The following is a 57,671-nucleotide window of genomic DNA, read 5'->3' as shown; positions in this document are numbered from 1 at the left end:
GTCCCCGTCGACGTCGTGCGGGAGGTCCTCGCCGAGATGCTCGGAGCCAGTCGATCGGCCCCGGCGTCGTCGGCCCCAATGTCGTCGGCCCAAGTCCCGTCGGCCCAAGTCCCGTCGGCCCAAGTCCCGTCGTCCCTGAGAGGTGGTCGAGGGTGAGCCCGTGCGCGCCGGCCCGTCCGCTGGTCCTGCTGCTCTCGGGGCCGAACCTGGGCCTGCTGGGTCAGCGCCAGCCCGAGGTCTACGGCCGAGCAACCCTGGAGGACCACGTCGCAGCGGCTCGTGCCGAGGCCGAGGCCCTCGGCCTGCAGCTCGAGCACCAGCAGACCGACCACGAGGGCACCCTCCTCGAAGCGGTCCACGGGGCCCGCACGCGGGCAGCCGGCCTGGTGGTGAACGCCGGGGCGCTCACCCACTACTCCTGGGCCCTGCACGACGCCCTGGCGGCCTTCGACGGGGTGGTCGTCGAGCTCCACCTCTCCAACCCGGCGGCACGGGAGCCCTGGCGGCACACCTCGGTGGTGGCGCCCGTGGCCCACGGCCTCGTGGCCGGCTTCGGTGGCCTGGGCTACCGCCTGGCCGTCCGGGCGGTCGCCGAGCTCCTGGCCCAGCGTCGACAGGAGGGCCCGTGACGACCCAGGCACCCCTTGGACCCTTTCCCCCCGGCGACCATCCGGGGCGCCTCGCTCGCCTCCGGCAGCGCCTCGCCGAGGAAGGCCTGGACGCCCTGGTGGTCACCAGCCTGGTCCACGTCCGCTACCTCACCGGGTTCAGCGGCTCGGCCGGCCGACTGGTCCTGACGCCCGAGGACGGGCTGCTGCTGACCGACGGCCGCTACCGCACCCAGGTCGAGGAGCAGCTCCAGGTGGCCGGGGTCCGGGGCCTCGTCGAGCCCCGCGTGAGCGGCCTGGCCGGGCAGCAGGAGGCTCTGGTCGAGCTGCTCGGGGCCTCGGGTCGCCGGGTCGGCCTCGAGGCCGACCACCTCAGCTGGTCGGCCGCTCGCCGGACCGCCGAGCTCCTGCCCGAGGCCGAGCTGGTGCCCACCACCGGCCTGGTCGAGGGCCTCCGGCTCGTCAAGGACCCGGCCGAGCTCGCCCGGCTCGAGGCCGCAGCCCACGTGGCCGACCAGGCCCTGGCCGAGGTCCTCGGCCTGCTGGCCCCTGGTCACCAGGAGCGCGAGGTGGCCGAGGCCCTGGACCACGCCATGCGACGCCTGGGGGCCGAGGACCGGGCCTTCGAGACCATCGTGGCCTCCGGGCCCAACGCGGCCAAGCCCCACGCCCGCCCCGGGGATCGCGTCCTAGCCCCCGGGGACACCGTGGTGGTCGACTTCGGGGCCACCGTCGACGGCTACCGGTCGGACATGACCAGGACCTTCACCCTGGGGCCGGTCGGGGAGGACCTCGAGGCGGCCGTGGCCCTGGTCCACGAGGCCCAGGCCCTCGGCGTGGCCGCGGTCGCGCCCGGCCGGGCCACCGGGGAGGTCGACGCCGCCTGCCGGGACCGCATCGCTGCCGCCGGGCTGGCCGAGCGCTTCGAGCACGCCACCGGCCACGGGGTGGGGCTCGAGGTCCACGAGGCCCCGGCCGTGGCCGCCGGTGCCACTGCTATCCTCGCCCCCGGCGTCGTCGTCACCGTCGAGCCCGGCGTCTACTTGCCCGGGCGCGGCGGGGTCCGGGTGGAGGACACGGTGGTCGTCACCGACGACGGCTGCCGACCCCTGACCCGGTTCCCAAAGGAACCCGTCCTCCCGCTGTGAGGACCCCGAGGCACGAGGACCGACTTCGACGATGGCTGTGACGACGAACGATCTCCGCAACGGCATGACCCTCGACCTCCCTGACGGCCTCTTCGCCGTGGTCGAGTTCCAGCACGTCAAGCCCGGCAAGGGCGGCGCCTTCGTGCGGACCAAGCTGAAGAACGTCCGCACCGGCGCCGTGCTCGAGCGGACCTTCCGGGCCGACGAGCGGGTCGAGCAGGCCATCGTCGAGAAGCGCGAGATGCAGCTCCTCTACCGGGAGGGCGACAGCCTGGTGTTCATGGACGCCACCAGCTTCGAGCAGCTCCCGGTTCCCGTGGCCGCCGTGGCCGAGGCTGCCCGGTTCCTCAAGGACGGGGACAGCACCGTCCTGCAGCTCTATCAGGGCGAGGTGGTCGGCGTCGACCTGCCGGCAGCCGTCGAGCTCGCCGTCACCGAGACCGAACCCGGCGTCCAAGGCGACCGGGTCTCCGGGGCCCGCAAGCCGGCCACCCTGGAGACCGGACTGGTCGTCCAGGTGCCCCTCTTCGTCAACGTCGGGGACCGGGTCAAGGTCGACACCCGGACCGGCGAGTACATCACCCGGGCTTGAGCCCAGAGTCGCCTGGGCCCTCGCCGCTGGCCGAGCGACCAGAGAGGGACGAGGCCGGCCAACGGGCGAGGGGGCACGCGCCGACCGAGCCTCCGAACCTGACCGCCGGTCGACGCCTGGCCCGTGAACGGGTCCTCGGTCTGCTCTACGAGGCCGAGGCGAAAGGGGTGTCCCCTGCGGGGGACCGTATCGACCAGCTCATCGCCCAGACGACCCTCGGCTGGGAGCTCGGCCGCCTGGCCCGGGTGGACCTGGCGATCCTCCGCCTGGCCGTCGCCGAGCTCCTCGAGGTCCCCGAAGTGCCCGTCGCCGTCGTCATCGACGAGGCGGTCGAGCTGGCGAAGCGGTTCTCCACCGAGCACTCCGGGCGCTTCGTGAACGGGGTGCTGGCTAGCATGGTGGACGAGGTCCGACCGGGGCTGCCCCCTCGCCCAGGGGAGCCGGCCGACGAGCGGGCCACTGGGCCCTCGGGGGGCGGCCCGGGATAATTGCTCGCGGGCGCACTGGCAGGAGGGCCAGGCCACGATGACCACCATCGTCGATCGGGGGGCGGGACCGGCCGTGCGCAGCGGCCCCCCGGGGCGCCGATCCGGCGACGTCGACCTCGCCAGGGACGCCGAGCTGGTCGCCCGGGCCCAGGCCGGCGACCCGGCAGCCTTCGCCGAGCTCTACGAGACCTACCACGACCGGCTCCTCCGGGTCTGTGCCCGGCGGCTCCGGGACCGGGACCTCGCCGAGGAGGTGGTCCAGGAGGCCTTCGCGCGGGCCTGGCGGGCCCTGCCGAGCTTCGGCGGCGAGCGCCGCTTCTACCCCTGGCTCTCGGTCATCGCCGCGCACCTCTGCATTGACGAGGAGACCCGCCGCCGCCGGGTGGCCCCGGTGGCCGAGCTGGCGGTCAGCCGGCTGGTCAGCGACGAGGACACGGGAGAGGACCGGGTGGTCGCGGCCAGCGACCGAGAGGTCGTCGCCGATGCCCTGCGTCGCCTCTCGGGCCGGCACCGGCGCCTGCTCCTCGCTCGGGAAGAACTCGGCTGGTCCTACCAGGAGATCGCCGCCGCCGAGGGTGTCCCCGTCAGCACGGTCGAGACCGCGTTGTTCCGCGCCCGGCGCACCCTCCGCAAGCTCGTCCTCGCTGCCCAGGACGGCACCCGGGCCAGCGCCCTGGCGGTGCTCGGCGGCCTGCTCGGCCTCCGCCGTCGCCTCTTCGGTGCCCAGCAAGCCCTGACCAGTTCCCTGTCGTCGGCACCGGCAGCCAGCGGGCTGGTCAAGGGCACCGTCGCCCTCGCGGTCCTCGGGGCAGGGGTGGCGGCCGGCACCCTCCTCGGGCCGGCCAGCCCCACGCCGGCCCGTCCCCGGGTCCAGGCGGCCGCGCCAGCCCCTCCCCGCCCCGCCCCTGGGGTCGCTGGCACCCACGCCGCTGGCAGCCAACCGCTGCCCACCTCGGCGGCACCCCACGGCACCCCCGTCGCCGCCGACGCCGGCACCCCGAGCGGCGGTGCCAGCATCCCGAACGGTGGTGCCCGCGTGTCGTCCAGCGAGCTCCTGCCCGGTCTGTTCGGGCCGGGTACCGCCCTGCTCGCTCGATCCGCCCCGACCTCGGGCGCTCCGACAACCTCCAGCCCCACGCCGACCGGCGCAGCCTCGTCGACCGTGCTCGGCGCCCTGGCCGGCACGCTCGGGGCTGCGCACACCGCCACGACCGGTCTGACCGGGGGCGTGGTCCACGCCCTCGGCGACCTCCTCGCTGGCGGCTCGCAGGACCCGTCGACAGCGCCCCAGCCCGCCACCGCCAGCTCGGTGCCCAGCAGCTCCCTCGGGGCTGTCCTCGGCGGCAGCTGAGTTCCCTCCGGTCGGCCCCCGGCCTCCGGTCGGCCCCGGCCGGTGGGCCTGCGCCGCGGCGCTTCGCCGCGCTGGCTAGCCGCCCACTGCGTGCGCGCCGCCGTCGACGTGGACGATCTCGCCGGTCGTACGCGGGAACCAGTCCGAGAGCAGGGCCACGCAGGCCCGGGCGACCGGCTCCGCGTCGGTCACCTCCCAGCCGAGCGGTGCTCGGGCTCCCCAGGACTCCTCGAAGCGGGCGAAGCCCGGAATGGACTTCGCGGCCATGGTCCGAACCGGGCCGGCGGCCACCAAGTTCACCCGCACCCCCCGGGGGCCCAGGTCCCGGGCCAGGTAGCGGGCCAAGGACTCGAGGCCGGCCTTCGCCACCCCCATCCAGTCGTAGAGCGGCCAGGCCACCTGGGCGTCGAAGTCCAGGCCCACGATGCTGCCGCCCCCCGCCGCCTCGAACAGAGGGACGAAGGCCCGGGCGAGGGACGCCAGGGAATAGGTCGAGACCTGCAACGCCACCGCCACCTCCGGCCAGCTGGCCCGCAAGATGTCCCCGCCCAGGCAGGCCTCGGGCGCGAAGCCGATGGCGTGGAGCAGGCCGTCCAGGCGTCCCCAGTGCTCGGCCACCCAGGAGGCCGCCTGCCCCGGATGCTCCGGATCGGCGACGTCCAGCTCCAGCACCTCGACCGGGGCCGGCAGCTTGCGGGCCGTCCGTCGGGTCAAGGACAGCCCCCGGCCGAAGCTGCTCAGCACCACCTCAGCCCCTTCCTCCTGGGCGAGTCGGGCGGTGGCGAAGGCCAAGGAGGCGTCCGTCAGGACACCGGTCACCAGGATCCGCTTGCCGTCGAGCAGGCCCATCGGACCGGGACGCTAGCGGGGCCAGCCCCCCGGGGCGAACTTTGGTCGGCTGCTCGCTCTGTGCAAGGGTGTCGGCGGTGGAGCACGCACGCATCGACGTCGGGATCGTGGGAGGGACCGGGCCGCTTGGCCAGGGCCTCGCGGTGCGCCTGGCTGCGGCGGGGGTGCCGGTGGCCCTCGGGTCTCGCCAGGCCGAGCGGGCCGCCGAGGTCTGCCAGGCACTCCAGGATCGGTGGCCCGGACGGCTGGCCGCCCTGCGGGGCGTCACGAACGAGGAGGCAGCCGACGCCGCCCTCGTGGTCCTGGCCACCCCCTGGGAGGCTGCCGTGGCCACGGCCGCGCCCTTGGCCGACCGGCTCGCCGGCAAGCCCGTGGTCTCGGTCGGCAACGCCCTGGTCCGCCTCGGTCGCGAGGCCCACGCCGTGGTCCCGCCCCGGGGCTCGGTGGCCGCCATGGTCCAAGCTGCCCTGCCCGAGGCCCGGGTCGTGGCCGCCGGGCACCACCTGCCGGCCCCGGTCCTGGTCGACCTCGAGCGGACCCTCGAGGCCGACGTGCTGGTCTGCGGGGACGACCGGCCCGCCTGCCAGCAGGTTGCCGACCTCCTCCAGCGGGTCCCTGGTCTTCGCCCCCTGCTGGCCGGTTCCCTCGCCCAGGCAGCCGCCATCGAGGCCTTCACCGCCGTGCTCGTCACCGTCAACATGGGGCACCGTGCCCACGCCACCCTCCGGCTCGCCGGCGTGCCCGGGCACGGCGACGGGGCGGCGGCGGCAGGCTGAAGCCGTGGAGCTCTACGACACGGCCCGACGGGCGGTCGTGCCCTTCCGGCCCGGCCGACTCGTGACCCTCTACTCCTGCGGCATCACCCCCTACGACGCCGCCCACCTCGGCCACGCCCAGGTCTACTTGACCTTCGACGTGCTCCACCGGCGGCTCCTCGACGCCGGCCACCAGGTCCGCCTCGTCCGCAACGTCACCGACGTCGACGACGACATCCTCCGGCGCGCCCGCGAGCTCGGGGTCTTCTACCTGGACCTGGCAGCCGAGGAGATGGCCCGCTTCGACGCCACCATGGACCAGCTCGGCCTCCTGCCCGTGGCGGCCGAGCCCCGGGCCACCTCGGCCATCCCCGAGGTCCTCAGTCTCGTCCAGGCCCTCTTGGACAAAGGCCACGCCTACCGGGCAGCCGGGGCCGTCTACTACTCGGTCGCCAGCTTTCCCCGCTTCGGTGCCTTGAGCGGCCTGCGCCGCGACGAGATGCTCGCCCTTGCCGCCGAACGGGGTGGACGACCCGACGACCCGGCGAAGGCCGACCCCCTCGACTTCGTCCTCTGGCAGCCCTCCGGACCCGGCGAGCCGTCCTGGTCCTCCCGCTGGGGACCGGGTCGGCCCGGCTGGCACATCGAGTGCTCGGCCCTGGCCATGCGGGAGCTCGGCGAGACCGTGGACCTCCACGGCGGTGGGAGCGACCTGGTCTTCCCGCACCACGAGTGCGAGGTCGCCCAGTCCGAGGCCGTCACCGGTCGGACCTTCGTGCGCCACTGGCTCCACGTCGGCATGGTCCGCCTCGACGGGGTCAAGATGTCGAAGTCCCTCGGCAACCTGGTCTTCGCCGACGACCTCCTCAAGGAGGCCGAGCCGGCAGCCGTCCGCCTCGCGCTGCTCGCCCACCACTACCGGGAGGACTGGGACTGGCGGCCCGAGGACCTCCTCCAGGCCCGAGACCGGCTGGCTCGTTGGCGCCAAGCCCCCCGCCACGGCGACGACGGCGCCCTCGCTGCCGTGCGGTCCCACCTCGACCGCGACCTCGACTGCCCCGGCGCCCTCGCCGCCCTCGACGAGCTGGCCCGAGCCGGCCGGGGCGTCCTCGACGGGGCCGCACTCCTGGGCATTACCCTGTGAGCGCCCCGGGCTCCCAGGTGGGCGGGCCGACCTCGGCTGGTGTCCACGGGGTCCGCGGCGCCCGCCGCGGCCGCGCATCTCGCCGGCCGTCTCCGCCGCTGCCGGCCCCAGGAGGACGAGGAGCATGTCGAAGCCGTTGACCGTCACCTTGCCCGACGGGAGCCGACGGTCCTTGCCGCCAGGGTCCAGCGCCATGGACCTCGCCGCCACCCTCGGCCGGCGCCTCGCCGCCGACGCCGTGGCCGCCGCCGTCGACGGCCAGCTCGTGGACCTCAGCCGACCCCTGCCCGACGGGGCCACCGTCGCCATCGTCACCGCCGACAGCGACGAGGGCCGGGCCGTGCTCCGCCACTCCACGGCCCACGTCCTTGCCCAGGCGGTCTGCGCCCTGTGGCCAGGGGCCCGCTACGCCCTCGGCCCGGCCATCGCCGACGGCTTCTACTACGACTTCGAGCTCCCTGACGGCGCCCGGTTCTCCGACGACGACCTCGTGCGCATCGAAGCCGAGATGCGCCGCATCATCGCCGAGGACCAGCCCTTCACCCGAGAAGAGCTCGACCCCGAGCAGGCCCGTGCCCTCTTCGCCGACCAGCCCTACAAGCGCGAGGTCATCGACGCCGTCACCGCTGGCGACCCGAGCGCCCCGCCCGAGGCGGCGGCCGACGCCCAAGCGGGGGAGCGCCTCTCGGTGTACCGCAACGGCAGCGCCTTCGTCGACCTCTGCCGCGGGCCCCACGTGCCCTCCACCGGCCGCCTCGGCCACTTCGCCCTCCAGCGGGTCGCGGGCGCCTACTGGCGAGGCGACGAGCACCGCCCCCAGCTCCAACGGGTCTACGGCACCGCCTGGGAGTCAGCCGAGGCCCTCCAGGCCCACCTCGACCGCCTGGCCGAGGCCGAGCGCCGCGACCACCGCCGGCTCGGCCAGGAGCTCGACCTCTTCTCCTTCCCCGCCGAGGTCGGGCCCGGCCTGGTGCTCTTCCACCCCCGGGGCGGCACCGTCCGCCGCCTCATGGAGGAGGACGCCCGGCGCACCCACGAACGGGCCGGCTACCACATGGTCTACAGCCCCCACGTCACCAAGCAGGACCTCTTCGCTCGTTCCGGGCACCTCGAGACCTTCGCCGAGAGCATGTACCCGCCCATGGAGCTCGACGAGGGGCAGCGCTACTACCTCAAGCCCATGAACTGCCCCTTCCACATCCTCGTCTACCGCAGCCGCCAGCGCTCCTACCGTGAACTGCCCCTCCGGCTCTTCGAGCTCGGCACCGTCTACCGCTACGAGAAGTCCGGCGTCGTCCACGGCCTCACCCGGGTCCGGGGCATGACCCAGGACGACGCCCACGTCTTCTGCACCCGCGAGCAGATGGCCGGCGAACTGGAGGGGATCCTCCGGCTCGCCCTCGGCACCCTCCGCGACTACGGCCTGGCCGACTTCTACGTCGAGCTCTCCACCCGACCCGAGGGCAAGGCCCTCGGCACCGACCAGGAATGGGAGGAGGCCACGGCAGCGCTCGCTGCCGCAGCCTCGGCGGTCGGGCTCGAGACGGTCCTCGACGAGGGCGGCGGCGCCTTCTACGGCCCCAAGGTCTCGGTCCAGGTCCGTGACGCCATCGGCCGGCACTGGCAGGTCTCCACCGTCCAGCTCGACTTCCAGCTGCCCCGGCGCTTCGAGCTCGAGTACGTCGGCCCCGACAACGCCCGCCATCGCCCCGTCATGATCCACCGCGCCCTCTTCGGCTCGGTCGAGCGCTTCCTCGGGATCCTCCTCGAGCACACCGCCGGTCACCTCCCCACCTGGCTCGCTCCCGTCCAGGCCGCGGTCCTCCCGGTCCGCGACGACCACCAGGGCTACGCGGAGCGGGTCCACTCGACCCTGGCCGGCGCCGGGATCCGCGTCGAGCTCGACCCTGCCACCGAGCCCCTCGGGGCCCGCATCCGCCGGCGCCGCCTCGAGCGGGTGCCCTACGTCCTCGTCGTCGGCCAGCAGGACCAGGAGGCCGGCACGGTCGGCGTCAACCGCCGGGGGGTCGAGCAGCCCGAACGCGACGTGCCCCTCGACCGCCTCCTCGACGAGCTCGTCGAGGAGGGCCTCCGGTGAGCCTCGAGCAGCTCTGGGCCGGCTGGCGCCACCACTACGTCAGCGGGGCCACCGAGGCCGAGCGCCGCGGCGAGGGACGGGGCTGCGTCTTCTGCGAGCTCGCCGCCAGCGGACCGCCCAGCGCCGACAACGGCGTCGTCCACCTCGATCCCCTCTGCTTCGTCGTCCTCAACGCCTACCCCTACGCCAGCGGCCACCTCCTCGTCCTGCCCCGCCGCCACGTCGCCGAGCTCGACCAGTTGACCGACGAGGAGTCCCAGCAGCTCTGGCGGGTCGCCCAGCGGGCCGTGGCCGCCCTCACCCGGGCCTACCGTCCCGACGGCCTCAACCTCGGCGCCAACCTCGGCCGGGCGGCCGGCGCCGGCATTCCCGGCCACCTCCATCTCCACGTCGTGCCCCGCTGGGGTGGGGACACGAACTTCATGACCACCGTCGGCGGCGTCCGGGTCCTCCCCGAGGACCTGCCGAGCTCCTGGCGCCGGGTGGTCGAGGCCTGGGACGGGCCGGCCGACGAGCCGGCGTGAGGCCCGCCCAGCCCAGCGCTCGATGCGGACGGCCGGGGCATCGTCGGCCCCCGAAACACAACAAGACACACAAACTCCACAACGAGATCGAGGGTCCTGACCCCCGGCCCCGTCGCCCGCCCCGACCGCGTCAGGCCCGACCCGCCGGCACCCGGTCGGGGACGCCGTGGACCTTGTCCTGGAGGGGTCCGGGGAGAGGCTCGTAGTGGTCGAAGACCGCCCGGAACCGACCCCGGCCGCCGGTCAACGAGCGCAGCTCGGGGGCGTAGCGCTGGAGCTCGGCACTGGGGACGAGCGCCTCGATGCGCTGGCGGTCGCCCGGGAGGGCTTCGGTGCCGAGCACCCGGCCACGCCGGCCGTTCAGGTCGCCGAGGACGTCGCCCTGGAGGGCGCTCGGCACCTCGACGGTGACCCGCTCGACCGGCTCGAGCACGATGGCGCCGGCCTTCGCCAGGGCCTCCCGGACCGCCAGCGCCCCGGCCATCTTGAAGCTCATCTCGGAGGAGTCCACCGGGTGGTACTTGCCGTCCAGGCAGGTCACTTCGACGTCGACCACGGGGAAGCCGTGGGGTCCGCCCGACGCGAACGCCTCCTGGACGCCCTTCTCGACGGCAGGGATGTACTGCTTCGGGATGGCCCCGCCGACCACCTCGTCGACGAAGCGGAACCCCTCGCCCCGGGGGAGCGGCCGGAGGCGCAGCACGCAGACGCCGAACTGGCCGTGGCCGCCGGTCTGCTTCTTGTACTTCCCCTCGGCCTGCGCCTCCTGGGTGATCGTCTCCCGATAGGGCACGGCGACCGGCTCGAGGCTGACCGTCACCCCGAACTTCCGCTTCAGGCGCTCGCAGGCCAGGGCCAGGTGGGTCTCCCCGGCGCCCCGAAGGACCGTCTGCCGGGACTCGTCAGAGCGCTCCACTACCAGGCTGGGGTCCTCCTCCTGGAGGCGGTGGAGGGCGGTCATGAGCTTGTCCTCGTCGGCCCGGGACTGGGGCACCACGGCCATGGCGTGGACCGCCGGCTCGGGCGCCAAAAGCGGCAGGACCCGGACGGGGGTGCCCTTGGGGGCGAGGGTGTCACCGGTGGTCACCTCGGTCAGCTTGGTCACCGCGAACAGGTCCCCGGCCTGAGCCTCGGGGATGGGTTCGGCCTGTTTGCCCCGAAGCCGCTGGAGGCCGTGGAGACGGACCTCGGCGTGGGTCCGGGGGTTCGTGAGGGTCATGTCGGGCCGGATGGTCCCCGAGACCACCCGGAGGAGCGAGACGTGGCCGACGTAGGGGTCGGAGAACGTCTTGAAGACGAAGGCCAAGGGGTCGGCCGTCGGGTCGCAGGCCACCTCCTGCACGGTGTCGCCGGCCTGGACCCGGTAGGGGGCGCGCTGGTCGGGGGAGGGGGCCAGTTCGGCGAGGAGCGAAGCCAGGCGGTCCACCCCGACGCCGGTGGTGGCCGAGCAGCAGACCACGGGGAACACGAGGGCCTGGTGGACTCCGCCGGCCAGCGCGGCCTCCAACTCGGCCGCCGTGGGCACCTCGCCCTCGAGGTAGCGCTCCATGAGGCCGTCGTCCCCGACCACGATCCCTTCGACCAGCTGCTCGCGGACCTGGTGCTCGAGGTCGGCCACCTCCTCGGGCACCGGCCCGGTGACGGGCCGGCCGTCCTGGTAGAGGACGGCCTGGTCGGCCAGCAGGTCGACGACGCCCCGGAATCCCTCGGCCTCGCCGACCGGCAGCTCCAGGGGGGCCAGGCCCGCCCCGAAGCGCTCCCGGAGCGCAGCGAGGACCCGGTCGAAGCTCGCCTGGTCGCGATCGAGCTTGTTCACCACCACCAGCCGGGGCAGGCCGAGCTCGGCGGCCAGCTCCCAGGCCGCCTCGGCCTGGGCCTCCACCCCGTCGACCGCCGAGACCACGACGGCCACCAGGTCGCAGACCCCGAGCGCGGCACGCAGCTCCCCGCTGAAGTCAGCGGTCCCCGGGGTGTCGACGAGGTTCAGCAGGACCTCGCCGACGGGCACCGGGGCCGTGGCGAGCTGGACGGAGAAGCGGTGCTCGACCTCTTCGGGCTCGAAGTCGCAGACCGTGGTGCCGTCCTCGACCCGGCCCGGTTTGGCGAGCACGCGGGCGGCGTGGAGCAGGGCCTCGACCAGGGTGGTCTTGCCGACGCCGTGGTGACCGGCCAGGGCGACGTTCCGGATCCGGGACGGTGGATAGCTCTGCACCGTGACCTCCCTCCCCGTGAGCTGACTCGCGCCGCCCGTGCATCGAGCGGCTGTCGAGGCCTCCCCCACCGGCCGCGGGCCGGCTGCCCACGCGGCCAGCCTACCGAGCCGGACGATCGAAGGCAGGGGAGGGCGGGGTGCTAGCCTGACCCGAGGCAGGGAGCAGGAGCGCGGCGCAATGTTCGACGGCCGATTCCGGCAGGGTGTGGACCGGGCGACTGCCCCGGTGGGCCGTGCGCTGGTGCGCTTCCGGGTCACGGCCGACGTCCTGACCGGCTGTGGCCTGCTGCTGGCCGGGGTGGCGGCGGTGGTCATCGGGACGGGCCACCTGGCCTGGGGGATCGTGGCCATGGTCGGCTCGGGTCTCCCGGATCTCTTCGACGGGCCCGTTGCCAAGGCGTCGGGGACCAGTTCGCGACGCGGGGCGTTCTTCGACTCGGTCGCCGACCGGGTGGCCGACTTCGCCCTCTACGGGGGCGTGGCTTGGGACCTGGCGGCGACGCATCACGGCACGGCCGTGCTCGTGCCGTTCGGCCTGGCGGCCGCGGCCAGCGTGGTGTCCTACGAGCGAGCGAAGGCCGAGCTGCTCGGCATCCCGGCACGAGGGGGCCTGATGGAGCGGGCCGAACGCTTCGTGGCCCTCGGCATCTGCCTGCTGGCTGGGGCCGTGGACGGTGGCCTGCTCGTCCCGTTCCTGGTCGGGTTCCTGGTCCTGGTCGGCGCCACCGCCCTCGGCCGCTTCGTGCGGGTGTGGCGGGCTGCGGGGGGAGCGGTGGCCGACGAGGCCCACGAAACACCCCGGCCTGTCCAGGCGCCGATCCCGGCGCCGGCGACCGCGGTCCCGGCACCCGGTGGTGCCCTCGATCGGCACCGCCCAGGGGAGGAGCTGCTCGGTGGGTCCTGGTGGCCCGGCGTCCTCGGGTCCGGACGGGGTGTGCCCCGACGTCGTCTCGAGTCGCGCTGGCGCGCCTGGCGAGCCCGGCGGCACGAGGAGGGTCGGACGCGGCCCGCATCGGCGCGGGGCCCCCGCTCCGCGGGGTGGCGGGCCGGGGGGGCCGAGCCGGCTCGACGCTGGCGGCTCCGGCGCAGCGAGCCGGCGGCCGGCCGGACCCGACAGCGGACGCTCCGGCAGCGGACGTCCCGACAGGGGACTGCGCGCACCGCCCGGCGCAGCTGGGGTCGGGTCGGGCAACCGAGCGGCCGCTGAGGCCCCGGGCGTTCGGGGATGGGGGAGCGGGTGCAGCCGGCACCGTCCGGTCCAGTGCCGCGCTGGGCAGGCCAGCTCAGCCAGTGGTGGACCTACGCCTTTTACCGTGGGTTGGGCACCGCCATGCAGCGGGTCGGCGAGCCGGTGGCGTCGGGCGGGGCGCTGGTCGTGAGCCAGCTCCTCCTGCCGGCGCGGCGGGAGGCCATGGCGTCCTACCTGGGCAACCTCGAAGCCGTCCTGGCGCGCCGGGTTCGGGGTGCCGAGGCCCGCTGGTGGTGCCACCGGGTGGCCGCCGCCTACGGTCGCTACTGGCTGGAGGGGGCCCGCCTGCCTGGCACCTCGGGCGAGACGATCGACGAGCGGATGGTGGTCGAGGACGGCTTCCCCTTGCTCCGGGAAGCCCTCGACGCCGGCCAGGGGGTCGTCCTGGCGCTCCCGCACCTGGGTAGCTGGGAGTGGGGCGGGGCCTGGCTGGCCCGCCGGGGCTACCCCATGACGGTGGTGGCCGAGGCCCTCGAGCCCCGGGCGCTTTTCGACTGGTTCGCCGCCCAACGCCGGTCCATGGGCCTCGAGGTCCTCTCCCTGGCGGACGACCCGGGCCCGAGCCTGTTGCGGACCCTCCGGGCGGGGGGCCTGGTCGGGCTGGTGTCGGACCGCGTGGTCGAGGGGACGGGGATCCCCGTCGAGTTCTTCGGCCGCCCGGCCGCCCTGCCGGGGGGGCCGGCCACCTTGGCCCTGCGGACCGGGGCGGCACTGTTCCCCGCTGCGGTCTACCAGGGGCCGGGTCCCCTGCACACCGGCGTGGTCCTGCCACCTTTGGACACCGGCCGGCGGGCCGGGCTGCGAGCCGACGTGGCCCGGGTCACCGCTGAGCTCGCCCGGGCCTTCGAGCGGCTGATCCGGCGGGCCCCCGACCAGTGGTTCGCCTTCAGCCCCCTCGGGCCGAGCGGAGGGTCGGCGTCGTGAGGCAGGTGCTCGAGGGACCGCCGGTGTCCGAGGTCCTCGCCCCGGGGGTCCCGGGCTCGGGTGTCGGCCACGAGGGGCGCTTCTCGGCGCTGGTCGAGCACGTGAACGACATCGTGGTGGTCCTGGACGCCACCGGGGCCGTCCGCTACGCCAACCCGGCGTCGAGGCGGCTGGGGTACGACCTGGCTGCGTGGCTCGGCCAGTCGGCGTTCGCCGCGGTCCACCCCGACGACCTGCCCAGGGTCCAGGCGGCGTTCGCCGCCGTCATGGCCGGCTCGGGCCGCCGCGTGCCCCTGCAGTTCCGCCTCCGGCGGGCCGACGGCAGCCTCATGGTGGCCGAGGCCCTGGCCACCAACCGGTTGGCCGACCCGGGCGTGGCCGGCGTGGTGGTGACCGTCCGGGACGTGACCGCTCGGACCCGGGCCGAGGAGGAGGCCAGAGCCGCTGACCGGCTGCACCGTACCTTGGTGGAGTCCCTGGCCGAGGGCGTGGCCCTCACCGACCGGGACGGCGTGCTGCTGTTGGGCAACAGTGCGCTCGAGCGGCTCCTCGAGGTGCCCCTGGCGGCCCTCCTCGGCAAGTCCCTGCCGGCCGTGCTCGAGCTGGGGCGGCAGCTGGGGTGGCGGACGCTTGACGCCGCCGGCCGGCCCTTGCCGGCCGCTGCCCACCCGACCGTGGCGGTGCTGCGGTCGGGGCAGCCGGTCCTCGGCCAGCTGCTCGGCATTCGCCGACCGGAGGGTTCGGTCTGTTGGTGCCAGGTGAGTGCCCGTCCGGTCCGGGACGCGCGGAGGGCGGTCGTCGGTTCCGTCAGCTCCATCACCGACGTGAGTGCCCTGCGGCGAGCCGACCGGGACCTCATGGTGGCCTTGGGCGAGCTCGAGCGGGAGCGGACCTTCCTGCGGGTTCTGCTGGACAACCTCGAGGAGGGCATCGTGGCCTGCGACGAGGACGGCCGCCTGACCATCGTGAACCCGGCAGGTCGTCGCTTCCTTGGTCTCACCGAGACGGACGCCGGCGCCCTGGCCGGCCCGGCCGACCCCGCGGGGCAGGCGACCTGGCGGACCCTCGACGGCCGGCCCCTGGACCCCAGCCGGATGCCCCTGGCCAGGGCTCTGCGGGGCGAGAGCGTCCGGGAGGTCCAGCTGCTCCTGGAGGACGGGAGTGGGACCGCCCGGGTGGTCGAGGCGAACGCGCAAGCCCTCGCCAGCGAGGAGGGCCAGCCGATCGGCGCGGTCCTCGCGCTGCACGACGTCACCGAGCACAAGCGCACCGAGGCCGAGCTGACCAGCCTGGCCCTGACCGATCCCCTGACCAAGCTGGCCAACCGCCTGGTCCTCGAGGACCGGCTCCGGCGGTCCCTCGAACGCCTGCGGCGAAGCGGCGGGGGGGTGGGGGTGCTCCTGCTGGACCTCGACGGCTTCAAGGAGGTCAACGACCGCTACGGCCACGAGACCGGGGACCAGGTCCTCCAGATGGTGGCTCGTCGGCTGGCGGCCGCCGTGCGGCCCGAGGACACGGTGGCCCGCCTGGGGGGCGACGAGCTGGTGGTCGTCTGCGACGTCGCCGGCGCGGCCGAGGAGGTGGCCCTCATCGCCCTGCGGGTCGAGGAGGCCCTGGCTCGCCCCTACCGGGTCGGGGAGCTGACCCTCGAGGTCAGCGCCTCGGTCGGCTGGGTGGTCGCCGAGGACCCCGAGGCCGACCCTGACGAGCTGGTGGCCGAGGCCGACGCCCGCATGTACCGGGCCAAGGCTCGTCGTCGGGCCGCCCGGCCCGGCGACGCCTAGGCCCACCGGCCGTGCGGGTCGCCGTCGTCTGCCCCTACGACCTCGATCGGCCCGGGGGGGTCCAGGGCCAGGCCCGGGGCTTGGCTGCCGCCTTCGCCCGTCGGGGCTGTGCCGTGACCCTCCTCGCGCCCGGTGCCCCTTCGGTCCACGGGGCCGGTCGGCAGTCCCTGCCGACCCCGCCGTCGCCCGGAGAGCTCGTGGCGGTCCGGGTGGGGCGCAGCTTGGGGGTCCGGGCGAACGGTTCCGTGGCCCCCCTGGCTCTCCAGCCCTCGGCCCTGGCTCGAAGCGTTGCGGTCCTCCGGCGCCACGCCCCCGAGCTCCTCCACCTCCATGAGCCCCTCGCTCCCGGACCCACCTGGGCGGCGCTGCTGGCCCGTCGCCGCCTCCCCGTGGGTCGCGCCGTGGGCACCTTCCACCGGGCCGGGGGCGAGCCCTACCGACTCCTCTGGCCGGCTGGTCGCCTCGCCCTCCGTGCCCTCGACGCGGTCACGGCGGTGTCCGAGGCCGCCCGCTGCACCGCCCGACCGGTGCTCGGCCAGCGGCCCTGCTTGGTGCTCCCCAACGGGGTCGACCTTGCCCGGCTGGCCGAGGCCACCCCGGAGCCGACCAGCGGCCCCACCGTGCTCTTCGTGGGCCGGCACGAGCCCCGGAAGGGTCTGGAGGTGCTCCTCGGCGCGCTCGAGCGCCTGGGGCCCCGCTGGCCGGGGACCCTCTGGGTGGTCGGCCAGGGTCCCCTGACCGCCGAGCTTCGCCGCCGCTACCCCCTCGGGCCCAAGGTCCGGTGGTGGGGGGTGGTGGACGACGCGACCTTGGGCTGTCTCCTGCGGGGCAGCCATGTCGTGGCGGTCCCGGCACTCGGCGGGGAGTCCTTCGGGGTGGTCCTCCTCGAGGCCCTGGCTGCCGACAGCGTCCTGCTGGCTAGCGACCTCCCGGCCTTCCGCGCCGTGGCCGGACCCCACGCCCGCTACCTGCCCCCAGGCGACCTCGAGGCCTGGGCCAGGGCCTTGGACCAGGCCGTCCAGGCCGTCCAGCGTGGCCTGCCGCCGGCCGACCCGGCGAGCCTCGCGGCTGGCCGCCGTTGGGCCGCCCGGTTCTCCTTCGACGCCCTCGCCGACCGCTACTTGGCCTCGGGACCCGGGTGCGGGGACCCCTAGACTCGTCTCGTGCCGGCCCAGCCCCCTCGCTTCCTCTCCGCGCCGGGTACCGGCCTGCCGGGATGGGTGCCCGAGTCGCTCGAACGAACCACCCTCCGTGCCCGGTGGCTGGTCGGCCTCCTCGTGGTCCCGGCCGTCCTGGCTGGTGCCGTCGTGCTCGGGATCCTCCTCGTGCCCCTCGGGGCCATGGTCGCCGCGCCCCTCGGGGTCCTGGTGGCGGTCCTCGTGGGTCTTTGGGTCTGGAAGGGGGCCCCACGTCGGCTCCTGCGGGCCTTCGGGGCGACCCCCCTCGTCGACCGGGACGACCTCGGGGTCCTGCGGGCCCGAGGAACCCTGGAGCTCCTCTGCGCCAGCCTCGGTCTGGTGGTCCCGGCGCTCTGGCTGACCGAGGACCCCTCGGCGAACGCGGCCGTGGTGGCCACCTCGCCCCGCCGGGCGGTCGTCGTCGTCACCCGGGGCCTGCTCTCGACCTTCGACCCCGTGGCCCTCGAGGCGGTGCTCGCCCACGAGCTCTGCCACCTCCGCCACGGGGACGCCGCCCTCCGCACGGTGGCCGGGGCCCTGGTGGCCCGCCTGGCTTGGGTCGGAGACCTCGGCGAGTGGCTCCACCGGATCCTCGGCCAGGGCAACGAGCTTCGGACCGACCTGGCTGCCCTGGCCGTCACCCGCTACCCACCTGGGCTCGGCGACGCCCTGCGGCGCATGGCGGCCAGCGCCAGCAGCACCCGGCTGCTGGACCGGCCCGACGGTCGAGCCACCCGCTGGCTCTGGACCGTCCTGCCCGGCCCTCCCCTGGAGGGCGACGCCCTGATCGGCCAGCTCGACGCCCCCCGGGTCCGGGCCGACGCCCTCGACGAGCTCTGAGACCCCGGCCGAGGCCCGTCTCCCCAGAGGCCGCGTCTTCGGCCGGCCTTCTACACTTTCTGTGGTGATCCGATATTTCGTGCGCTCGGGGTACCCGGCAGGACCCAAGGTGGTGTGGTGCTGGCGACGCTGGTGATCTTCCTGCGAGAGGGGGTCGAAGCCAGCATGATCGTGACGATCTTGCTGGCCTACCTCGATCGCATCGGCCAGCGGCGCTACTTCCGGGACGTCGTGTTCGGGGTGCTGAGTGCCCTCGGCCTGGCAGCCGCCGGAGGCGTTGCGGCGTACCTCACCATCCGGCACTACGACGGCTCAAAGGTCCAGACGATCTTCGAAACCGTGACCTTCCTGGTTGCGGCCGCCGTCCTGACAGGGATGACCTTCTGGATGCGCAACCACGCCCGAACGATCTCGGCCGAACTCCGGGCTCGGACCGAGGCGGCGATGTCGAAAGGCGCTCGTCGCGGGCTCTTCCTCCTGGCCTTCCAAGCGGTGGGGCGGGAGGGTCTCGAAACGGCCGTGTTCACCCTGGCTGTCGTCTTCTCCACGACGCCCGCCTCGGCAGGGCTGGGCGCCCTGATCGGCCTCGTGCTGGCGCTCGGGCTGGCCCTGGCCATCTATCGCCTACGGTTCACCATCAACCTCGGGGCCTTCTTCAAGGTGGTCGGCGTGCTCCTCATGGTCTTCGCCGCTGCCCTCCTGGTCGACGCCACCGAGAACCTCCAGCAGTTGGGGTGGCTTCCCTCGGCTGGCGGTCCCTTGTGGGACACCAGTCGGCTGCTCGCCGAGGGTAGCTCCCTGGGTGACGTTGCCCATAGCTTCCTCGGCTATGTCCAGCGTCCCAACCCCCTCGAGCTCGCCGTCTGGCTGGTCTACGTCGGGGTCGCCGTCCTCCTGTTCCTGGCACCCTGGCGCCGTCGCGGGCACCAGGCGCGACGCCTCTAAGCTGGCGGCATGACCGAGGGTCCCACTCCCGCTCCTGGCCAGGCCCCGGTGGCTGCCCAGGACGCCCCGACGGCCACGACCGGCACGTTCCGGGTCAAGCGTGGCCTCGCCGACATGCTGCGGGGAGGGGTGATCATGGACGTGGTCACCCCGGAGCAGGCCAAGATCGCCGAGGACGCCGGTGCCGTGGCCGTCATGGCCCTCGAGCGGGTTCCGGCCGACATCCGGGCCCAGGGCGGGGTGGCCCGCATGAGCGACCCGGCCCTCATCGAGGCCATTCAGCGGGCCGTGACCATCCCGGTCATGGCCAAGGCCCGCATCGGGCACTTCGCCGAGGCCCAGGTGCTCCAGGCCCTGCAGGTCGACTACATCGACGAGAGCGAGGTCCTGACACCGGCCGACGAGGCCCACCACATCGACAAGTGGGCCTTCACGGTGCCCTTCGTCTGCGGGGCGACCTCCCTTGGCGAGGCCCTGCGGCGGATCGCCGAGGGAGCTGCCTTGATCCGCTCGAAGGGGGAGGCCGGGACCGGCAACGTCGTCGAGGCCGTCCGGCACCTGCGGGCCATCACCGGCGAGATCCGGGCCCTTTCGGTGGCCCGGCCCGAGGAGCGCTACGCCTGGGCCAAGCGCCTGGCTGCCCCCCTGCCCCTGGTCGAGGAGGTGGCCGAGGCCGGCCGGCTGCCCGTGCCCCTGTTCTGCGCGGGCGGGATCGCCACCCCGGCCGACGCCGCCCTGGTGATGCAGCTCGGTGCCGAGGCGGTCTTCGTCGGGTCCGGCATCTTCAAGAGCGCCGACCCGGCCCGTCGGGCTCGGGCCATCGTAGAGGCGACCACCCACTTCGAGGATCCGGCCATCGTCGCCAAGGTCAGCAAGGGTCTGGGCGAGCCCATGCCCGGGGTGGAGCTGGACCGGCTGGAGCAGCGTCTGGCCGAGCGGGGCTGGTGAGGGTCCGCCGCCAGGAGGACCCGGAGGTGCCCCCAGGTGCGCATCGGCGTGGTCGCCCTCCAAGGCGACGTGACCGAGCACCGGGCCGCCCTCGAGCGGCTCGGTGCTGAGACCCGGCCCGTCCGGACCCCGGCCCAGCTGGCCGGGGTGGAGGGGGTCGTGCTGCCGGGAGGGGAGTCGACCACCCTGTCGCTCCTGCTCCGCTCCAGTGGCCTCGAACAAGCCCTGCTTGGCGCGTTCCGGGAGGGTCTGCCGGTCCTGGCCACCTGTGCCGGCCTGATCCTCTTGGCCCGGGACGTGCTGGATGGGCGGCCCGACCAGGTCCGCTTCGGGCTGCTCGACGCCCAGGTGCGTCGCAACGGCTTCGGGCGCCAGGTCCACTCCTTCGAGGTGGACCTGCCCGTCGCTGGCCTGGGCGACCGGCCCGTGCGGGCCGTCTTCATCCGCGCCCCCCTGGTCGAGGCGGTCGGCCCCGACGTGGCTGTCCTCGCCCGCCTTCCCCGGGGGCCTGGGGGCCGGGGAGAGGGCAGCCCGGTCCTCCTCCAGCAGGCTGGGGTCCTCGCCGCCAGCTTCCACCCGGAGCTGAGCGGCGACGACCGGATCCACGAACGGTTCTTGCGTCAGGTGGCCGAAGGGACGACGAGCGGTCAGCGCCTGGCCGGCTGAGCCGGGTTGGCGCAAAGAAGGGAGCAAGTGATGTCAGGGCACTCGAAGTGGGCGACGACCAAGCACCGCAAGGCCGCCCAGGACAAGGCCAGGGCGAAGGTCTTCGCGAAGATCCTCAGGCAGGTCGAGGTGGCCGCCCGGGAAGGTGGCGGGGACCCCGATGCCAACCCCACTCTGCGGACCATGTTCGAGAAGGCCCGGGCCGCGTCGGTGCCCCTTGAGACCATCGAGCGGGCCATCAAGCGAGGCACCGGCGAGCTCGAAGGGGTCCGCTACGAGCAGGTGTCCTACGAGGGCTATGCCCCCGGGGGGGTGGCGGTCATCGTCGAGTGCCTCACCGACAACCGCAACCGGACCGGCGCCGAGGTCCGCAGCGTCTTCACCCGCAATGGCGGCTCCATGGCCGAGCCGGGGGCGGTGGCCTGGCAGTTCGAGCGCAAGGGCGTCCTCACCGTGGACCGCGCCGTCGACGAGGACCGGCTCACCGAACTGGTGGTCGAGGCCGGTGCCGAGGACCTGCGGGACGAGGGCGACCACTGGGTCGTGACCGCCGAGCCGACCCAACTGGCCGCCATCCGCCAGGCCCTCGTCGACGCCGGGATCGAGCCGCTCGACGCCGAGCTCCAGCTCCTGTCCACCACCTCGGTGCCCGTCGAGGACGAGGCCGAGGCCCGGCGGGTGCTCCGGCTCATCGAGGCCCTCGACGACCTCGACGACGTCCAGAGCGTCTGGTCGAACTTCGACATCCCTGACGCCGTGCTGGCCGCGGTCGGCTGACGGCACCGGCCCCGGCTCGACCATCCCCGCTGCCTGCCACCGCATCGACTACGCTCGAACGAGTGTTCGTGCTCGGCATCGACCCGGGTGTGTCCCGCTGCGGCTACGGCGGGGTCCGGTCGCAGGGCCGGCAGTGGCAGGCGGTCTGCGCCGGGGTGCTCGAGAGCGACCCCGGCCTCGCCCTGCCGGTCCGTCTGGCGGGGCTCCGGCGCGACCTGGCCGAGCTCTTCGAGGCCCTCCGACCCGACGTCGTGGTGGTCGAACGGGTCCTGTTCCAGGTGAACGCCACGACGGCCATGGCCACGGGCCAGGCCAGTGGGCTGGCCCTGGCCGAGGCCGCAGCCCGGGGATGCCCGGTGGTCGAGTACAGCGCCAACGAGGTGAAGCTCGCAGTGGCGGGGGACGGTGCTGCCGGCAAGCGGGCCGTCCAGCGAGCGGTGGCCGACCAGCTGCGGTTGCCGGCCCCGCCGCGGCCGCCGGACGCCGCCGACGCCCTGGCCCTCGCCCTCTGCCACCTGGCCAGCCTGCCCTTGCGCCGGGCCCTCGCCGCCCAGGGGGTCGCACCATGATCGGGTGGCTCCGGGGTCGGCTGCTCTGCATCGAACCGCCGAACGAGCTGGTGCTGGACGTCGCCGGGGTGGGGTACCGGCTACAGGTTCCCAGTCGGGTCCTCGCTCGGCTCGGTCCCCCGGGGAGCGAGACCGAGCTGTTCGTCCACACGCACCTCCGTCAGGACGCCCTCGTCCTCTACGGCTTTCAGGACCTCGACGAACGGCGCTGCTTCGAGGTGTTGCTCGGCGCCCACGGGGTGGGGCCCAGCCTGGCGCTCGGCATCCTCTCCGTCATGACCCCTGACGCGCTGGCCGCTGCCGTGGAGGCCGGTGACGTCGATCGCCTGCTTGGCGTGCCCGGGGTCGGTCGCAAGACGGCGGCCCGCTTGCTCCTCGAGCTGCGCTCCCGGCTCGGCTCCGTCGGCGGCGCCGATCCGAGCCTCGGGGGGATCGGGGAGGATCAGCCCCAGACGGCGGCGGCCGACGCCCTCGCCGATCTGGGCTACGGCCCTGAGGAGGTCCGGGCAGCCCTGGCTGGCGTCGACCCGGCCGCGCCGGTCGAGGACCAGCTCCGTTCGGCCCTCCGGCACCTGGCGGGGGCCCGATGAGCCCGAGGCGGGAGGTCCTCGGATCCTTGGCCGAGGGGGGCGTGGCGGAGGACCGACCGGCCTTGCGCCGAGGGGTCCTCGACCCGAGCGGCGACGCCGCCTGGGACCCCGAACTCGAGGAGCTCCGGCTCCGCCCCCGGCGCCTGGCCGACTTCGTGGGCCAGCGTCAGCTCACCGAGCACCTCGAGATCGTGCTCCAGGCCGCCCGGCAGCGGGGTGCGGCCGTCGACCACCTCCTCTTCGCCGGCCCGCCGGGTCTCGGCAAGACCACCCTGGCGGGCATCGTGGCCGGCGAGCTGGGCAGTGGACTCCGGGTCACCTCGGGTCCCGCCCTGGTCCGACCCGGGGACCTGGCGGCCTTGCTCTCCAGCCTCGAACCCGGCGAGGTGCTCTTCATCGACGAGGTCCACCGGCTGCCTCGAGCCGTCGAGGAGCTCCTCTACCCGGCGATGGAGGACGGGTGCTTGGACCTGGTGGTCGGCAAGGGGCCCACGGCCCGCTCGGTCCGCCTCGAGCTCCCGCCCTTCACCTTGATCGGCGCCACGACCCGGACCGGCCTGCTCACCGGCCCCCTCCGGGACCGCTTCGGCTTCGTGGGCCGCCTGGACCTCTACGAGGTGGCCGAGCTCGAGGCCATCGTCCGCCGGGCCGCGGCGATCCTCGGGGTGCCCATCACCGCCGGTGGTGCCAGCCGGATCGCCGAGCGGGCCCGGGGCACGCCCCGGATCGCCAACCGCCTGCTCCGCCGGGTCCGGGACTTCGCCGAGGTCCGGGCCGACGGGGTGGTCACCGAGCAGACCGCCCTGGCCGGCCTGGAGCTCTTCGGGATCGACGAGCTCGGCCTCGACAAGGTCGACCGGGCCATCCTGGAGGTCCTCTGCAGTCGCTTCCCCGGTCGAGCCGTGGGTCTCACCACGCTGGCCCAGTGCGTCGGCGAGGAACCCGAGACCCTGCTCGACGCCTACGAGCCCTACCTGCTCCGTCAGGGACTCCTCCTGCGGACCCCCCGGGGCCGCATGGCCACCGCCCGGGCCTATGCCCATCTCGGCCTGCCCGCCCCTTCGACCGGCGCGTTGGCCGGCGCCCAACCCAGCCTGCTGGACCTCCCCGAGGGTCCTGAGGGGCGCCCCGTCGGCCAGCCCCAGGTCGGCTAAGGTCGAGCGGCCAGAACCGGGCCTGCTCGACCCGGCCGTTCGTCCACCCCAGCCAGCAGGGATCACGCCGATGCCCAGTGCCGTACTCCTCCTCGCCGCCACCAAGGCCTCCAAGACCACGACCAGCTCGGGGTCCGGGGACATCTCGCTCCTCATCATCCTGTTGCTCATCGTGGCCTTCTACTTCCTCTTCGTCAGGCCCCGGAGCCGGCAGGCCCGGCAGCAGCGCCAGATCCTCGAAACCTTGAGCCCGGGGGACGAGGTCCTGACCGGAGCCGGGATCTACGGCACGGTCCTCGACGTCTACCCCGACCGGGTGACCATCGAGACGGCACCCGGCACCCGCCTCACCGTGGCTCGCTCGACCATCGCCCGACGCATCGACCCCGCCGACCAACCGCTGGCCGGCGGCTGGTCGCCGAGTTCCTCGGTCCCTGAGGACGAGGCTTCCGACGACGCCCGCGACGACGAGGACCAGGACGCCGACGCGTGGGAGGAGGACGACGCCGAGGACGAGTGGGACGAGGAGGGCGACGAGGAGGAGTGGGAGGACGAGGCCGAAGGGCCCTCTGAGGTCCCGGCCTCGGCCGACGCCGAGGTCGAGGAGCCGGCCGAAGCCCACGACGACGCCGACACCGGCGCCGAGGCTGGGGCCGAGTCGACCGGCGGGTCAGCGGCCAGCAACGGCAAGACGGCCACGGGTGCCCGGCAACGGGGGCGCCGACGGTGAACCGGCGGCCCTTGGTCGTCAGCCTCCTGGTCAGCGTCGTCATCGCCCTCGGGGCCCTGGCGGCCACCGTGGCGGCCGGGTGGGCGCCTCGCCTCGGTCTGGACCTGGCCGGGGGCTCCGAGGTCGTCTACCAGCCGGCTCGCCACATCAACAGCGGCGAGATGGCCACGACCATCAGCATCATCCGGAACCGCATCGACGGGGCGGGCGTGTCAGGTGCCCAGGTCCAGTCCCAGGGCAACGACGTCGTGGTCGAGCTGCCCAACATCAAGAACCCCCAGCGCATCATCGACCTGGTCGGCACGACTGCCCAGATGCTGTTCCGACCGGTGCTCTGCAACGCGCCGGCCTACAGCCCGCCGAAGGGCAAAGGCGCCAGCCCGAGCGGTTCCCTGCCCGCCTGCGCTGCCCAGTACCAGCTCACGGCAGCCAACCTTGACGTGCGGCCCACCACCACCAGTTACACCGCCAACACCATCCCCCCGGACCCGGTCTTCGCGTCCTACCCGTCGACTTCCCCGACGGTCGACTACGCCGAAAAGAACCAGGAGGTCCTCCTCCCGGGCACCCCGAGCTCGGGCTGCTCGCCCCGCTGCGTGCTCGGCCCGGCCGGTCTGACGGGGAAGGCGATCGCCTCGGCCACCGCCCAGTTCGTGAACTCCCAGTGGGTGGTCGACGTGACCCTGACCGGGAAGGGTGCCTCGCAGTGGAACGCCTTCGCCGCGAAGAACTTCCACCAGGAGATCGGCATCGACCTTGGCGGCGAGGTCATCTCGGCCCCGCTCACCCAGCCCACCAACAGCACCTTCCAGTCCTTCGGGAACAGCGTCCAGATCAGTGGCAGCTTCACCGAGACCCAGGCGAAGGACCTGGCGCTCGACCTGACCTACGGGGCGCTCCCCGTCAAACTGAACCAGGTCAACAAGCAGATCGTCACCCCGACCCTGGGCCGCTCTTCCCTCCGGGCCGGGCTGGCGGCCGGGATCGGGGGCCTGGTCCTGGTGCTGCTCTACATGATCTTCTACTACCGAGGACTCGGGATCGTGGTCGTCTCGGGCCTGGTCGTCACCGGCGGGCTGCTCTGGGCCATCATCAGCGCCCTGGGCCGTTCGGGCGTCGGCCTGACCCTCGACCTCTCGGGCGTGACCGGCTTGATCGTCTCGGTCGGCATCACCGGGCGCGGGCCGGGCGATCCATCCGCACCAGCGTCGCCAGCAGCTTCAAGGGGGCTTTCCGCACGGTCCTCGCCGCTGACCTGGTCTCCCTGGCCGCTGCCGTCGTGCTCTACCTGCTCTCCATCGGGACGGTCCGGGGCTTCGCCTTCTTCCTGGGCCTCTCGACCCTGCTGGACATCTTCACCACCTACTTCTTCACCCGGCCGCTCGTCATGCTCCTCGGGCAGAGCCGGGTCGTGACCGAGGCCCGGGTCATCGGCGTCGCCCGGGGCCTGGCCGTCGAGGGGGACGAACGATGAGCGGGACCGAGTCCCAGGTGGCCCACGACCTGGCCCCGGCTGGCGAGGGCCGCCGAGCCAACGTCCTGGTGCGCCTCTACCGCGGGGAGACCGCCTTCGACTTCGTCGGCCGGCGCCGGTGGTGGTACCTGCTGTCCGGGCTCGTCATCCTCGCCGGCCTCGTCTCCTTGGGGGTCCGGGGCCTGAACCTTGGCATCGACTTCAAGGGCGGCACCTCCTGGGAGGTCCCGGCCCACGGGGTCACCGTGGCCCAAGCCACCAAGGCGGTCGAGGCCGTCGGGGTCACCCCGTCGGTCGTCGAGGGCGTCGGGGTCGGCTCGAGCGCGCACCTGCAGGTCGAGGCCGACCTCACGAAACTGCCCGTGGCGCAGCGGACCGCCGTCGAGGACAAGGTGGCGGTCGCCCTGGCCCATCTCACCCACACCCCGGTGTCCCAGGCCGAGAAGGACGTGACCGACGTCGGGCCGACCTGGGGCAGCCAGATCACCCACAAGGCCGTCTTGGCCGTCATCGTCTTCTTCGTGGTGGTCGTCCTCTACATCTCCTTCCGCTTCGAGTGGAAGATGGCCGTCGCTGCGCTGGTCGCCGTGCTCCATGACCTGCTCGTCGTGGCCGGCGCCGTCGTGGCTGTCCTCACCATCCTCGGCTACTCCCTCTACGACACCGTCGTCGTCTTCGACCGGGTGGCCGACAACGCGAAGGGGCTGGGAGCCACCCGGCGCATGACCTACGAGGACGTGGTCAATCTCTCCATGAACCAGACCCTGGCCCGGTCCATCAACACCTCGCTGGTGGCCATCCTGCCGGTCCTCTCGGTGCTCGTCATCGGGGCCCAGTTGCTCGGGGCCACCACCTTGCAGTACTTCGGCTTCGCCCTCGTCATCGGTCTGCTCTCGGGGGCCTACAGCTCCATCTTCATCGCCTCACCGCTCCTGGCCCAGCTCAAAGAGCGCGAACCCCGCTACCGCAGCCTCCGGGAGCGTCTGGCGGCAGGAACCGACCGGGGCGGGCTGCTCACCCCGAAAGCCGCGGCCCAGTTGGCCCTGGCCGGTTCCGGCTCGGCTCGCCCGGCTTCCCGAGCCGGCTCCCGAGGGGCGGCTCGACCGGGCCGGGCCCGAGGCGCGTCGGGCCCGTCGGCCGGCGGGCCGGCCCCGCTCCTCCGCCCCGGGCAGGGGCGGTCGGGCCGGCGGCTCGCCCAAGTGGATCCCCCGGGGGCCACCGGCGACGGCCAGGTCTCCCGGGACGAGGACGCCGGTGCGCCCGGGTCCCTCGTCGAGCAACCCGCTGCCGTCGGCGGGTCGGCGGCTGGTTCCAACGGGGGTGCGGGCCGAGCCGGCAGCGCCCGTCCGGCGACCCAGTCCGCCGGACGCCCGGGTGCCGCGGCCGGGGCCCGGCGTGCCAAACCCCCGGCCCGTCGCAAGGGCGGGGCCAAGCGCAACGGCCGTCGTCGCTGACCCCAGCCACCGCCCGGGCGCCCTCCGCCGTCGGCCCAGGGCAGAGGCGCTGAGCGGGCCCAGGGTCGCGGTACGGTGGCAGCATGGCCCTGGCTGCTGAGCCGCTGCCCCGTCGGGACAGCCCCGACGAGGAGCTCGAGGAGCTCCTGGCGCCGGTCCTCGCGGCCATGGCCCGACGCCGCCCCCAGCTCGAGCCCACCGAGGTCGACGAGGTCCGGCGGGCCGCCGCCCTCGCGGTCGACGCGCACCGGGGCCAGTTCCGGCGCAGCGGCGAGCCCTACGTCACCCACCCGCTGGCGGTGGCGGCCATCGTGGCCGATCTCGGCCTTGACTCGACCGCGGTCGGTGCCGCCCTCCTCCACGATGCCGTCGAGGACGGGGGGGTGACCGTCGAGCAGCTCACCGAGCGCTTCGGGGGCGAGCTGGCCGCCATCGTCGACGGGGTTACGAAGCTCGACCGTTTGCAGTTCGACTCCAAGGAGGCCCAGCAGGCAGCCACGGTCCGCAAGATGCTCGTGGCCATGGCCCGGGACTGGCGGGTCCTGGTCATCAAGCTGGCCGACCGTCTCCACAACATGCGGACCCTCGCGGTCATGCCCGAGTGGAAGCAGCGGCGCACCGCCCAGGAGACCCTCGACATCTACGCCCCCTTGGCCCACCGCCTCGGCATCTCCGAGGTCAAGTGGCAGCTCGAGGACCTGGCCTTCGCCACCTTGCACCCCCGGCGCTACGCCGAGATCGAGCAGATGGTGGCCACCCGGGCCCCCGCCCGCGACGAGCTGGTGGCCCGGGTGCTCGTCGCGGTGCGGGAGCGCCTGGCGGCGGCCGGCATCGAGGCCGAGGTCACCGGGCGACCGAAGCACCTCTGGAGCATCTACGAGAAGATGGTCGTCCGGCACAAGGAGTTCGCCGAGATCCACGACCTGGTTGGCATCCGGGTGATCGTCGGCTCCGAGAAGGACTGCTGGGCTGCCCTCGGGGCCATCCACGCCATTTGGAGCCCGGTCCAGGGTCGGTTCAAGGACTACATCAACAGCCCGAAGTTCAACCTCTACCAGTCCCTCCACACCACCGTCGTGGGTCCCGAGGGCAAGCCCGTGGAGGTCCAGATCCGGACCCACGAGATGCACCGGCGCGCCGAGTACGGCATCGCCGCCCACTGGGGCTACAAGGAGCGGGCCCGGGACCCCCTCAGCCAGGCGGCCGAGGCCGCCTGGCTGCAGCGGATCGTGGACTGGCAGGCCGACACCGTCGACCCCCTCGAGTTCCTCGAGGCCCTGAAGCTCGACCTCGAGCAGGACGAGGTCTACGTCTTCACCCCCAAGGGCAAGGTCATCGCGCTGGCCGCCGGCTCCACCCCCATCGACTTCGCCTACGCCATCCACACCGAGGTCGGTCACCGCTGCATCGGCGCCAAGGTCAACGGGCGCCTCGTGCCCTTGGACACCAAGCTCCAGTCGGCCGACACCGTCGAGATCATCACCTCGAAGGTGCCCTCGGCCGGCCCGTCCCGGGACTGGCTCGGCATCGTGGCCTCGCCCCGGGCCCGTAACAAGATCCGGCAGTGGTTCAGCCGGGAGCGCCGCGAGGACGCCATCGAGACCGGCCGGGAGGAGCTGGCCAAAGCCCTGCGCCGGGAGGGCCTGGCCCTCCAGAAGCTCGGCAGCTCGGGTGCCTTGGAGGAGCTCGCCCAGACCCTGCACTTCGCGGACCTCGACGGCCTGCTCGTCGCCGTCGGCGAGGGGCATCTCTCGGCCCGCTCGGTGGCCCAGCGCCTCGCCCGGGCGCTGCGCAGCGGCTCGCTCGAGGAGCAGCTCCCGACCACCGTCAGCCCTGGACGTCCCCACCGCCGCGCGCCCAAGGGCCCCGGGGGGGTCTATGTCGAGGGTCTCGACGACGTCATGGTCCGCCTGGCCCGCTGCTGCACCCCGGTACCCGGGGACCCGGTCGTCGGGTTCGTCACCCGCGGCCGCGGGGTCAGCGTGCACCGGGCTGACTGCGCCAACGCGGCGGTGCTGGCCGCCTCGCACGGCGAGCGGCTCATCGAGGTGGAGTGGGACCGGGAGGGCAGCTCGACCGTCGTGGCCTCCGTCGAGGTCCTGGCCTTCGACCGGGCTCAGCTGCTCGCCGACGTCACCCGGGTGGTCTCCGAGCACCACCTCAACATCGTCGCCTCGGCCAGCCAGACCGGGCCGGATCGGGTCAGCCGGATGCGCTTCGACGTCGAACTCGCCGACCCTGGGCACCTCGAGTCCCTCCTGCGCTCCCTCAAGCACCTCGACGGCGTCTTCGACGCCTACCGGGTCCTGCCCCGGCGCAAGGGGTGAGCGTGGCCACCGACGGATCGGCTGCTGGCGGGCCGCTCCAGGCCCCCCGGGGGACGCGGGACGTCCTGTGGCCCGAGTCCTGGCGCTGGCAGGTGGTGGTGGCCCGCTTCGCCCAGCTGGCCGAGCGCTTCGGCTTCGGCATGGTGGTGACCCCCGTCTTCGAGGACGTCCGGGTCTTCCGCCGGGGCATCGGCGACGACAGCGAGGTCGTCGGCAAGGAGATGTACGAGTTCACCGACCGGGGCGGCCGGCACCTGGCCCTACGGCCCGAGGGCACCGCCTCGGTGGTCCGGGCCTTCGTCCAGCACCGGCCGCCCCTGCCCTTCAAGGCCTGGTACCTGGCGCCGGCCTTCCGCTACGAGCGGGCAGCCGCCGGGCGCTACCGCCAGCACCACCAGCTGGGCGTGGAGGCCCTCGGCGTGGAGGACCCCGAGCTCGACGTCGAGGTCGTCGTGCTGGCCTGGGAGCTCTACCGGGCCCTCGGGCTCCGCCGGGTCTCCTTGATCATCAACTCCATGGGCTGTCCCCGCTGCCGGCCCGCCTATCTGTCGGCCCTGCGGGCCTTCTTGGCGGCCCGGGTCGAGCGGCTCTGCTCCGAGCACCAGGGTCGGGTCGAGCGCAGCCCGCTCCGGGTCCTGGACTGCAAGACTGAGGCCTGTCGCGCCGCCACGGCGGACGCGCCCTGGCTGCTCGACTTCCTCGACGAGGACTGCGCCGCGCACTTCGCCCGGGTTCGCCAGGGCCTGGCCGAGGCCGAGGTGCCCTCCCGGGTCGAGCCCCGGCTGGTCCGGGGTTTCGACTACTACACCCGCACCACCTTCGAGTTCGCCGCCGAGGCCCTCGAGGCCGCTCAGAACGCCGTGGGGGGCGGAGGGCGCTACGACGGCCTCGTGGCCGAGCTCGGGGGACCGCCAACCCCGGGTATTGGCTTCGGCATCGGGCTCGAACGGGTCCTCCTGGCCTGCGACGCCGAGGAGGTCCTCCCCGTGGCCCAGGCCCCCACGCCGAACGTCTTCGTGGTCGACCTCGAGGGGGGAGGCGACGCCACCGCCTTGGTGCTCGATCTGCGCCGGAGGCCGACCGTCTCGGGGCGGCTTTCGCCGTGCTCATCGGTCGAGAGGAGCGGGCCTCGGGCACGGCCACGGTCCGCTTCCTGGCCCGGGCCGAGCAGCACCAGGTGCCCCTCGGGGAGCTCCGGGCCTTCCTGCTCCGTCATGCCGGGGGTGACCGGTCAGCTCCCAGCCCGGCGACCACCTCCAGCCCCGGATCGGCAGGCGGGACGGCCACGGCCGGATGAGGCCCCGACCAGCGAACGACGACAGCGAACGACGACATCGAGAGGACAGGGTGAGCAGCGACGGACGACCAGCACGGGAGGAGCTCGGGCACGAAAGGGCGGGCGGCGAGGACCAGCGCGCCCCCGGCGGACCCGAGGCCCCAGTCGGCCTGGGGGAGGCGACCGCCCTGCGGACCCATCTCTGTGGCCGGCTCCGGGCCGCCGACGAGGGCCAGCGGGTCCGGGTCTGCGGCTGGGTGGCTCGCCGGCGCGAGCACGGCGAGCACCTCGCCTTCGTCGACCTCCGGGACCGCAGCGGCCTGCTCCAGTGCGTCGTCGACGGGCAGGTCGACGCCCGACCAGAGTGGGTGGTCCAGGTGGAGGGCACTGTCCGGCGGCGTCCGCCCGGGACCGAGAACCCGGCCCTCGCCACCGGCGAGGTCGAGCTCGGGGACTGCGTCCTCACCGTCCTCAACCGGGCCGAGCCCCCAGCGTTTCCGGTGGACGACCGGGCCGAGGTCGACGAGACCACTCGGTTGCGGCTCCGCTACGTCGACCTGCGACGCCCCCGGCTCCAGCGCAACCTCCGGGTCCGGGCGGCCATGGTCGGGGCCATCCGTCGAGCCATGGACGAGCAGGGGTTCTGCGAGGTCGAGACCCCCATGCTCTGGACCCCGACCCCCGAGGGAGCCCGGGAGTTCGCCGTGCCGTCCCGCCTGCAGCCCGGCCGGTTCTACGTCCTGCCCCAGAGCCCCCAGATCGCCAAGCAGCTCCTCATGGTCGGCGGCCTGGACCGCTACTACCAGATCGCCAAGTGCTTCCGGGACGAGGACCTCCGGGCGGACCGCCAGTTCGAGTTCACCCAGCTCGACGTCGAGCTCTCCTTCTGCGAACCGGCCGACGTGCACGCCGCGGTCTCCCGGGCCGTCCTCGACGCCCTCGCCGCCGCCGACCGGGTCCTCGGGGAGCTCACCGCCGGTTCCTACCACCCGCCGACCACCAGCCTCACCAGCATGACCTGGCGCGAGGCCATGGACCGCTACGGCACCGACAAGCCGGACCTCCGGCTGCCCGGGGAGCTGGTCGACCTGGCAGCCGCCCTGGCCGGCACCGAGGTCCGGGCCCTCCAGGGCCCCTGCGTCCGGGGCCTGGTCCAGCGCGGCGGGGCCACCCTGGGCCGCGGCCGGCTGGATGCCCTGGTCGAGCAGGCCAAGGCGGCCGGGGCCCCGGGCCTGGCCTGGTTCCGGGTCCAGGAGGCCGACGGGCGCGTGGTCCTCGACTCGCCCTTGGCCCGCTTCCTCGACCCCGACCGCCACGAGGCCCTTGCCAAGGCGGCCGGGGCCGCGCCGGGGGACCTCCTCCTGGTCGTGGCCGGGGAGTGGCGAGCGTGCGTCGAGCCCCTCGGCCAGCTCCGGGTCACCCTCGGGCGCGCCGCCCTCGACGACGACAGCCGCCGGCTCTGCTGGGTCACCGAGTTCCCGCTCTTCGACGGGGTCGACGACGAAGGGCGGCCGGCCGCCGCCCACCACCCCTTCACCATGCCCCACCCCGAGGACCTCGACCGCTTGGAGACCGAGCCGGCGAGCGTCCGCTCCCTGGCCTACGACCTGGTCCTCAACGGCTGGGAGCTCGGGTCGGGGTCGATCCGAGTGCACCGGGAGGACATCCAGCGCCGCATCTTCGCCCTGCTCGGCATCGGACCCGAGGAGGCCGAGGCCCGCTTCGGTTTCCTCCTGGCTGCCTTTCGCACCGGGGCCCCGCCCCACGGGGGGTTCGCCGTCGGCATCGACCGGCTCGTGGCCCTGGCCGTCGGGGAGGAGACCATCCGCGAGGTGGTGGCCTTCCCGAAGACCCAGTCCGGGGCCGACCCCCTGACCGGGGCCCCGAAGCCCCTCGGGCCTCGGCAGCTCCGGGAGCTCGGTCTGCCCCCGACCCTCGGGTCGAGCTCCCCAGGGTCGGGGGGCTGAGGAGGCGAAAGGGGTCGGGTGGCCCGCCACCAGGGTCGGGATCGGACGGCGGGACCCAGCCTCTTCCAGGCCGCGGCCCGGGCCCGCCAGGAGGCCCAGGCCCCCCTCGCCGCCCGCTTGCGTCCCCGGTCCTTCGACCAGGTCGTCGGCCAGCGGCACCTCGTGGCCCCCGACGCGCCGTTCCGACGGCTGGTCGAGGCCGATCGGCTCGGCTCGGCGATCCTCTTCGGGCCCCCGGGCACCGGCAAGACCACCCTGGCCGAGCTCGTCGCTCGCGTCTCAGGCCGCGCCTTCGTGCGGGTCCCAGCCGTCTCCTCGGGGGTGGCCGAGATCCGGGCGGCCCTGGCCGAGGCCGAGGAACGGCTGGGCACCGAGGGCGTGGGCACCATCCTCTTCGTCGACGAGGTCCATCGCTTCAGCCGTTCCCAGCAGGACGCCCTGCTCCCGGCGATCGAGGAAGGCCAGGTCTGGTTGCTGGCCGCCACCACCGTCAACCCCGGCTTCGCCGTCGTCCCGCCCCTCCGTTCCCGCTGCTCCCTCTGGACCCTCGAGCCCCTCTCGGCCGAGGATCTCGGCGTCCTCGCCGAGCGAGCCCTCGGGGTCCTACGCGCCACGGCCGAGCCCGCGGTCCTCGCGGCCGCCGTGGCCGGGGCCGACGGGGACGCCCGAGCCCTCCTCGGCACCCTGGAGCGGGCAGCGGCCCTGGCCCGGCCCGAAGGGCGGATCGGCCCCACCGAGCTCGCCCAGGCCCAGGGGGGCCGACTGCTCCACCAGGGCGACGACGCCCACTACGACCAGGCCAGCGCCTTCATCAAGTCGCTGCGGGGATCGGACCCCGACGCCGCGTGCTACTGGCTCGCCCGGATGCTCGAGGCAGGGGAGGACCCCCGGTTCCTCGCCCGCCGCATGCTGATCCTCGCCAGCGAGGACGTCGGCCTCGCCGATCCGCAGGCCCTCGTCGTCGCCCAGGCCGCGGCGGCGGCCAGCGAGCTGGTCGGCCTGCCCGAGGCGGCCCTCCTCCTCACCGAGGCCGCGCTCTACCTCGCCTTGGCTCCCAAGTCCAACCGCGTGACCGAGGCCCTCGCTCGGGCCCGCCGGGCAGTCCTCGAGGGGCCCACCGCGGTCGTGCCCCGTCACCTGCGCGACGCCCACGGTCCGGCCACCGGCGAGCTCGGCCACGGCGAGGGCTACCGCTCGCCCCACCAGGACCCCGCAGCGGCCCTGCGCCAGGCCCATCGGCCCGAGGGACTCGAGGGCCAGGTCCTCTACGAGCCAAGCGGCCAGGGTTTCGAGGCCGAGCTGGCCCGCCGGCTCGCCGCCTGGCGGGCCGAGCGGCGCGCCGCCCGGGAGGAGCGTGGCATCCTCGACCCGTGCCCAGCGCCCACCCAGCCCACCGGGACGCCTCGTCCGAGGAGGGCCGATGAACGGGACGGCCCTGGCCCTGGCGGCGGCGAGCGTCTCGCTGGCCCTGGCGTTGGCCCTGGTGGCCCTGCTGGTCCGCCTGGGTCGTGAGGTCCGCCGGCTGCGCGCCGCCGTCGACCGTCTCGAAGGAGACCTCGTGGTCCTGGCCGACCGCAGCCGCCGCCTCGCCGACCAGGCGGCGGTCGAGCTCGAGCGGGTCGGCGACGTCCTGGAGTCCGCCGAGGCGGTCCAGACCACGGTCGATGCCGCCTCCCGCCTGACCTACCGGGCCCTCGGCAACCCGCTCGTCCGGGCGGTCTCGGCGGCCGCCGGCGTAGACGGCGCCCTCCGGCGGTTCTTCGGTCGCCGGGAGCGGGACTGACATGGCCCGCCGGCTCTGGTGGGCGGGGCTCGGGGCGGCCGGGGCCCTCTGGGGACGGCGGGCCCTCGCCCGCCGCTTCGGCCAGGAACCCGCCCTCGAGGCCACGAGGGACCTCGTCGGCACCCTCGGCCGGCGGGCCGGTGGGGCCCTCGGCCTCGGGGCCCGGGTCCTCGCCCGTCGCGCCGACGAGGCCCGTCGTGCCGGTCGGCAGCGCGCCGAGCGGACCCGCCTGGAGCTCACCCGGCGGTACCTGGAGCCCGCCAGCCATCGGGACGTCCCCGCCCGCTTCGCCCGGCGAACCCGGCCCACCCTGGGCCCGCTAGCATCGCCGCCCGTGGAGCCGTCGCCGCAGGGAGGGACGCCGCGCCGGCGGCGAGGAGCCTGGCCCGTCGGGGGACGGGCCGAGCGCTGATGGACGCCCCCGGTCTTCGCCGGGCCTTCCTGGGCTTCTACCAGGAGCGCGGGCACCAGGTGGTGCCCTCGGCCAGCCTCGTCCCCCACGATCCGACGGTCCTGTTCACCATCGCCGGCATGGTGCCCTTCAAGCCCTACTTCACCGGCGAGGAGCCCGCCCCCTGGCCCCGGGCCACCTCGGTCCAGAAGTGCCTCCGGACGGTGGACATCGAGGTGGTCGGCACGACCGAGCGCCACTGCACCTTCTTCGAGATGCTCGGCAACTTCAGCTTCGGGGACTACTTCAAGGAGCGGGCCATCCCCTACGCCTGGGAGCTGCTGACCGGCACCCTCGGCCTCGACCCCGAACGGCTCTGGGTGACCGTCCACCTCGAGGACGAGGAAGCCGAGACCATCTGGCGGGAGGCGGTCGGGGTGCCGGCCGAGCGCATCCAGCGCATGGGGGAGGACAACTTCTGGCGCATGGGGGACACCGGTCCCTGCGGGCCCTGCTCCGAGGTCTACTACGACCGCGGGCCCGAGCACGGTCCGGCCGGCGGCCCGGCGGCCGGCGGGCCCGAGCGCTTCGTCGAGCTCTACAACCTGGTGTTCATGCAGTTCGACCGGCAGGTCGACGGCAGCCTCCCGCCCCTGCCCCGGCCCAGCATCGACACCGGGGCAGGCCTCGAACGCCTCCTCCCGATCCTCGAAGGGGTGCCCTCGCTCTTCCTGACCAGCGTCTTCGCCCCGGTCCTCGAGGCCGCCCAGTCGGTCACCGGCGCCCGCTACGGCCAGGATCCCCGCCACGACGTCTCGCTGCGCATCCTGGCCGACCACGCCCGGGCAGCGACCCTCGTGGTGGCCGACGGGGTCCTCCCCGGCAAGGAGGGCCGGGGGTACGTGCTGCGGCGCCTGGTCCGTCGAGCGGTCCGCCACGCCCACCAGCTCGGTGTCGAGGACCCCCTCATGGCCCGCCTCGCCGGGGCAGTGGCCGACGCCCTTGGCGACGCTTACCCCGAGGTCCGGACCCGCCTGGACGCCGTCGCCGAGACCCTCGACCGGGAGGAGGCGGCCTTCCGGCGGACCCTCGAGCAGGGGTCGGCCCTCCTCGCCGAGGAACTGGCCCGGGGCCAGGGGGTCATCTCGGGGGAGACCGCCTTCCGGTTGCACGACACCCATGGGTTCCCGGTCGAGCTCACCGTCGAGCTGGCCGAGGAGGCCGGCGCCCGGGTGGACCTCGAGGGGTTCGCCCAGGCCATGGCGGCCCAGCGGGCCCGGGCCCGGGCCGACGCGGCCCGGCGGCGGTCGGCGGGGGACCAGGCCGTCTACCGGGACCTCCTCGAGGAGCGGGGTCCGACCCGGTTCACCGGCTACGAGCACGCCCAGGAGGCGGCCCAGGTGGTGGCCGTCCTGCCCACCGAGCAGGCCGGGGTGGTCGAGGTGGTGCTCGACCGCACCCCCTTCTACGCCGAGGGCGGCGGCCAGGTCGGCGACCAGGGGGTGATCACGACCGAGACCGGCCGGGCCGAGGTGGTCGACACCCAGCAGGCGGTGCCCGGCCTGACCGTCCACCGGGCCCGCCTCGTCCAGGGGGAGCTCTGGCCCGGCCAGGACGCCCTGGCGGCCATCGACCTGGCCCGCCGGGAGGCCACCCGGCGTCACCACACCGGCACCCACCTGCTCCACGCCGCCCTCCGGGAGGTCCTCGGGGACCACGTCCACCAGCAGGGCTCCCTCGTCGCCCCCGACCGGCTCCGCTTCGACTTCAGCCACCCCGCGGCCCTGGCCCCCGAGGAGCTCCAGGCGGTGGTCGAGCTCGTGAACCAGGACGTGCTGAGCGACGCCCCGGTCGAAGTGGTCGAGACCAGCCGCGAGGAGGCCGACCGCCTCGGTGCCCTCGCGTTCTTCGGCGACCGCTACGGCGAACGGGTCCGGGTGGTCCGGGCCGGCCCCCGCTCCGTCGAGCTCTGCGGCGGCACCCACGTGCCGGCCCTCGGCATGATCGGGCCGCTCACCGTCGTCTCCGAGGGCTCCATCGGGTCGGGGACCCGGCGCATCGAGGCCGTGGCCGGCCCCGGGGCCCTCGCCCGCCTCGACGCGGCGCGCCGCACGCTCGAGGAGGCAGCCGGCCTGCTCAAGGTCGAGCCGGACCGGGTCCTCGAGGCCCTCGAGCGCCTCGTGCACCGTCAGCGCGAGCAGGACCGCGAGCTGGCCCGCCTGCGGAGCGCAGCCCTGGCGACCGAGGCAGCGGCCCTCGCCGAGGACGCCCGCGACGGCCTCCTCGTGGCCCGCCGCGACGACCTGCCGGCCGACGCCCTCCGGGAGCTGGCCGCCCTGGCCCGCCGGGCCCGGGACCTGCGGGCCGTGGTCCTGGCCGGTTCGCCCGGTCCCGGTCGGGCCCAACTGGCCTGCGCCACCGACGGGTCCCTCCACGCCGGCGAGCTCGTCAAGGCGGTGGCGGGCCGCATCGGCGGGGGCGGGGGCGGCTCGCCCGAGGTGGCCGTGGCCGGTGGTCGGAACCCCGAGGGGATCGAGGACGCCCTCCAGGCCGCCCGCGAGCTCCTGGCCGCCCCAGGCAGCGCCCTCCTGGGGGCGCCCGGGCGGTGAGCGGCGAACGGCCGGGCCGGGCCCTCGGTCTCGATCTCGGGGCCCGGCGGGTCGGGGTGGCGGTCTCGGACTCGGCCGGCCGCCTCGCCCTCCCCTGGGGCACCCTGCCCGGGGACCAGGGGGACGAGGCCCTGGCGGCCGCAGTCGGTTCCTTGGCCGAGGAGCTCGGTGTCCGGACCATCGTCGTCGGCGTGCCCCGGTCCCTCGACGGGCGCGAGGGTCCTGCCGCCGTGGCGGCCCGGACCCGGATCGCCGACCTGGCCGAGCGCCTCGCCGCCCGCCACCTCACCGTGACCACCCAAGATGAGCGCCTTACGACGGTCAGTGCGAGCCGGGCCCTCCGCGCCGCAGGGGTCGGGGGCCGCCGCCAGCGCGCCCGGGTCGACGCCGCGGCGGCCACCGAGCTGCTCCAAGGGTGGCTCGACGCTCGGCAGGGACCCAGGAGCGTCGACGAGGACCAGGGTGAGCCCTGAGCCGGCCCCGGCCCGTCCTCCGCTGGGCCCGTCCCCGGGGGGACTGGCCCCGGGGACCCGCTCCCAGGGGGCCCACGCCCAGGGGATCCACGCCCAGGGGATCCACGCCCAGGGCACCCGGCGTCGCTGGCCCCGCTGGGTCCTCCTCGGGGTGCTCGGTGTCCTGGTCCTGGCCGGGGCGGTGGTCGGGGTGGGGACCGTGGTGCTCCGGCTCCTGCTGGGGCCCACCCGCTACCCGGTCACGGTGCAGGTCGGCACCACCGTGGTGGAGCTGGCCCAGCAGGTGGCCGACGACGTGCCGGCGTGGAGCGCCGAGCAGGTCCTCCAGGCGGCGCGCCGGGTCCGCTCGCCCTTCGAACCGTCAGGGGTCCACGACCTCGACGGCCTCCTCGGCCCGGGCACCTACGAGGTCGAGCCCGGCGAGCGGCCGAGCACCCTGCTCCGCCAGATGGTCCAGCGCTTCGACCAGCAGGCGGCCCACCTGGGGCTCACCCCGGCCACCCGCGCCCAGGGCCTCGACGCCTACCAGTTGATCATCGTGGCTTCCATCGTGGAGAAGGAGGGCTACGTGCCGGAGAACTTCGGCAAGGTGGCCGAGGTCATCGACAACCGCCTGGCCAAGGGCATGCCCTTGCAGATGGACAGCACCGTCCTCTTCGCCCTCCACCAGGACGGCGGGCCGGTCACCCCGGCCGACGAAGCCGTTCCCTCGCCCTACAACACCTACCTCCACACCGGGCTGACCCCCACCCCGATCTGCTTCCCCTCGAGCGGCGCCCTCCGGGCCGCCCTCCACCCGACCCCGGGGCCCTGGCTCTACTTCGAGCTGGTCAGCCCGAGCGGCCGGGAAGCCTTCGAGACCACCTACGCCCAGCACCTGCGGGACATCGCCCTGGCCCGCTCCCGGGGCCTGCCGTGACCGGGACCAGGGCACCCGCGGGTGGCCGGCCCCGGCGGGACCCGGCCTGGCCCACCGCCACCACGACCCTGGTCGGCGTGGCCGGGTCGCCCATCCGCCACTCCCTCTCGCCCCGGCTCCACAACGCCGCCTTCGCCTCCTGGGGTCTGGACTGGGCCTCGGTGGCCTTCGAGGTCCCCGCCGGCCAGGGTCGGGCCCTGGTCGAGGCGGTCGCCACCCTCGGGCTCCCGGGCTTGTCCGTGACCATGCCCCTCAAGGAGGAGGTGGCCCACGCCTGTGACCGTCTCAGTCCCGTGGCCGAGCGGCTGCAGGCCGTGAACTGCCTGGTGCACCGGGACGGCCAGGTGGTGGGGGAGAACACCGACGGCGACGGCCTGCTGCGGGCCCTGGCCGCCGAGCATGGGTTCCACCCGAGGGGCCGTCGCTGCCTGGTCCTCGGGGCGGGCGGCGCGGCCCGGGCGGTCATCGAGGCCCTCGGTCGGGCCGGGGCCGAGGAGGTCCTCGTCGTGGCCCGCCGTCCTGACGCCGCGGCGCGCGCGGCGTCCCTGGCGGGCCCGGCCGGTCGCCCGGGTCGGGCCGAGGAGGCGGCCGGCGCGGACCTGGTGGTCCAGGCCACGCCCCTCGGCATGGCTGGCGGGGGCCAGGAGCGAGCCTTCCCCCTCGACCCCGAGCTGCTCGGACCAGGGCACCTGGCCGTCGACCTCGTCTACCACCCACTGCGCACCCCGTGGCTGGCGGCCGTGGCAGCCCGGGGGGCCGCCACCGCCAACGGCCTCGGCATGCTCGTTCACCAGGCGGCCCTGGCCCTCGAGCACTGGACCGGCCGGCCGGCACCCCTCGACGCCCTCTGGGCCGGCCTCCGTCGGCCAGGCAGTGACGACCGGGGCACCCCTTCGGCGTCCTCGCCGGGGACCGGCGAGCCGGTAGCCTGAGCAGCCGACAGCACCATGAGCGTCCTCACCCTCCCTGCCGAGCGTCGCGCCGGGGTCCGCCGTTCCTGGTGGCGGGCCGATCCGCTCCTGGTCGGGGCCAGCCTCGTCCTAGCGGCCATCGGCGTCGTCATGGTCTACTCGGCCACCCGCAACGGCCAGGCCGCCCTGGGCCTGGGCCCCCATTACTTCATGGAGCGCCAGGCCATCTTCGTGGTCCTCGGCCTGGTGGTGATGGTGGTCTTGGCGGCGGTCGACTACCACTGGGTCGAGGCGGCCAGCACCGTCCTCTACGTCGGCATCGTCCTGGCGCTGTTGGCCATGTTCGCCATCGGCCACCGGGCCCTCGGGGCGACCCGCTGGATCAACATCGGGCCGTTCCAGCTCCAGCCCTCGGCCTTCGCCGTCCTGGCCGAGATCTGCGTCGTGGCCGCCTACTGCGCCCGCCGCCCCGAAGGTCTGGAGACCCGGGACCTGCTCAAGATCCTCTTCCTGCAGGCCGTGCCGATCATCTTGGTGGTCAAGCAGCCCGACCTCGGCTCGGCCATCGTCCTCGGCGTCGTCCTGGTGGTCATGCTCATCATGGCCGGCCTGCCCAACCGCCACCTCGTCGCCCTGGTCCTCGCCGCGGCCCTGGCGGCCTTCGCCATGATCCACTTCGGGCTGCTCCACCACTACCAGCTCGAGCGACTGACCAGCTTCCTCCACCAGAACCAAGGCGCTCAGAGCACCACCTACAACCTTCACCAGTCGGTGGCGGCCATCGGCTCGGGCGGCCTCCTCGGGACCGGCCTGTTCAAGGGCCTGGGCACCAACCTGGCCTTCGTGCCCGAGCAGCAGACCGACTTCATCTTCTCGGCGGTCGGCGAGCAGCTGGGCTTCGTCGGCTCCGTGGCGGTCCTCGTCCTCGAGGCGGTGGTCTGCTGGCGGCTGCTCCGAGCGGCCCAACAGGCCCGGGACGACCTGGGCAGGCTGGTGGCCATCGGGGCCTTCGCCTTCTTCGCCTTCTCGGTGTTCGAGAACGCCGGCATGGCCATGGGCATCATGCCCATCGCCGGCATCCCCCTGCCCTTCCTCAGCTACGGGGGTTCGGCCGCGGTGGCGTTCTTCGCAGCCATCGGCCTGGCCCTCTCGGTGCAGCTCCGACGGGCCCGGTGACCGGTCCGGACCCCCTGGCGGCCCCGACCGGGTCCGGGGCGCCGGCCGATCCGGCCTCCATCTGGCGGGTCGCCACCGTCGTGCGGGTCGAGATGCACCTCCCCTCGCAGTACCCCCTGGTGGTGCTCCAGGAGGTCGTCCCGCCGCAGCGCCAGGCCCGCATCCCGGTCGGGCTCCCCGAGGGCACCGCCATCGCCTACGCCCTGAGCCGCCGCCCGACCCCGCGTCCCCTCACCCACCAGCTGTTCTCCGACGTCCTCGACCGCCACGGCGTCTCGGTCGAGGCGGTGCGGCTCACCGCGGTGGTCGAGGGCAACGTCGTGGCCGAGCTCGAGACCTCGAGCCGGGCGGGTCGCCACGTCGTGCCCTGTCGCCCTTCGGACGGCTTCGCCCTGGCCCTCCGGCGCCAGCCGCCGGTGCCCATCGTGGTCGCCGACTGGGTCCTGACCGAGCTCAGCGGGTCCCAGCCGGGCTGAGCGGCTCCGCTGGGGAGCTCGGGGCCTCCTGGCGGTCCCCGTCGACCCGGGAGGCCGTGGCCGCCCGCGCCAGGGCCGGGCGGTTGCCCTCGTCGGAGATCCGCATGAGGAGGCCGACCAGGATGTAGTTGGCCACCAGGGCCGAGCCGCCGTAGGCCATGAAGGGGAGGGTCAGGCCCGTGTCGGGCAACAGGCGGACCACTCCGCCCATGATGAAGAAGGACTGGATGCCCAAGATGACGGTCAGTCCCGTAGCGGCCAGTTTGGCGAAGTCCGAGCGGGCGGTCTGGGCGATGCGCAAGCCGGCCCCCACGATGAGCAGGTAGGCGAAGACCACGGCCGTCGAGCCCAGAAGGCCCCACTCGGTGCCGATGGCGGCGAAGATGTAGTCCGAGCCCACCAGGGGGATGGCCGAGAGCTGGCCGAAGCCCATGCCCGTGCCGACCAGCCCCCCCGAGCCCAGGCCGTAGATGCCCTGGACGGTCTGGTACGAGCCGCCGGGCAGGTTGACCCGGGTCCAGGGGTGAAGCCAGTCGGCGATCCGGCTGTCGACCTGGGGGAAGAGGTGGCTGGCCACCACCACCCCGGCGCCGAAGAGGACCACCCCGAGGAGCAGGTAGCCGGCCCGGCCGGTGGCCGTCCAGAGCATGGCGATGAAGAGCACGAAGACCAGCACCGCGAAGCCGACGTCCTTCTCCACTGCCAGGACCAGCATGCAAAAGCCCCAGACCAGCACGATGGGGCCGAGGGGACGGGGGTCGGTGACGAGGCGCCCGCCCAGCCGGGTCGTCGGGATGGAGAGCAGCTCCTGCTTCTCGGCGAAGTAGGAGGCGAAGAAGATGACGAGGAGGATCTTGGCGAACTCCACCGGTTGGCCCGAGATCGGGCCGATGTGCACCCACAGGCGCACGTTCTCGTCGTAGGCGCCCACGGCGTAGCCGAAGTGGGGGATGAGGGGTGAGAGCATGAGGAACACCGCCACCAGGACCAGCAGGTAGCGGTAGCGGTCCAGGTCCCGGGTCCGCCGGACCAGGAGCAGGGTCACGACGTAGCCGGCCACCCCGACCGCGGTCCACATGGCCTGGAGCGAGGGCGGGTAGAGGTTCGGCTGGTCGATGGAGGCCAGGGTCACGTAGCCCAGGCCGTTGAGCATTAGCACCAGGGGCAGCAGGACCGGGGTGGCGTCGGGGGCCAGGTACCGGGTGCCGAGGTGGGCCAGGAGGCCCAGGCCGAGGACGATGGCCAGGAAGACCGCCAGGTGGGGAGGCACCTTGGCGGTCGTCCCGATCGACGCCACTACGTAGGCGGCGGTCACGATCAAGGAGGCGAAGACCACCAGGCCCAGCTCGGCCCGGCGCGCCGGGTTGCCCCGGCGGCGTTCGGCGGGGGCGATGCCCAGGCGGACGGAGAGCGGGGCCACCACGCCGCATGGTACTGGGCGGGCCTTCGCCGGGCGGGAACGGTCCCAGGCGGGAGGCACCGTGCCGGCTCGGCCCGGCGGCTATCGTCGAGGAGGCGGAGGTGAGACGCCATGGACCAGGGGGTGGGCCAGACGGCGGCCCCGGCGGCGGCTGCCGTCGACCAGCAGTCGGTCGAGCGCGGTTGGCAGTCCGGCGGTCCCGGCCCCCGTCCGGGGTCCGCTGACGGCCTGGTCCAGGGCCCCGAGCGCTTCGGGCCGGCCCGCTTCGGGAACCGGGAGCTGTCCTGGCTGGACTTCGGGGACCGGCTGCTCGACCTGGCGGCCGACCCGAGCCTGCCCCTGCTCGAGCGGGTCAAGTTCCTGGCCATCTTCTCCGAGGGGCTCGACGAGTTCTTCCAGGTCCGGGTGGCCGGCGTGAAGGACCAGGTCGACGCCGGGCTCCGGACCCGCTCGCCCGACGGCCTGCGGCCCCCCGACACCCTGCGGGCCGTCCGGGTCCGGGTCCGGGAGCTCCAGGACCGCCAGGCCCGCATCTTCCTCGACGAGGTCGTCCCGGCCCTCGCGGCGCACGGGGTCCGGCTCTCGGGCTGGGACACCCTGGACGACGACGACCGGGAGTACCTGGTGGAGGTCTTCCACCGGCAGATCTTCCCCGTCCTGACCCCCCTGGCCGTCGACCCCGGCCACCCCTTCCCCTACATCTCCAACCTCTCCCTCAACCTCATCGTGAAGGTCCAGGACCCGGTGACCGGGATCGAGCGGGTCGCCCGGGTCAAGGTGCCACCCCTGCTGCCCCGCTTCGTCGTCATGCCCGACGGCGAACGCTTCGTCCCCCTCGAGCAGGTCATCGCCGCCCATCTCCAGGTCCTCTTCCCCGAGATGCACATCGGGGAGCACGTGGCTTTCCGGGTCACTCGCAACGCCGACCTGGCCGTCGAGGAGGACGAGGCCGACGACCTGCTCGCCGCGGTCGAGATGGAACTGCGCCGCCGGCGCTTCGGCCGGGCGGTCCGCCTGGAGGTGGCCGCCGAGATGAGCCCCGAGCTCCAAGACCTCCTCGTGCGGGAGCTCGACCTCACCGCCGAGGACGTCTACCCGAGCGCCGCGCCCCTCGACCTCGGGGGGCTCTGGGCGGTGGTGGATCTCGACCGGCCGGACCTGCACTGCGAGACCTGGACCCCCATGACCCCGGCCCCGCTCGCCAACGCGGGCAACGAGCCGGCCGACCTCTTCGCCGTGCTCCGGGAGCAGGACGTCCTGGTCCACCACCCCTACGACTCCTTCGCCACCTCCGTCGAGGCCTTCGTGGCCGAGGCGGCCGCCGACCCCGACGTGCTGGCCATCAAGCAGACCCTCTACCGCACCTCGGGGGACTCCGCCATCGTCCGCTCCCTCATCCGGGCGGCCGAGGCCGGCAAGCAGGTGGCGGCGGTGGTCGAGCTCAAGGCCCGGTTCGACGAGCAGAACAACATCGCCTGGGCCCGAGCCCTCGAGGAGGCCGGGGTGCACGTGGTCTACGGCCTGGTCGGCTTGAAGACCCACTCGAAGATCTGCCTGGTGGTCCGCCGCGAGGAGGACGGCATCCGCCGCTACTGCCACATCGGCTCGGGCAACTACAACGCGAAGACCGCCCGGCAGTACGAGGACCTGGGGCTGCTCACTGCCGACCCCGAGATCGGGGCCGACGTCGGCGACCTCTTCAACGTCCTGACCGGCTTCTCCCGCCACTCGAAGTACCGGGCGATCGTCGTGGCCCCCACGTGCCTGCGTCGCCGCCTCCTCGAGCTCATCGAGGCCGAGGCCCAGGCCGGTCCGGAGGGGCGGATCGTCATCAAGGTCAACGGCCTGACCGACCCCGAGATCATCGACGCCCTCTACCGGGCCTCGGCCCGCGGTGTGCCGGTGGACCTCGTCGTCCGGGGGGTCTGCTGCCTGCACCCCCAGGTCCCCGGTCTCTCCGAGACCATCCGGGTCCGCTCCATCGTCGGCCGGTTCCTCGAGCACTCCCGCATCTACGTCTTCGGGGGGACCCACGAGCGGCCCCGCGCCGTCCTCATCGGGTCGGCCGACCTCATGGAGCGCAACCTGGACCGTCGGGTCGAGACGCTCGTCCCGGTTCGGCGTCCAGAGCTCCAGGACCGTCTCCTCGAGGTTCTCGAGCTCGCCCTGGCCGACGACACGAACGCCTGGACCCTCGGGCCCGAGGGTCGCTGGCACCGCGTGCCCACCCGCCGGGGCGTCAGCCTCCAGCGCACCCTCCAGGAGCAGGCCGTCGAGCGGGCCCGCCGTCGCCGCGAGCCCGAAGCCCTCGGGGCCTGAACCCCGTCCTTAGGCCGCCGGAGGCCGTCCGGAGGGGGAGGCCGCTTGGGCCTCCCCCTCGACGACCTCCTCCTTCACGTGCCGGATCCGCTGGCCCCAGCGCTCGCCCGAGAAGCGGATGCTCAGGTAGCAGGCGCCCCCAACCGGGATGGGGAGCCAGAAGTTGAAGAAGCGGTAGATGAGGACGGCCAGCAAGGCGATGCCCTTGTTCGGCACGCCGAAGCCCACGAGGGTCGGGATGAGGACGCCTTCGACGATGCCCAGGCCCCCGGGGGTGATGGGGATCACGGCCAGGATGTTGGCCAGCCCGTAGGCCACGAGCAGGTAGATGGGCGACAGCAGGACGTGGAAGGCCAGGACGCAGACCCAGAGGGACGCCGCGTCGAACAGCCAGTTGGCCGCCGCCCAGAGCACGGCCCGGCGCAGGACCTGGCGTTGGGCGGTGAAGGTGCGCAAACGCCGAGCGAAGCGGTCGGTGGCGTCCGCCAGGCGCTCGGCGTCGAGGAACGGCACGGCGCCGGCGGCTCGGCGGACCAGGTCGACCACCCGCCGGTGGCCTCGCACGAGCAGGACGATGGCGGTGGCGAAGGCGGCCATGAGGACCACCCCGACGCCGGCGGCCAGGGCGTAGAGGGGGTTGTAGCCCCGGAGGAACAGCGAGGCCAGCAGGGCCAGCCAGAAGATGGCGTTCAGCACCACCGCCGATCCGGCCCCCTGCATGGCCAGGGCGAAGCCGGTGTCGGCGCCGCTCACCCCCGAGGAGGTCAGCAGGCGGTAGCCGAGGGCTGCCCCGCCCGCGGTGCCCCCGGGGACGACGTGGCTGACGGCCAGGGTCGAGAGGTCCACCCGCAGGAGCTGGCCGGTGCTCGGCGCGTCATCCGGCAACACCGCCCGGGTCAGCTGGGCGTAGGAGAGCAGGGAAGCCGCCTCGAGCAGGAAGCCGAGCACCAGGTAGCCGACGTCCACCCGGCCCAGGTCCGAGAGAGCCTCCCGGAACCCCCCGAGCTCGGGGAGGACCAGGTACTCGAGCAGCAGGACCAGCACGAACGCCCCGACCCCCCACTTGACCTCCCGCCGCAGGTGCCGGCGGTTCGGCCGGCTCGAATCCCGGTCCGGGTCCTCCGGGGTCGACGATCCACCCGGGGTCAGGCCCGCTGTCCGCTCCGCGTGCTGCGTCGCCGGCGCGCCGGGAGTCGCAGGACCGGCGTGGTCCTCGGCGGGCTGGTCCGTCGGGGGCTCCTGGTCGCCCACCAACCCATGCTCCCACGTCACCGGCCGCCTGCCATGCTGGTGGCGTGCTGGAGGACGGGGCGCCGGGAGCAGGGGGGCGTCCCGGCCCGACCACCCGGCGGGGCCGGCTGCTCGCCGCCGCCCAGGCCCGCGGGGTGCCCCTCGCCGCCATCCTGGCGGTGGCCGGCGTCGCGGTGGCCGTGGTCCTCCTGGCCCTGGTCGTCATCAGGATCCGCCAGGTCCTGCTGCTGGTGGTGGTGGCCGGGTTCGTGGCGCTGCTCCTCGATCCCCTCGTCCTCGGCGTCCAGCGGACCGGCCTGCCGGGGCTGCGACGTCGAGGGGTGGCCGTCGCCGTGGTGTTCCTGGCCGCCCTCGCGGTCTTCGCCGGCCTGGCCACCGCCTTCGGCTACCCCCTGGTCGACGGCGTGACCCACCTGCTCAGCCACCTCGACCGCACCGTCTCGGCAGCCGAGCACGGCCGAGGCTGGGTCGGTCGGCTGGTCCGGCGCTACCACGTGGCCCGGCTGCTCAAGCAGAACGCCCCCAAGCTCGAGGCGGCCGCCCGGCACCTGGCGAAGCCAGCGCTCAGCCTCGGCAAAGGGGCGGCCACCGCCCTCGTGTCCTTCGTCGCCCTCGTGGTCCTGGTGCTCCTGCTGCTCCTCGAAGGGCCCCGACTCCGACGGGGCACCTTGGCGCTGCTGGCCCCCGAGCGCCGGGTCGAGGTCGAGCGGGTCGCCCGCTCGGTCCGCCGGGCGGTGACCGGCTACATGCTCGGGAACCTCCTCACCTCGGTGATCGCCGGCCTGGTGGTGGCCCTCACCCTCGTGATCCTGGGGTTGCCCGACGCCCTGCTCTGGGGACTGTGGGTCGCGGTGGTCGACTTCCTGCCGATGGTCGGGGGCCTCCTGGCCGGGGTGCCGACCGTGGTGTTCGCCGCCATCGCCGGCGGCCTCGTCCAAGGGATCGTGGTCCTCGTGGTCTTCGTCGTCTACAGCCTCCTCGAGAACCACGTCCTGAACCCGGTGGTGATGGCCAAGACCGTCCGGGTCAGTCCCCTCCTGGTCCTCCTCGCGGTGCTCGTCGGCGCCGAACTGGGCGACGGCCTGGGGGGCGTCTTCGGCGGCCTGGTCGGCACGCTCCTCGCCGTGCCCCTGGCCGGGGCGATCCAGGTGGTGGCCGTCGAGCTCTGGCACCGGACCGACCCGGTCGACGAACCCGGAAACCCGGATCCCGGTCGGCTGGAGCGTCGGGAGGTCGATCGGGAACCGCTGCCCTAAGCTGGCCAGGATGCGGGTGCTGGTCGTCCTGCCGACCTACAACGAGGCGGCGAACATCGAAGAGGTGCTGCGGCGGGTGCGGGCGAACCTCCCGGAGGGGTCGGTCCTCGTGGTCGACGACGGCAGCCCCGACGGGACCGCCGAGATCGCCGAGCGCCTGGGCGAGGAGCTCGGCCAGGTGGCGGTGCTCCGACGCTCGGGCAAGCAGGGGCTCGGCAGCGCCTACCGGGCCGGGTTCCGCTGGGGCCTCGAGCACGGGTTCGAGGCCATGGTCGAGATGGACTCCGACCTCTCGCACGACCCGGCCGCCCTGCCCTCGCTCGTCGCCCCCTTGGCGGAGGGCTACGACCTGGTCGTCGGCTCCCGGTACGTGCCGGGCGGCTCCATCCCCAACTGGTCCAGGAGCCGCTGGCTGCTCTCCCGGGGCGGGAACCTCTACGCCGCCTGGGTGCTCGGCATGCCGGTCACCGACTCGACCTCGGGGTTCCGGGCCTACCGGGCCGAGATCCTCAAGGCCGTCGACCTCGACTCGGTGCGTGCCGACGGCTACGGCTTCCAGATCGAGATGTGCCATCGGGTCCTCCAGGCCGGTGGCCGGGTCACCGAGGTACCCATTCGATTCGTCGACCGGGTCCGCGGCACCTCGAAGATGTCCACCGCCATCGTCGTCGAGGCCCTCGGGCTGGTCACCTGGTGGGGGCTGCGGCGCCTCGCCGACCGTCTGGCTCCCCGTCGGCAGCGCCGCCCGGGCCGAAGCGGCCGCTGAACCGTCTCCCCTGAGCCGCCCCCGGCACCGGCTGCCCCGACTCGGCGGGGCACCGGGGCGTCGAGGCGAACCTGGCACCATGGTGCCGTGCCTAGCCTGCCGGCCCGGGTGCTGGTGGTCGACGACGAGCCCTACATCACCGATCTCGTCCGGGCGGCCCTGCGCCTCGAGGGGTTCGAGGTCGAGGTGGCCAGCACCGGCGCCGAGGCGCTGGCGGCGGGCCGCCGCGGGGGAGTGGACCTCGTGCTGCTCGACGTCATGCTGCCGGACCTCGAAGGGGTCGAGGTCTGTCGGCGCTGGCGAGCCGACGGGGTCGACGTGCCGGTGGTGTTCCTCACCGCTCGGGACGCCACCGAGGACCGCATCGCCGGCCTGGAGGCCGGCGGCGACGACTACCTCCCGAAACCCTTCAGCCTGGACGAGCTCGTCGCCCGGGTGCGGGCGGTCCTCCGGCGGTCCCGCCCGAGCGACCTGGTCGCCGAGGGGATCCTGCGCTTCGCCGACCTCGAGCTCGACGAGGACCGCCACGAGGCCCGCCGGGCGGGTGAGCCGCTCGAGCTCACGGCCACCGAGTTCCGGCTGCTGCACTGCCTGCTCCTGCACCCTCGCCGGGTCCTCTCGAAGGCCGAGCTGCTCGACTGGGTCTGGGAGGACGGTTTCGAGGGCGACCCGGCGATCGTGGAGACCTACATCAGCTACCTGCGCAAGAAGGTCGACCGGATGGACCCGCCCCTGATCCACACCGTCCGGGGCGTGGGCTACTGCCTCCGCCTTCCGCCGGACGCAACCTGACCGTGAGCCTGCGGCGACGCCTCCTGCTCGGGATCCTGGCGCTGTTGGCCGTGGCCATCGGGGTGACCGATGCCGTGACCTACCACTCCCTCGGGACCTTCCTGGCCGGCCGCCTCGACGCCCAGCTGGACGTGGCCGAACAGCAGGTCTTCGACCGGATCTGGCTGGCCTATCGGCGGGCCGTGGCCGCCGACCAGCTGCGCGCCCGCCGGGACCCGGCGTCCTGGCTGGCCGCCGAGGTCGCCGGGGTGCCCGGGCCGAACTGCCCGGCGCTCACGGCCACGAAGCTGACGGCGACCAGCCAGCCGCCCCCGACCAGGCCCCGCCCTGGACTCCACCGCCCCGACCCGTTCGCGGGCGTGAGCCCCGAGGTCTACCTCGAGGTCCTCGGACCCGGGCGCCGGGTGCTGGCGGTGCGGCCCTCGGGTGGCTGCGACCCGGCTCCGGCCCTGCCGACCACCATGCCGATCCAGCGGGTCCCCGCCCGGCCGCCCCTCGGGGCGCGGGGCTCGGCGTTCCTGCCGAACCAACAGGCCTTCACCGTGCCGGCCGTGGGCGGCGCCGTGGCCTATCGGGCCGAGGCGGTCGAGCTGCCCGGCGGGGTCCTGGTCTCGGCGGTGGCGCTCAGCGCCGATCGGGCCACCTTGGCCCGGGTGCTGCGCATCGAGGTCCTGGTGTCCCTCGGCGTGCTGCTCGTGGCGGTCGTCGTGGCCCTGGTGGTCACCCGAGTGGCCCTGGCCCCTCTCGAGGAGATGGCCTCCACCGCCCAGGCCATCGCCGCCGGCGAGCTCAGCCGGCGGGTCCGCCCAGGGGACGAGCGCACCGAGGTCGGCCGGCTGGGCCAGGCCCTCAACACCATGCTCGGCCAGATCGAGGCGGCCTTCGCCGTCCGCAGCCACTCCGAGGGTCGGCTCCGGCGCTTCGTCGCCGACGCCTCCCACGAACTGCGGACGCCGCTGACCACCATCCGGGGGTACGCCGAGCTGCTCCGCAAGGGCGCCTACGCCTCTGCCGAAGCCCAGCGCGAGGTGGCGGCGCGCATCGAACGGGAGGCCGCCCGGATGGGGCTGCTCGTCGACGACTTGCTCCTTTTGGCCCAGCTCGACCAGGGACGTGCCCTGAGCCACCAGCGGCTGGACTTGGCGGTCCTCGCCCGGGAGGCCGCCCAGGCCGCCCGGGTCGGCGCCCAGGACCATCCCCTCACCGTCGACTGCCCCGCCTCGGTCCCCGTCGTCGGGGACCCCCTGCGCCTGCGGCAGGTGATCGACAACCTGCTCCAAAACGCCCTCCGGCACACCCCGCCGGGCACCCCGGTGGTGGTGGGGGTGCACGCCGAGGGGGAGGAGGCCGTCCTCGTCGTGGCCGACGAGGGCCCCGGCCTGGCCCCAGGGGAGGAGATCCTGATCTTCGAGCGCTTCTACCGGTCCCCCGCCGCCCGCGCCACCGCCGGCGCCGGCCTCGGCCTGGCCATTGTCGCTGCCCTCGTCGCCGCCCACGGCGGCCGCGTGGACGTCGACAGCCGGCCGGGCCGGGGCTGCCGGTTCACCGTCCGGTTGCCCCTGGCGCCGCCGTCACCCTGAGTCCCGCATCGGGGCAGGCCCGTGGGAGGCCCCGAGGAGGTCTTCGGCCCGCAGGCCCAGGCCGAAGAGGGCCGTGTCGAGCTTGGCGGCCGTCTCGGCCAGCTCGGCGCGGGGCGTCGAGCCGGCCACGATCCCCGCGCCGGCGAAGGCCACGACCTCGGGGCCCTCGAGGACCATCGAGCGGATCCCCAGCCAGAACTGCCCGTCGCCCTTAGCGTCGACCCAGCCGACCGGCCCGGCGTAAGGGCCGCGCGAGCCGGCCTCCAGCCGACCGACCACCCCCAGGGCGAGCTCCGTCGGCACCCCGGCCACCGCCGGCGTGGGATGGACGGCGGCCAGCAGGTCCAGCGCGTCGGGCAGAGCCTCAGGGGGCCGGTTGGGGAGCCAGCCTTCCAGCCTGGTGCCGAGATGCACCACGTGGCGGAGCACGACCGGCGAGGGGGCTTCGGGCACCACGAGCCGAGGGCAGTGCCTGGCAAGCGCCTGGGCGATGGCCTCGACGACCGCCTGGTGCTCGGCCCGCTCCTTCGGGGAGCCCAGGAGGGCCGCGGCCGTGGTGGCGAGGGCCGACGGGTCGGGAGCCGCCGGCCGGCGGGCGGTGCCGGCCAGTGGCGCGGCCAGGACCTGGCGGCCCGCCCGGGCGACCACCAGCTCGGGCGTGGCCCCGACGAACCAGGACGTCCGCCGCCCCCAGGCGAAGACCGTGCTGCTGGGCTCGGCCCGGTGGAGCTGACGGAGCACCGAGGCCAGGGGCGGGGGGCTGCTCAGGCCCAGGCGGACTCGCCGGGCCAACACCACCTTGCGGAGCTCGCCCCGCCCGATCGCCGCCAGCGCCTCGGCGACCTGGGCCTCGAAATGGTCCTCGGGGGGATCAGGGCGAGCCCAGCGCAGGCTCGGGAGGGCGGCGGCTCTCGACGACCGGGCCGGGCGGGCCCGAGCCACCTGGGCCGCCAGGGCACCCAGGTTCAGGCCTTCGTGGCGGGGGGCCACCACGGTCAGCCACGCCCGACCCTCGGGCGTGGCCCGCAGCACCACCCGGGGCACCACCAGCGCGCCCGGTTCGCCCGGGTCGAACGGCAGGCTGGCGACGGCCAGGGGGCCGGGCCCGTCGGGCTTCTCCCGGGCCAGCTGGGCCAGCCAGCGCGCGCTGCGCCGTGGCGCCTCGGATCGAAGCCCCCGGAGGCCCCCGGGCAAGGGCAGCCAGGCGGCGACCCCGGCGCCGATCACGACCTCCGCGGGTCCCCAGAGCAGGAACCGGGGCTCCTCGTCGCCAACCCCCAGCGGGCCGAGGCCCCCGTCGAGCCACCCCGGGGGGTCCTCGAGGACCGAGCGGTCGAGCTCGACGGTGCCCGACGCGAAGGTCCCCGGGTCCGGCCAGCGACCCGGCCCGTCGGGGTCGGCCGCCGCGACCTGCTCGGCGCGCGGCTGCGTCCGCGTCATTGCGGCGTCCCCGCCGGTCCCCGCCGGGTGGCGGTGAGCAGCTGGACCACTCCGGGTGCAAGCACCCGGTGCTGGACCGCCGAGAAACCAGCCCGCCGGAGCTCGGCCACCAGGGTCGCCGGCGGTGGCAGGTAGGCGACCGAACGGGGCAGGTAGCGGTAGGCCTCGGGATCCGAGAGCAGGCTGCCGATCGCCGGGGCCGCTCGCTCGAACCACAGTCGCTGCGCGGCCGACCGGAGTCCCGCCATGGGCGCCACGTCCAGCAGGGCCACCCGGCCGCCGGGCCGCAGCACCCGGGCCAGCTCCTCGAAGCTCGCCCGCAGATCGGTCAGGTTGCGCAACGCGAACCCCGAGACCGCTCCGTCGAGGGTGGCGTCCCCCAGGGGCAGGGCGGCCGCGTCCCCCTGGGCGACCGCCGCTGGGGCTCGCCGGGCGGCCAGCATGCCCCAGGAGAGGTCCACGCCGATGGCGCGAAGGCCCCGCCGTTCGAGCTCCCGGCTCAGGTCCCCGGTGCCCGAGGCGAGGTCGAGCACCACGGCCCCTGCCGGCAGGCCGAGTGCAGCCACGCAGCGCCGGCGCCAGATCTGGTCCAGGCCGAACGTCATGAGCCGGTTGACCAGGTCGTAGCGGGGGGCGATGGCATCGAACATGGACCGCACCAGCCGGGTCTTCTCGGACCCCACCGGCAGGCCCGCCGGCCCCGTGAGCCCTCGGCCTCCCCGGGCCAGCTGGGCGCCGCTCACGGCCGGACCCGACCGGCCGCGGCCCGCTCGGGCGCCGACCCGACCGCCTCGAGGTGCCGAGTCGCCCGATCCAGGAGCACCCGGGCGAAGTGGTGGGCCACGAGGGTGGTGACCGCCGGCAACAGCGCCTCGAACGCGGCCACCAGCCGGCTGGCCTGCTCCTCGGGGCTGAGGGACGGATCGGCCCGGAGGGGGGTCCGGACGTGCTCGTCGAAGAGGGCCACTGCGCGCTCGCAGATCTCGACCACGTGCTCGTGGTGCCGCCCGGCGAGGCCGAGGAGCTCGGAGAGGGGCAGGCCGAAGGAGAGCAGGGTCAATCCAGCGCGGGCCGCACTGGCGTCCTGCTCGGTGTAGCCCGACTGCCCGGCTCGCCGCACCGGCACCAGCAGGCCCTCGGCCACGACCGCCTGGAGCAGGGCCTCGGGGATGCCGGTGCGCCGGGCCAGGTCCTCCAGGTCCATGAGCTCCTCGTCCGGGGCGCCGCGGTCGCTCACCGCCCCGAGCAGGGCCTCGTCCGCGGGGTCCAGGCCGCCCTCGAGGACCCGCTGGATGACGGCCAGGCTGAGCCCCTTGGCCTGGAGGGCCTTGACCCGTCGCAGCCGCTCGAGGTGCCGCTCGTCGTAGAGAGCGACCCGGCCGGCCCGCCGGGGCGGGGGCAGGAGCCCCTTGGCCTGGTAGTAGCGGACGGTGTCCACGCGCACCCCGGCTGCCGCGGCCAGCTCCTCGACTCGCAGCTCGACCGACTCCACGACCGCCAGTCTAGGGTCCCGTCCCCCGAGCGCGTGAGCGAGCACTCTCACAGTTGCCGCTCCAATGACGGGGCTGGAGGGGCGGGGGGAGGGGTGGGAGACTGCGGCCATGGCGATCGACTTCACCTTCCCGCCCGAGGTCGAGGAGGCCCGCCAGCGGGTCCGGGCCTTCCTGGACGAGGAGGTCCGGCCCACCGAGCAGCGCCTGAGCGAGGCCCGGGCCGGGCGGGCCGAGTGGCGGGCCGAGCTGGACCGGCTTCGCCAGGAGGCCCAGCAGGCGGGTCTGTGGATGCCTCACATGCCCCCCGACTGGGGCGGCATGGGCCTCGGTCCCACTGCCCTGGCCGCCGTCTCGGCCGAGGCCGCCACCACCCGCTTCGGGCCCTACGTGCTCAACTGCTACGCCCCCGACGAAGGCAACATGCACACCCTCTTGCACTTCGGCACGCCCGAGCAGAAGGAGCGCTACCTGCGGCCCATGTGCGAAGGTCGGCTTCGCTCCTGCTTCGCCATGACCGAGCCCGAGGTGGCCGGCTCCGACCCGACCTTGATCCAGACCCGGGCCGAGCTGCGAGGCGACCAGTGGATCCTGAACGGCCACAAATGGTTCATCTCCGGTGCCAGGGGCGCGGGGTTCGCTATCGTCATCGCCCGCACCGAGCCGGACCCGCCGGTGCCCCAGGCGGCGACCTCGGCCCTCATCGTCGACATCCCCTCGCCCGGGTTCGAGATCGTCCGGGACGTGGTCACCATGGCCGGCAGCCACAACCACTGCGAGCTGCGCTTCACCGACGTGGCGGTCCCCGCGGGCAACCTCCTCGGGGAGCGGGGCGGGGGCCATCGCCTCGGCCAGGCCCGGCTGGGCCCCGCGCGCCTGGCCCACTGCATGCGCTGGCTCGGCCAGATCCAGACCGCCTTGGACCTCTTGGTCGCCCGGGCCCGGACCCGCTACGCCCACGGTTCGCTCCTGGCCGAGAAGCAGGGCATCCAGTGGCTGGTGTCCGAGTCCGCCATCGAGCTCTACCAGGCCAAGCTCATGGTCCTCCACGCCGCCTACCTCATCGAGCACGGGCGGGACTACCGCACGGCGGTGTCCATGACGAAGCACCACGTGGCGAACACCCTCTGGCGGGTGGTGGACCGGGCCCTGCAGGTCCACGGCGCCCTCGGCTATTCGACCGACAGCCCCCTGGCCGAGATGCTCCAGCAGGCCCGCTGGAGCCGGCTGGCCGACGGGGCCGACGAGGTCCACAAGTGGCGGGTGGCCACCGAGGTCATCGAGACCTTCGCCACCCAGGGCTCCACCGCGCCGGCCCTCGGCGACCTGCCGGTCTAGGGTCCCGCGGTCCCTGGCCGGGACCCTCGACGGCCGCTGGCGCGGGCGTGCCGGCTCAGCGGTGGAACCAGAGCCGCTCGTACTGCCGGCTCATGGGGTGGAGCAGGAGGGCCACCAGGGCGCCGTCGAACAAGAGGTTCAGCACCGCGCCGATCCCGGGGGCGAGGGCCATGACGACCACGGCCAGCAGCAGGCTCAAGCCGGCGAGGACGACGGCCAGCCAGTAGCCCCAGCGCTTCTCGTTGGCGATCCCGAGGCCACCCACGCCGAGGAGGATCGGCACGAGCAGCAAGAGGCCGACCCCGCCCGCCACGAGGGCGCTGAACAGACCGAGGACGGCGTCGAGGTAGCAGAGCACCACGGCGTTCTGCAGGGTCGGGGGTTGGCTCGAGTTCAGCCAGCGACGCGGTTCCATGGGCCCAGTCTGCCAGGCCCCCCAGCCGGCGCGGCGGCAGGGGCGGGCGGTTCCCCACGGGATCGCCGGGCCGGGTGGCTATGCTGCGCCCCGTGCGGGCCGACACCGACACCCCGGTGCCCTGGCTGGGCAAACGCCTGCGCCGGGACCGCCCGCTGTCGCCCGAGCGGCGGTCGAGGCCGGTCGAGCACGCCGGGGGGCACGGCCCGAGCAGCGAGCTCCACGGCCACCGGCACCGGGACATCCAAGGGGGCTGGGCCAGAGCCGCGGTCTTCGGGGTGAGCGACGGGCTCGTCACCAACGTCTCGCTCATCTTGGGCATGGCCGGCGCCCATCCCGGCCCGACGGTCGTCCGGCTGGCCGGGGTGGCCGGCCTGGTTGCGGGCTGCTGGTCCATGGCCATGGGGGAGTACGTCTCCATGCGGGCCCAGCGCGAGCTGCTCGAGCGGGAGCTGGCCAAGGAGCGCGAGGAGATCCAGCGTCGGCCCGAGGGGGAGCGGCACGAGCTCATCCACATCTACGAGAGCCGGGGCGTGGACCCGGCCGCCGCCCGGGAGCTCGCCACGGCGATGATGCGGACCCCCGAGCTGGCCCTCCAGACCCATGCCCGCGAGGAGCTCGGCGTCGACCCCTCGGAGCTCGGCTCGCCCTTCGCTGCCGGGATCTCGTCGTTCGTGACCTTCGGGGTCGGTGCCCTCCTGCCCCTCCTGCCGTGGTTCGCGACCGCCGGCTCCCTCGCCGTGGTCCTCTCGGTGGTCATCGGGGGCGTGGCTTCCCTGGTCGTCGGGGGAGCCCTGGCGGTCTTCACCGAGCGTTCCTGGTGGTGGTCGGCGCTCCGCCAGCTCCTCCTGGCAGCGGTGGCCGCCGGGGTCACCTACGGGATCGGCGCGGCGATCGGGGTGGCCGTCCCCTCGACCTGAACGGGCGGTCCCGGGGCGAGGGGCGTCACGCCCCGGCGCCGGCGGGTGCCGAGGCGGCGGCCGGCACGTCCCCGGTGTAGGCCCGGTCGACGTGATCCACGCGGAACCCCAAGGAGCGGTAGAGGCCGACGGCTGGCTCGTTGGCCGCGTCGACGTAGAGCATGCCGACGGTGAGGCCCTTGCCGGCCAGGTGGGCGAGGCCAGCCAGGACCAGGCCCCGGCCGAACCCCCGGCCCTGGGCCTCGGGGTCCACGCCGATGACGTAGATCTCGCCCAGGGGAGGATCGGCGGTGGCGTGGACCTTGGTCCAGCAGAACCCCAGCAGGCGCTGGTCCTCGACGAGCAGCAAGAACCCCTCGGGGTCGAACCAGGGCTCGGCTTCCCGTTCCCGGATCGTCTCCAGTGTCCAGCCGCCTTGCTCGGGGTGGTTGGCGAACGCCCGGTTGTTGACCGCGAGCCAGGCTTCTTCGTCCTCGCCGGGCCGGAAGGCCCGAAGGGGCAGGGGGGGGACGGGGAGGGAGAGGGGGAGGGGCACACGAAGCTGGAGGAGGTCCCGGCCTCGACGAAGGCCGCAGGCCGCCGCCATGGCGTCGGTGGCCGGGGTCGGCTTGGGCACCCAGAGGTGGACGTGGCCCCCGCCTTGGGCGGCCACCTCGCCGAGGGCGGCCCGCAGGAGGTCGGACCCCAGGGAGTCCTCGGGGCGGCGCCGCTCGGGGGGCACGACCACCTCGACCCCCCAGGTCCCATGCCCTCGGCTCAGCTGGGCGTAGCCCACCAGGCGGCCGTCCTCCCGGCTCCGGGCCACGAAGCCGGCGAAGCCGGTCCGGCCCCCGTGCACCAGGTCCAGCCACTTGTGCTCCCCCAAGGGCGCGTGGCCGTCGGCCGCCGCCACCTCGGCCAGGAGGGCCGAGACCTCGGCGATGTCGGCCTCGCCCATGCGGCGCTTGACCTCCACGTGGTGCACGCCGAGGCAGGTTAGTGGCCGGGCGCCCGAAGCGGCCGGGTAGCCTCCGGCCGTGGCGAGCCCGGTGGTCGAGTCCGAGGCGTCCCGCCGGCGGCGGGCCCGGACCATCGCTCGGCGCCTGGCGGCGGCCTACCCGGGCGACGCCCGGTCCCTGTGCGCCCTGGTCCACCGGAACCCCTTCGAGCTGCTCGTCGCCACGGTCCTCTCCGCCCAGTGCACCGACGAACGGGTCAACGCCGTCACCCCCGCGGTCTTCGCCCGCTGGCCGACCCCCGAGGCCCTGGCCGAGGCGGACCCGGCCGAGCTCGAGGCCCTCATCCGTCCGACCGGCTTCTACCGGGCCAAGGCAGCCAACCTCCTC

General features: G+C 74.3%; 54 protein-coding genes and 1 pseudogene (1 of these 55 cut by a window edge). 46 read left to right on the top strand and 9 right to left on the bottom strand.

All coding sequences use genetic code 11. The annotated features are described in order from the left end of the window. The 6 genes from Acit_RS07070 to Acit_RS07045 form a co-directional block, all read left to right on the top strand. Window positions 1-156, top strand: partial view of a 3-dehydroquinate synthase family protein gene (locus Acit_RS07070; protein WP_248107408.1) — the 3' portion only. Its footprint begins 1,014 nt before the window's first position; 156 of the gene's 1,170 nt are visible here — the last part of the coding sequence; its start codon lies beyond the left edge, outside the window; the stop codon is at window positions 154-156. Further along, the gene (locus tag Acit_RS07065) at window positions 153-629 is read left to right on the top strand and encodes a type II 3-dehydroquinate dehydratase (RefSeq protein WP_248107407.1); all 477 of its coding nucleotides are present in this window, start codon (window positions 153-155) and stop codon (window positions 627-629) included. Before Acit_RS07070 ends, Acit_RS07065 begins: the two co-directional genes overlap by 4 nt. Next, complete coding sequence (locus tag Acit_RS13620) at window positions 626-1,756, top strand: M24 family metallopeptidase (protein WP_248107405.1); 1,131 nt, start codon at window positions 626-628, stop codon at window positions 1,754-1,756. Before Acit_RS07065 ends, Acit_RS13620 begins: the two co-directional genes overlap by 4 nt. Window positions 1,757-1,787: 31 nt before the next feature. Beyond that, entirely contained in the window at window positions 1,788-2,348 is a 561-nt protein-coding gene (efp, locus tag Acit_RS07055; RefSeq protein ID WP_248107403.1) for an elongation factor P, read from the top strand. Window positions 2,349-2,446: 98 nt separating this feature from the next. Then, entirely contained in the window at window positions 2,447-2,836 is a 390-nt protein-coding gene (nusB, locus tag Acit_RS07050; protein WP_376746027.1) for a transcription antitermination factor NusB, read from the top strand. A gap of 37 nt (window positions 2,837-2,873) precedes the next feature. Further along, a complete protein-coding gene (locus tag Acit_RS07045) occupies window positions 2,874-4,187 on the top strand; it encodes an RNA polymerase sigma factor (RefSeq protein ID WP_248107393.1) in 1,314 nt (437 codons plus the stop codon). Between the two features lie 75 nt (window positions 4,188-4,262). Here the strand turns inward: Acit_RS07045 and fabI are convergent, their stop codons facing one another. Beyond that, window positions 4,263-5,036, bottom strand: a complete 774-nt coding sequence (fabI, locus tag Acit_RS07040; RefSeq protein WP_248107391.1) for an enoyl-ACP reductase FabI — start codon at window positions 5,034-5,036, stop codon at window positions 4,263-4,265. A gap of 77 nt (window positions 5,037-5,113) precedes the next feature. Between fabI and npdG the strand changes: the two genes are divergently transcribed. From npdG to Acit_RS07020, 4 genes are all read left to right on the top strand, one after another. Then, a complete protein-coding gene (npdG, locus tag Acit_RS07035; protein ID WP_248107390.1) occupies window positions 5,114-5,812 on the top strand; it encodes an NADPH-dependent F420 reductase in 699 nt (232 codons plus the stop codon). A 4-nt stretch (window positions 5,813-5,816) separates the two neighbouring features. Further along, complete coding sequence (cysS, locus tag Acit_RS07030; RefSeq protein WP_248107388.1) at window positions 5,817-6,935, top strand: cysteine--tRNA ligase; 1,119 nt, start codon at window positions 5,817-5,819, stop codon at window positions 6,933-6,935. A gap of 124 nt (window positions 6,936-7,059) precedes the next feature. Next, on the top strand, window positions 7,060-9,033 hold the full coding sequence (gene thrS, locus Acit_RS07025) for a threonine--tRNA ligase (RefSeq protein WP_248107386.1): 1,974 nt from the start codon (window positions 7,060-7,062) through the stop codon (window positions 9,031-9,033). After that, a complete protein-coding gene (locus Acit_RS07020) occupies window positions 9,030-9,557 on the top strand; it encodes an HIT family protein (protein ID WP_248107384.1) in 528 nt (175 codons plus the stop codon). The genes thrS and Acit_RS07020 overlap by 4 nt, the downstream gene beginning before the upstream one ends. 130 nt (window positions 9,558-9,687) lie before the next feature. Here Acit_RS07020 and fusA read toward each other — a convergent pair whose 3' ends face one another. Beyond that, on the bottom strand, window positions 9,688-11,769 hold the full coding sequence (gene fusA / locus Acit_RS07015) for an elongation factor G (protein ID WP_248107382.1): 2,082 nt from the start codon (window positions 11,767-11,769) through the stop codon (window positions 9,688-9,690). A 226-nt stretch (window positions 11,770-11,995) separates the two neighbouring features. Between fusA and Acit_RS07010 the strand changes: the two genes are divergently transcribed. The 28 genes and pseudogenes from Acit_RS07010 (at window position 11,996) to Acit_RS06880 (ending at window position 41,359) form a co-directional block, all read left to right on the top strand. Then, window positions 11,996-12,976, top strand: coding sequence for a CDP-alcohol phosphatidyltransferase family protein (locus Acit_RS07010; RefSeq protein WP_248107380.1), 981 nt, complete (start codon window positions 11,996-11,998; stop codon window positions 12,974-12,976). Window positions 12,977-13,030: 54 nt separating this feature from the next. Beyond that, window positions 13,031-13,942 carry a lysophospholipid acyltransferase family protein gene (locus Acit_RS07005; RefSeq protein ID WP_248107377.1) on the top strand — a complete coding sequence of 304 codons (912 nt, stop codon included), beginning with the start codon at window positions 13,031-13,033 and terminating at the stop codon, window positions 13,940-13,942. Beyond that, a complete protein-coding gene (locus Acit_RS13615) occupies window positions 13,939-15,726 on the top strand; it encodes a sensor domain-containing protein (protein WP_248107375.1) in 1,788 nt (595 codons plus the stop codon). Before Acit_RS07005 ends, Acit_RS13615 begins: the two co-directional genes overlap by 4 nt. Window positions 15,727-15,737: 11 nt before the next feature. Beyond that, the gene (locus tag Acit_RS13610) at window positions 15,738-16,880 is read left to right on the top strand and encodes a glycosyltransferase family 4 protein (RefSeq protein ID WP_248107366.1); all 1,143 of its coding nucleotides are present in this window, start codon (window positions 15,738-15,740) and stop codon (window positions 16,878-16,880) included. Between the two features lie 9 nt (window positions 16,881-16,889). Further along, on the top strand, window positions 16,890-17,744 hold the full coding sequence (locus Acit_RS06990) for a M48 family metallopeptidase (protein ID WP_248107364.1): 855 nt from the start codon (window positions 16,890-16,892) through the stop codon (window positions 17,742-17,744). A 117-nt stretch (window positions 17,745-17,861) separates the two neighbouring features. Further along, complete coding sequence (locus Acit_RS06985; RefSeq protein ID WP_248107362.1) at window positions 17,862-18,689, top strand: FTR1 family iron permease; 828 nt, start codon at window positions 17,862-17,864, stop codon at window positions 18,687-18,689. Window positions 18,690-18,698: 9 nt separating this feature from the next. Beyond that, entirely contained in the window at window positions 18,699-19,637 is a 939-nt protein-coding gene (gene pdxS / locus Acit_RS06980; RefSeq protein WP_282436478.1) for a pyridoxal 5'-phosphate synthase lyase subunit PdxS, read from the top strand. A 36-nt stretch (window positions 19,638-19,673) separates the two neighbouring features. Beyond that, the gene (gene pdxT / locus Acit_RS06975) at window positions 19,674-20,303 is read left to right on the top strand and encodes a pyridoxal 5'-phosphate synthase glutaminase subunit PdxT (RefSeq protein ID WP_248107359.1); all 630 of its coding nucleotides are present in this window, start codon (window positions 19,674-19,676) and stop codon (window positions 20,301-20,303) included. Between the two features lie 30 nt (window positions 20,304-20,333). Beyond that, window positions 20,334-21,080: a YebC/PmpR family DNA-binding transcriptional regulator gene (locus Acit_RS06970; protein WP_248107357.1), complete on the top strand. Its 747-nt coding sequence runs from the start codon at window positions 20,334-20,336 to the stop codon at window positions 21,078-21,080. A gap of 62 nt (window positions 21,081-21,142) precedes the next feature. After that, the gene (gene ruvC / locus Acit_RS06965; protein WP_248107355.1) at window positions 21,143-21,649 is read left to right on the top strand and encodes a crossover junction endodeoxyribonuclease RuvC; all 507 of its coding nucleotides are present in this window, start codon (window positions 21,143-21,145) and stop codon (window positions 21,647-21,649) included. Further along, window positions 21,646-22,239, top strand: coding sequence for a Holliday junction branch migration protein RuvA (gene ruvA / locus Acit_RS06960; protein ID WP_248107353.1), 594 nt, complete (start codon window positions 21,646-21,648; stop codon window positions 22,237-22,239). Before ruvC ends, ruvA begins: the two co-directional genes overlap by 4 nt. Beyond that, window positions 22,236-23,393 (top strand): Holliday junction branch migration DNA helicase RuvB, encoded by a 1,158-nt coding sequence (ruvB, locus tag Acit_RS06955; protein ID WP_248107352.1) that lies wholly within the window; start codon window positions 22,236-22,238, stop codon window positions 23,391-23,393. The genes ruvA and ruvB overlap by 4 nt, the downstream gene beginning before the upstream one ends. Window positions 23,394-23,463: 70 nt before the next feature. After that, window positions 23,464-24,123, top strand: a complete 660-nt coding sequence (yajC, locus tag Acit_RS06950; RefSeq protein WP_248107350.1) for a preprotein translocase subunit YajC — start codon at window positions 23,464-23,466, stop codon at window positions 24,121-24,123. Next, window positions 24,120-25,538: a preprotein translocase subunit SecD gene (locus tag Acit_RS06945; protein ID WP_248107331.1), complete on the top strand. Its 1,419-nt coding sequence runs from the start codon at window positions 24,120-24,122 to the stop codon at window positions 25,536-25,538. The genes yajC and Acit_RS06945 overlap by 4 nt, the downstream gene beginning before the upstream one ends. 55 nt (window positions 25,539-25,593) lie before the next feature. Further along, entirely contained in the window at window positions 25,594-27,051 is a 1,458-nt protein-coding gene (secF, locus tag Acit_RS06940) for a protein translocase subunit SecF (RefSeq protein ID WP_248107329.1), read from the top strand. Window positions 27,052-27,134: 83 nt separating this feature from the next. Further along, complete coding sequence (locus Acit_RS06935) at window positions 27,135-29,378, top strand: RelA/SpoT family protein (protein ID WP_282436477.1); 2,244 nt, start codon at window positions 27,135-27,137, stop codon at window positions 29,376-29,378. Next, window positions 29,375-30,439: pseudogene (gene hisS, locus Acit_RS13930) on the top strand (histidine--tRNA ligase); the annotation flags it as partial. The gene Acit_RS06935 and the pseudogene hisS, both read left to right, overlap by 4 nt. Then, window positions 30,340-30,675: a His/Gly/Thr/Pro-type tRNA ligase C-terminal domain-containing protein gene (locus Acit_RS13925; RefSeq protein ID WP_282436502.1), complete on the top strand. Its 336-nt coding sequence runs from the start codon at window positions 30,340-30,342 to the stop codon at window positions 30,673-30,675. The pseudogene hisS and the gene Acit_RS13925, both read left to right, overlap by 100 nt. A gap of 167 nt (window positions 30,676-30,842) precedes the next feature. Continuing rightward, entirely contained in the window at window positions 30,843-32,621 is a 1,779-nt protein-coding gene (gene aspS, locus Acit_RS06925) for an aspartate--tRNA ligase (RefSeq protein ID WP_376746026.1), read from the top strand. Between the two features lie 18 nt (window positions 32,622-32,639). Further along, on the top strand, window positions 32,640-34,133 hold the full coding sequence (locus Acit_RS06920; RefSeq protein WP_248107323.1) for a replication-associated recombination protein A: 1,494 nt from the start codon (window positions 32,640-32,642) through the stop codon (window positions 34,131-34,133). Continuing rightward, a complete protein-coding gene (locus tag Acit_RS06915; protein ID WP_248107322.1) occupies window positions 34,042-34,404 on the top strand; it encodes a hypothetical protein in 363 nt (120 codons plus the stop codon). Before Acit_RS06920 ends, Acit_RS06915 begins: the two co-directional genes overlap by 92 nt. A gap of 1 nt (window position 34,405) precedes the next feature. Beyond that, window positions 34,406-34,816, top strand: coding sequence for a hypothetical protein (locus Acit_RS06910; protein WP_248107320.1), 411 nt, complete (start codon window positions 34,406-34,408; stop codon window positions 34,814-34,816). After that, the gene (gene alaS, locus Acit_RS06905) at window positions 34,816-37,404 is read left to right on the top strand and encodes an alanine--tRNA ligase (RefSeq protein WP_248107318.1); all 2,589 of its coding nucleotides are present in this window, start codon (window positions 34,816-34,818) and stop codon (window positions 37,402-37,404) included. The genes Acit_RS06910 and alaS overlap by 1 nt, the downstream gene beginning before the upstream one ends. Further along, entirely contained in the window at window positions 37,401-37,877 is a 477-nt protein-coding gene (ruvX, locus tag Acit_RS06900) for a Holliday junction resolvase RuvX (RefSeq protein ID WP_248107316.1), read from the top strand. The genes alaS and ruvX overlap by 4 nt, the downstream gene beginning before the upstream one ends. Then, a complete protein-coding gene (gene mltG / locus Acit_RS06895) occupies window positions 37,867-38,796 on the top strand; it encodes an endolytic transglycosylase MltG (RefSeq protein WP_248107314.1) in 930 nt (309 codons plus the stop codon). Before ruvX ends, mltG begins: the two co-directional genes overlap by 11 nt. A 77-nt stretch (window positions 38,797-38,873) precedes the next feature. Beyond that, window positions 38,874-39,728 (top strand): shikimate dehydrogenase family protein, encoded by an 855-nt coding sequence (locus Acit_RS06890; protein WP_248107312.1) that lies wholly within the window; start codon window positions 38,874-38,876, stop codon window positions 39,726-39,728. Window positions 39,729-39,743: 15 nt separating this feature from the next. Continuing rightward, window positions 39,744-40,883: a rod shape-determining protein RodA gene (gene rodA / locus Acit_RS06885; RefSeq protein ID WP_248107310.1), complete on the top strand. Its 1,140-nt coding sequence runs from the start codon at window positions 39,744-39,746 to the stop codon at window positions 40,881-40,883. Beyond that, a complete protein-coding gene (locus tag Acit_RS06880; RefSeq protein WP_248107301.1) occupies window positions 40,880-41,359 on the top strand; it encodes a bifunctional nuclease family protein in 480 nt (159 codons plus the stop codon). The genes rodA and Acit_RS06880 overlap by 4 nt, the downstream gene beginning before the upstream one ends. Here Acit_RS06880 and Acit_RS06875 read toward each other — a convergent pair. Then, window positions 41,337-42,779 carry an FtsW/RodA/SpoVE family cell cycle protein gene (locus Acit_RS06875; RefSeq protein ID WP_248107299.1) on the bottom strand — a complete coding sequence of 481 codons (1,443 nt, stop codon included), beginning with the start codon at window positions 42,777-42,779 and terminating at the stop codon, window positions 41,337-41,339. The genes Acit_RS06880 and Acit_RS06875 overlap by 23 nt on opposite strands. 111 nt (window positions 42,780-42,890) lie before the next feature. Between Acit_RS06875 and Acit_RS06870 the strand changes: the two genes are divergently transcribed. Further along, window positions 42,891-45,098: an RNA degradosome polyphosphate kinase gene (locus Acit_RS06870; protein WP_248107297.1), complete on the top strand. Its 2,208-nt coding sequence runs from the start codon at window positions 42,891-42,893 to the stop codon at window positions 45,096-45,098. Window positions 45,099-45,107: 9 nt separating this feature from the next. Here the strand turns inward: Acit_RS06870 and Acit_RS06865 are convergent, their stop codons facing one another. Then, window positions 45,108-46,349, bottom strand: coding sequence for a lysylphosphatidylglycerol synthase transmembrane domain-containing protein (locus Acit_RS06865; RefSeq protein WP_248107295.1), 1,242 nt, complete (start codon window positions 46,347-46,349; stop codon window positions 45,108-45,110). Window positions 46,350-46,393: 44 nt separating this feature from the next. On the opposite strand from Acit_RS06865, the gene Acit_RS06860 reads away from it, so the two are divergent. From Acit_RS06860 to Acit_RS06845, 4 genes are all read left to right on the top strand, one after another. After that, window positions 46,394-47,605 (top strand): AI-2E family transporter, encoded by a 1,212-nt coding sequence (locus Acit_RS06860; protein ID WP_248107293.1) that lies wholly within the window; start codon window positions 46,394-46,396, stop codon window positions 47,603-47,605. A 10-nt stretch (window positions 47,606-47,615) separates the two neighbouring features. Continuing rightward, window positions 47,616-48,371, top strand: a complete 756-nt coding sequence (locus tag Acit_RS06855) for a polyprenol monophosphomannose synthase (protein ID WP_248107291.1) — start codon at window positions 47,616-47,618, stop codon at window positions 48,369-48,371. Between the two features lie 87 nt (window positions 48,372-48,458). Then, complete coding sequence (locus Acit_RS06850) at window positions 48,459-49,163, top strand: response regulator transcription factor (RefSeq protein WP_248107289.1); 705 nt, start codon at window positions 48,459-48,461, stop codon at window positions 49,161-49,163. Between the two features lie 2 nt (window positions 49,164-49,165). Then, window positions 49,166-50,743 (top strand): ATP-binding protein, encoded by a 1,578-nt coding sequence (locus tag Acit_RS06845; RefSeq protein ID WP_248107286.1) that lies wholly within the window; start codon window positions 49,166-49,168, stop codon window positions 50,741-50,743. On the opposite strand, the gene Acit_RS06840 is transcribed toward Acit_RS06845, so the two are convergent. From Acit_RS06840 to Acit_RS06830, 3 genes are read right to left on the bottom strand one after another with little or no spacing between them, the layout of a single operon-like run. After that, entirely contained in the window at window positions 50,735-52,183 is a 1,449-nt protein-coding gene (locus Acit_RS06840; protein WP_248107284.1) for an isochorismate synthase, read from the bottom strand. The two genes, Acit_RS06845 and Acit_RS06840, sit on opposite strands and share 9 nt — an antisense overlap. Continuing rightward, window positions 52,180-52,926, bottom strand: coding sequence for a ubiquinone/menaquinone biosynthesis methyltransferase (locus Acit_RS06835; RefSeq protein WP_248107277.1), 747 nt, complete (start codon window positions 52,924-52,926; stop codon window positions 52,180-52,182). The genes Acit_RS06840 and Acit_RS06835 overlap by 4 nt, the downstream gene beginning before the upstream one ends. After that, window positions 52,923-53,675: a MerR family transcriptional regulator gene (locus Acit_RS06830; protein WP_248107271.1), complete on the bottom strand. Its 753-nt coding sequence runs from the start codon at window positions 53,673-53,675 to the stop codon at window positions 52,923-52,925. Before Acit_RS06830 ends, Acit_RS06835 begins: the two co-directional genes overlap by 4 nt. 109 nt (window positions 53,676-53,784) lie before the next feature. Here Acit_RS06830 and Acit_RS06825 point away from each other — a divergent pair, with 109 nt between their 5' ends. After that, window positions 53,785-55,011 (top strand): acyl-CoA dehydrogenase family protein, encoded by a 1,227-nt coding sequence (locus tag Acit_RS06825; RefSeq protein WP_248107270.1) that lies wholly within the window; start codon window positions 53,785-53,787, stop codon window positions 55,009-55,011. Window positions 55,012-55,066: 55 nt separating this feature from the next. On the opposite strand, the gene Acit_RS06820 is transcribed toward Acit_RS06825, so the two are convergent. Continuing rightward, window positions 55,067-55,426, bottom strand: a complete 360-nt coding sequence (locus tag Acit_RS06820) for a hypothetical protein (RefSeq protein ID WP_248107269.1) — start codon at window positions 55,424-55,426, stop codon at window positions 55,067-55,069. 242 nt (window positions 55,427-55,668) lie between these two features. Here Acit_RS06820 and Acit_RS06815 point away from each other — a divergent pair, with 242 nt between their 5' ends. After that, complete coding sequence (locus Acit_RS06815; protein WP_376746025.1) at window positions 55,669-56,346, top strand: VIT1/CCC1 transporter family protein; 678 nt, start codon at window positions 55,669-55,671, stop codon at window positions 56,344-56,346. 25 nt (window positions 56,347-56,371) lie between these two features. Here Acit_RS06815 and mshD read toward each other — a convergent pair whose 3' ends face one another. After that, complete coding sequence (mshD, locus tag Acit_RS06810; protein ID WP_248107265.1) at window positions 56,372-57,310, bottom strand: mycothiol synthase; 939 nt, start codon at window positions 57,308-57,310, stop codon at window positions 56,372-56,374. A gap of 52 nt (window positions 57,311-57,362) precedes the next feature. Here mshD and Acit_RS06805 point away from each other — a divergent pair. Further along, window positions 57,363-57,671 (top strand): endonuclease III domain-containing protein (locus tag Acit_RS06805; protein ID WP_376746024.1); only part of this gene is annotated, 309 nt, incomplete at its 3' end.

Origin of the sequence: Aciditerrimonas ferrireducens, from assembly GCF_023130475.1 — a bacterium.
Taxonomy (GTDB): Bacteria; Actinomycetota; Acidimicrobiia; order Acidimicrobiales; family UBA8190; genus Aciditerrimonas; species Aciditerrimonas ferrireducens.
The sequence above is the reverse complement of the archived record's forward strand: the minus strand, read 5'-3'. Positions and strand labels throughout refer to the sequence as shown.

Coding starts and splice junctions, on each gene's coding strand:
- Acit_RS06935 (WP_282436477.1), top strand. CDS start 27,135: ATGGCCCTGGCTGCTGAGCCGCTGCCCCGTCGGGACAGCCCCGACGAG.
- ruvB (WP_248107352.1), top strand. CDS start 22,236: ATGAGCCCGAGGCGGGAGGTCCTCGGATCCTTGGCCGAGGGGGGCGTG.
- Acit_RS06970 (WP_248107357.1), top strand. CDS start 20,334: ATGTCAGGGCACTCGAAGTGGGCGACGACCAAGCACCGCAAGGCCGCC.
- Acit_RS06820 (WP_248107269.1), bottom strand. CDS start 55,426: ATGGAACCGCGTCGCTGGCTGAACTCGAGCCAACCCCCGACCCTGCAG.
- efp (WP_248107403.1), top strand. CDS start 1,788: ATGGCTGTGACGACGAACGATCTCCGCAACGGCATGACCCTCGACCTC.
- Acit_RS06915 (WP_248107322.1), top strand. CDS start 34,042: ATGAACGGGACGGCCCTGGCCCTGGCGGCGGCGAGCGTCTCGCTGGCC.
- Acit_RS06910 (WP_248107320.1), top strand. CDS start 34,406: ATGGCCCGCCGGCTCTGGTGGGCGGGGCTCGGGGCGGCCGGGGCCCTC.
- fabI (WP_248107391.1), bottom strand. CDS start 5,036: ATGGGCCTGCTCGACGGCAAGCGGATCCTGGTGACCGGTGTCCTGACG.
- Acit_RS06840 (WP_248107284.1), bottom strand. CDS start 52,183: ATGACGCGGACGCAGCCGCGCGCCGAGCAGGTCGCGGCGGCCGACCCC.
- Acit_RS06855 (WP_248107291.1), top strand. CDS start 47,616: ATGCGGGTGCTGGTCGTCCTGCCGACCTACAACGAGGCGGCGAACATC.
- secF (WP_248107329.1), top strand. CDS start 25,594: ATGAGCGGGACCGAGTCCCAGGTGGCCCACGACCTGGCCCCGGCTGGC.
- thrS (WP_248107386.1), top strand. CDS start 7,060: ATGTCGAAGCCGTTGACCGTCACCTTGCCCGACGGGAGCCGACGGTCC.
- Acit_RS06825 (WP_248107270.1), top strand. CDS start 53,785: ATGGCGATCGACTTCACCTTCCCGCCCGAGGTCGAGGAGGCCCGCCAG.
- alaS (WP_248107318.1), top strand. CDS start 34,816: ATGGACGCCCCCGGTCTTCGCCGGGCCTTCCTGGGCTTCTACCAGGAG.
- ruvA (WP_248107353.1), top strand. CDS start 21,646: ATGATCGGGTGGCTCCGGGGTCGGCTGCTCTGCATCGAACCGCCGAAC.
- pdxS (WP_282436478.1), top strand. CDS start 18,699: ATGACCGAGGGTCCCACTCCCGCTCCTGGCCAGGCCCCGGTGGCTGCC.
- Acit_RS07045 (WP_248107393.1), top strand. CDS start 2,874: ATGACCACCATCGTCGATCGGGGGGCGGGACCGGCCGTGCGCAGCGGC.
- Acit_RS06870 (WP_248107297.1), top strand. CDS start 42,891: ATGGACCAGGGGGTGGGCCAGACGGCGGCCCCGGCGGCGGCTGCCGTC.
- rodA (WP_248107310.1), top strand. CDS start 39,744: ATGAGCGTCCTCACCCTCCCTGCCGAGCGTCGCGCCGGGGTCCGCCGT.
- yajC (WP_248107350.1), top strand. CDS start 23,464: ATGCCCAGTGCCGTACTCCTCCTCGCCGCCACCAAGGCCTCCAAGACC.